The organism is Kribbella sp. NPDC049174, assembly GCF_043197365.1.
In the GTDB taxonomy this organism is placed as follows: Bacteria; Actinomycetota; Actinomycetes; order Propionibacteriales; family Kribbellaceae; genus Kribbella.
Window position 1 is genome coordinate 1 of record NZ_JBICSZ010000016.1, and the last position, 54,069, is coordinate 54,069.

Annotated in this window: 60 protein-coding genes, 1 pseudogene and 1 riboswitch (1 of these 62 only partly in view); of the genes and pseudogenes, 32 read left to right on the plus strand and 29 right to left on the minus strand. The window is 67.9% G+C overall.

Annotation, left to right across the window (positions count from 1 at the left end; genetic code table 11):
- On the minus strand, positions 1-863 hold an 863-nt coding region (locus ACGFIF_RS41695), incomplete at its 3' end, for an RNA-guided endonuclease InsQ/TnpB family protein (RefSeq protein ID WP_393162981.1).
- Between the two features lie 59 nt (positions 864-922).
- On the opposite strand from ACGFIF_RS41695, the gene ACGFIF_RS41700 reads away from it, so the two are divergent.
- The 4 genes and pseudogenes from ACGFIF_RS41700 to ACGFIF_RS41715 all read left to right on the plus strand — a co-directional run bounded on the left by ACGFIF_RS41700 (position 923) and on the right by ACGFIF_RS41715 (position 2,893).
- A complete protein-coding gene (locus ACGFIF_RS41700; protein WP_393162983.1) occupies positions 923-1,210 on the plus strand; it encodes a LuxR C-terminal-related transcriptional regulator in 288 nt (95 codons plus the stop codon).
- Positions 1,211-1,419: 209 nt separating this feature from the next.
- Positions 1,420-1,863 (plus strand): annotated as a pseudogene (locus tag ACGFIF_RS41705) (alpha-L-rhamnosidase); the annotation flags it as partial.
- 151 nt (positions 1,864-2,014) lie between these two features.
- Positions 2,015-2,188 (plus strand): alpha-L-rhamnosidase C-terminal domain-containing protein, encoded by a 174-nt coding sequence (locus ACGFIF_RS41710; RefSeq protein WP_393163211.1) that lies wholly within the window; start codon positions 2,015-2,017, stop codon positions 2,186-2,188.
- Positions 2,189-2,260: 72 nt separating this feature from the next.
- Entirely contained in the window at positions 2,261-2,893 is a 633-nt protein-coding gene (locus tag ACGFIF_RS41715) for a hypothetical protein (protein WP_393162984.1), read from the plus strand.
- A gap of 48 nt (positions 2,894-2,941) precedes the next feature.
- On the opposite strand, the gene ilvA is transcribed toward ACGFIF_RS41715, so the two are convergent.
- Positions 2,942-4,234, minus strand: a complete 1,293-nt coding sequence (gene ilvA, locus ACGFIF_RS41720) for a threonine ammonia-lyase IlvA (RefSeq protein WP_393162985.1) — start codon at positions 4,232-4,234, stop codon at positions 2,942-2,944.
- 231 nt (positions 4,235-4,465) lie between these two features.
- Here ilvA and ACGFIF_RS41725 point away from each other — a divergent pair, with 231 nt between their 5' ends.
- The gene (locus tag ACGFIF_RS41725) at positions 4,466-5,332 is read left to right on the plus strand and encodes an HIRAN domain-containing protein (protein ID WP_393162986.1); all 867 of its coding nucleotides are present in this window, start codon (positions 4,466-4,468) and stop codon (positions 5,330-5,332) included.
- 90 nt (positions 5,333-5,422) lie between these two features.
- The gene (locus ACGFIF_RS41730) at positions 5,423-5,617 is read left to right on the plus strand and encodes a hypothetical protein (protein WP_393162987.1); all 195 of its coding nucleotides are present in this window, start codon (positions 5,423-5,425) and stop codon (positions 5,615-5,617) included.
- A 30-nt stretch (positions 5,618-5,647) separates the two neighbouring features.
- On the opposite strand, the gene ACGFIF_RS41735 is transcribed toward ACGFIF_RS41730, so the two are convergent.
- On the minus strand, positions 5,648-6,625 hold the full coding sequence (locus ACGFIF_RS41735) for a TRM11 family SAM-dependent methyltransferase (RefSeq protein WP_393162988.1): 978 nt from the start codon (positions 6,623-6,625) through the stop codon (positions 5,648-5,650).
- 186 nt (positions 6,626-6,811) lie between these two features.
- Here ACGFIF_RS41735 and ACGFIF_RS41740 point away from each other — a divergent pair, with 186 nt between their 5' ends.
- Positions 6,812-7,342: a GNAT family N-acetyltransferase gene (locus ACGFIF_RS41740; protein ID WP_393162990.1), complete on the plus strand. Its 531-nt coding sequence runs from the start codon at positions 6,812-6,814 to the stop codon at positions 7,340-7,342.
- Between the two features lie 60 nt (positions 7,343-7,402).
- Here ACGFIF_RS41740 and ACGFIF_RS41745 read toward each other — a convergent pair whose 3' ends face one another.
- The 3 genes from ACGFIF_RS41745 to ACGFIF_RS41755 are packed head-to-tail and all read right to left on the minus strand — an operon-like array spanning position 7,403 to position 9,234.
- Positions 7,403-8,119, minus strand: coding sequence for a class I SAM-dependent methyltransferase (locus ACGFIF_RS41745; protein ID WP_393162992.1), 717 nt, complete (start codon positions 8,117-8,119; stop codon positions 7,403-7,405).
- 43 nt (positions 8,120-8,162) lie between these two features.
- Complete coding sequence (locus ACGFIF_RS41750; protein WP_393162994.1) at positions 8,163-8,720, minus strand: dihydrofolate reductase family protein; 558 nt, start codon at positions 8,718-8,720, stop codon at positions 8,163-8,165.
- A gap of 46 nt (positions 8,721-8,766) precedes the next feature.
- Positions 8,767-9,234, minus strand: coding sequence for a winged helix-turn-helix transcriptional regulator (locus ACGFIF_RS41755; protein WP_393162996.1), 468 nt, complete (start codon positions 9,232-9,234; stop codon positions 8,767-8,769).
- 139 nt (positions 9,235-9,373) lie between these two features.
- Here ACGFIF_RS41755 and ACGFIF_RS41760 point away from each other — a divergent pair, with 139 nt between their 5' ends.
- From ACGFIF_RS41760 to ACGFIF_RS41775, 4 genes are read left to right on the plus strand one after another with little or no spacing between them, the layout of a single operon-like run.
- Positions 9,374-10,273: a nitrilase family protein gene (locus tag ACGFIF_RS41760; RefSeq protein ID WP_393162998.1), complete on the plus strand. Its 900-nt coding sequence runs from the start codon at positions 9,374-9,376 to the stop codon at positions 10,271-10,273.
- Positions 10,274-10,277: 4 nt separating this feature from the next.
- Positions 10,278-11,459: a hypothetical protein gene (locus ACGFIF_RS41765; RefSeq protein ID WP_393163000.1), complete on the plus strand. Its 1,182-nt coding sequence runs from the start codon at positions 10,278-10,280 to the stop codon at positions 11,457-11,459.
- A complete protein-coding gene (locus ACGFIF_RS41770) occupies positions 11,456-12,793 on the plus strand; it encodes an amidase (RefSeq protein ID WP_393163002.1) in 1,338 nt (445 codons plus the stop codon). Before ACGFIF_RS41765 ends, ACGFIF_RS41770 begins: the two co-directional genes overlap by 4 nt.
- A 13-nt stretch (positions 12,794-12,806) precedes the next feature.
- Positions 12,807-13,205, plus strand: coding sequence for a hypothetical protein (locus ACGFIF_RS41775; protein WP_393163004.1), 399 nt, complete (start codon positions 12,807-12,809; stop codon positions 13,203-13,205).
- Positions 13,206-13,239: 34 nt separating this feature from the next.
- On the opposite strand, the gene ACGFIF_RS41780 is transcribed toward ACGFIF_RS41775, so the two are convergent.
- The gene (locus tag ACGFIF_RS41780; RefSeq protein WP_393163006.1) at positions 13,240-13,791 is read right to left on the minus strand and encodes a GNAT family N-acetyltransferase; all 552 of its coding nucleotides are present in this window, start codon (positions 13,789-13,791) and stop codon (positions 13,240-13,242) included.
- 9 nt (positions 13,792-13,800) lie between these two features.
- Positions 13,801-13,914, minus strand: a riboswitch (SAM riboswitch).
- A 122-nt stretch (positions 13,915-14,036) separates the two neighbouring features.
- On the opposite strand from ACGFIF_RS41780, the gene ACGFIF_RS41785 reads away from it, so the two are divergent.
- Together ACGFIF_RS41785 and ACGFIF_RS41790 are read left to right on the plus strand one after the other, a co-directional pair.
- Positions 14,037-14,402 (plus strand): 5-carboxymethyl-2-hydroxymuconate Delta-isomerase, encoded by a 366-nt coding sequence (locus ACGFIF_RS41785; protein ID WP_393163008.1) that lies wholly within the window; start codon positions 14,037-14,039, stop codon positions 14,400-14,402.
- A gap of 37 nt (positions 14,403-14,439) precedes the next feature.
- Positions 14,440-14,925, plus strand: coding sequence for an NUDIX domain-containing protein (locus tag ACGFIF_RS41790; RefSeq protein ID WP_393163010.1), 486 nt, complete (start codon positions 14,440-14,442; stop codon positions 14,923-14,925).
- 28 nt (positions 14,926-14,953) lie between these two features.
- Here ACGFIF_RS41790 and ACGFIF_RS41795 read toward each other — a convergent pair whose 3' ends face one another.
- On the minus strand, positions 14,954-15,340 hold the full coding sequence (locus ACGFIF_RS41795) for a VOC family protein (protein ID WP_393163012.1): 387 nt from the start codon (positions 15,338-15,340) through the stop codon (positions 14,954-14,956).
- Positions 15,337-15,630, minus strand: a complete 294-nt coding sequence (locus ACGFIF_RS41800; protein ID WP_393163014.1) for an ArsR/SmtB family transcription factor — start codon at positions 15,628-15,630, stop codon at positions 15,337-15,339. The genes ACGFIF_RS41795 and ACGFIF_RS41800 overlap by 4 nt, the downstream gene beginning before the upstream one ends.
- Positions 15,631-15,867: 237 nt before the next feature.
- On the opposite strand from ACGFIF_RS41800, the gene ACGFIF_RS41805 reads away from it, so the two are divergent.
- The 6 genes from ACGFIF_RS41805 (at position 15,868) to ACGFIF_RS41830 (ending at position 21,219) form a co-directional block, all read left to right on the plus strand.
- A complete protein-coding gene (locus tag ACGFIF_RS41805) occupies positions 15,868-16,770 on the plus strand; it encodes a hypothetical protein (RefSeq protein WP_393163016.1) in 903 nt (300 codons plus the stop codon).
- A gap of 66 nt (positions 16,771-16,836) precedes the next feature.
- On the plus strand, positions 16,837-17,436 hold the full coding sequence (locus ACGFIF_RS41810; protein ID WP_393163018.1) for a DinB family protein: 600 nt from the start codon (positions 16,837-16,839) through the stop codon (positions 17,434-17,436).
- Positions 17,437-17,470: 34 nt separating this feature from the next.
- A complete protein-coding gene (locus ACGFIF_RS41815; protein WP_393163020.1) occupies positions 17,471-17,998 on the plus strand; it encodes an AAA family ATPase in 528 nt (175 codons plus the stop codon).
- Between the two features lie 205 nt (positions 17,999-18,203).
- Positions 18,204-18,977: a dienelactone hydrolase family protein gene (locus tag ACGFIF_RS41820; RefSeq protein ID WP_393163022.1), complete on the plus strand. Its 774-nt coding sequence runs from the start codon at positions 18,204-18,206 to the stop codon at positions 18,975-18,977.
- 135 nt (positions 18,978-19,112) lie between these two features.
- Positions 19,113-20,684: a hypothetical protein gene (locus tag ACGFIF_RS41825; protein WP_393163024.1), complete on the plus strand. Its 1,572-nt coding sequence runs from the start codon at positions 19,113-19,115 to the stop codon at positions 20,682-20,684.
- Between the two features lie 355 nt (positions 20,685-21,039).
- The gene (locus ACGFIF_RS41830; protein ID WP_393163026.1) at positions 21,040-21,219 is read left to right on the plus strand and encodes a hypothetical protein; all 180 of its coding nucleotides are present in this window, start codon (positions 21,040-21,042) and stop codon (positions 21,217-21,219) included.
- A 559-nt stretch (positions 21,220-21,778) separates the two neighbouring features.
- On the opposite strand, the gene ACGFIF_RS41835 is transcribed toward ACGFIF_RS41830, so the two are convergent.
- The 4 genes from ACGFIF_RS41835 to ACGFIF_RS41850 all read right to left on the minus strand — a co-directional run bounded on the left by ACGFIF_RS41835 (position 21,779) and on the right by ACGFIF_RS41850 (position 25,881).
- On the minus strand, positions 21,779-22,531 hold the full coding sequence (locus ACGFIF_RS41835) for an SAM-dependent methyltransferase (RefSeq protein WP_393163028.1): 753 nt from the start codon (positions 22,529-22,531) through the stop codon (positions 21,779-21,781).
- Between the two features lie 65 nt (positions 22,532-22,596).
- Complete coding sequence (locus tag ACGFIF_RS41840; protein ID WP_393163030.1) at positions 22,597-23,604, minus strand: glutathione synthase; 1,008 nt, start codon at positions 23,602-23,604, stop codon at positions 22,597-22,599.
- Positions 23,601-24,782: a flavohemoglobin expression-modulating QEGLA motif protein gene (locus tag ACGFIF_RS41845; protein ID WP_393163032.1), complete on the minus strand. Its 1,182-nt coding sequence runs from the start codon at positions 24,780-24,782 to the stop codon at positions 23,601-23,603. Before ACGFIF_RS41845 ends, ACGFIF_RS41840 begins: the two co-directional genes overlap by 4 nt.
- A 142-nt stretch (positions 24,783-24,924) precedes the next feature.
- Positions 24,925-25,881: a carbon-nitrogen hydrolase family protein gene (locus ACGFIF_RS41850; protein WP_393163034.1), complete on the minus strand. Its 957-nt coding sequence runs from the start codon at positions 25,879-25,881 to the stop codon at positions 24,925-24,927.
- Positions 25,882-26,056: 175 nt separating this feature from the next.
- Here ACGFIF_RS41850 and ACGFIF_RS41855 point away from each other — a divergent pair, with 175 nt between their 5' ends.
- Positions 26,057-26,572 carry a GNAT family N-acetyltransferase gene (locus ACGFIF_RS41855; protein WP_393163036.1) on the plus strand — a complete coding sequence of 172 codons (516 nt, stop codon included), beginning with the start codon at positions 26,057-26,059 and terminating at the stop codon, positions 26,570-26,572.
- Positions 26,573-27,140: 568 nt separating this feature from the next.
- On the opposite strand, the gene ACGFIF_RS41860 is transcribed toward ACGFIF_RS41855, so the two are convergent.
- The 3 genes from ACGFIF_RS41860 to ACGFIF_RS41870 form a co-directional block, all read right to left on the minus strand.
- Positions 27,141-27,632, minus strand: coding sequence for a hypothetical protein (locus tag ACGFIF_RS41860; RefSeq protein WP_393163038.1), 492 nt, complete (start codon positions 27,630-27,632; stop codon positions 27,141-27,143).
- Positions 27,633-28,071: 439 nt separating this feature from the next.
- Complete coding sequence (locus ACGFIF_RS41865; protein WP_393163040.1) at positions 28,072-28,698, minus strand: GNAT family N-acetyltransferase; 627 nt, start codon at positions 28,696-28,698, stop codon at positions 28,072-28,074.
- Complete coding sequence (locus ACGFIF_RS41870; RefSeq protein ID WP_393163042.1) at positions 28,695-29,483, minus strand: GntR family transcriptional regulator; 789 nt, start codon at positions 29,481-29,483, stop codon at positions 28,695-28,697. The genes ACGFIF_RS41865 and ACGFIF_RS41870 overlap by 4 nt, the downstream gene beginning before the upstream one ends.
- Before the next feature lie 127 nt (positions 29,484-29,610).
- Here ACGFIF_RS41870 and ACGFIF_RS41875 point away from each other — a divergent pair, with 127 nt between their 5' ends.
- The 10 genes from ACGFIF_RS41875 to ACGFIF_RS41920 all read left to right on the plus strand — a co-directional run bounded on the left by ACGFIF_RS41875 (position 29,611) and on the right by ACGFIF_RS41920 (position 35,969).
- A complete protein-coding gene (locus ACGFIF_RS41875; protein WP_393163044.1) occupies positions 29,611-30,027 on the plus strand; it encodes a hypothetical protein in 417 nt (138 codons plus the stop codon).
- A gap of 161 nt (positions 30,028-30,188) precedes the next feature.
- Positions 30,189-30,419 (plus strand): hypothetical protein, encoded by a 231-nt coding sequence (locus ACGFIF_RS41880; RefSeq protein WP_393163046.1) that lies wholly within the window; start codon positions 30,189-30,191, stop codon positions 30,417-30,419.
- The gene (locus ACGFIF_RS41885; protein ID WP_393163048.1) at positions 30,419-30,688 is read left to right on the plus strand and encodes a hypothetical protein; all 270 of its coding nucleotides are present in this window, start codon (positions 30,419-30,421) and stop codon (positions 30,686-30,688) included. Before ACGFIF_RS41880 ends, ACGFIF_RS41885 begins: the two co-directional genes overlap by 1 nt.
- A 5-nt stretch (positions 30,689-30,693) precedes the next feature.
- Positions 30,694-30,969, plus strand: a complete 276-nt coding sequence (locus ACGFIF_RS41890) for a hypothetical protein (protein ID WP_393163050.1) — start codon at positions 30,694-30,696, stop codon at positions 30,967-30,969.
- A gap of 7 nt (positions 30,970-30,976) precedes the next feature.
- Complete coding sequence (locus ACGFIF_RS41895) at positions 30,977-32,389, plus strand: hypothetical protein (protein ID WP_393163052.1); 1,413 nt, start codon at positions 30,977-30,979, stop codon at positions 32,387-32,389.
- The gene (locus ACGFIF_RS41900) at positions 32,386-32,766 is read left to right on the plus strand and encodes a WhiB family transcriptional regulator (RefSeq protein WP_393163054.1); all 381 of its coding nucleotides are present in this window, start codon (positions 32,386-32,388) and stop codon (positions 32,764-32,766) included. The genes ACGFIF_RS41895 and ACGFIF_RS41900 overlap by 4 nt, the downstream gene beginning before the upstream one ends.
- On the plus strand, positions 32,763-32,963 hold the full coding sequence (locus tag ACGFIF_RS41905; protein WP_393163056.1) for a hypothetical protein: 201 nt from the start codon (positions 32,763-32,765) through the stop codon (positions 32,961-32,963). The genes ACGFIF_RS41900 and ACGFIF_RS41905 overlap by 4 nt, the downstream gene beginning before the upstream one ends.
- The gene (locus tag ACGFIF_RS41910; RefSeq protein ID WP_393163058.1) at positions 32,960-34,537 is read left to right on the plus strand and encodes a replication initiator; all 1,578 of its coding nucleotides are present in this window, start codon (positions 32,960-32,962) and stop codon (positions 34,535-34,537) included. Before ACGFIF_RS41905 ends, ACGFIF_RS41910 begins: the two co-directional genes overlap by 4 nt.
- Before the next feature lie 14 nt (positions 34,538-34,551).
- On the plus strand, positions 34,552-34,731 hold the full coding sequence (locus tag ACGFIF_RS41915) for a helix-turn-helix domain-containing protein (protein WP_393163060.1): 180 nt from the start codon (positions 34,552-34,554) through the stop codon (positions 34,729-34,731).
- Positions 34,731-35,969, plus strand: coding sequence for a tyrosine-type recombinase/integrase (locus tag ACGFIF_RS41920; protein WP_393163062.1), 1,239 nt, complete (start codon positions 34,731-34,733; stop codon positions 35,967-35,969). Before ACGFIF_RS41915 ends, ACGFIF_RS41920 begins: the two co-directional genes overlap by 1 nt.
- Positions 35,970-36,421: 452 nt before the next feature.
- On the opposite strand, the gene ACGFIF_RS41925 is transcribed toward ACGFIF_RS41920, so the two are convergent.
- The 4 genes from ACGFIF_RS41925 to ACGFIF_RS41940 form a co-directional block, all read right to left on the minus strand.
- Positions 36,422-37,213, minus strand: a complete 792-nt coding sequence (locus ACGFIF_RS41925; protein WP_393163064.1) for a hypothetical protein — start codon at positions 37,211-37,213, stop codon at positions 36,422-36,424.
- 106 nt (positions 37,214-37,319) lie between these two features.
- Positions 37,320-37,616 (minus strand): hypothetical protein, encoded by a 297-nt coding sequence (locus ACGFIF_RS41930; RefSeq protein ID WP_393163066.1) that lies wholly within the window; start codon positions 37,614-37,616, stop codon positions 37,320-37,322.
- Positions 37,613-38,014: a hypothetical protein gene (locus tag ACGFIF_RS41935; protein WP_393163068.1), complete on the minus strand. Its 402-nt coding sequence runs from the start codon at positions 38,012-38,014 to the stop codon at positions 37,613-37,615. Before ACGFIF_RS41935 ends, ACGFIF_RS41930 begins: the two co-directional genes overlap by 4 nt.
- Positions 38,015-38,434: 420 nt before the next feature.
- Positions 38,435-39,133 carry a hypothetical protein gene (locus ACGFIF_RS41940; protein WP_393163070.1) on the minus strand — a complete coding sequence of 233 codons (699 nt, stop codon included), beginning with the start codon at positions 39,131-39,133 and terminating at the stop codon, positions 38,435-38,437.
- Positions 39,134-39,404: 271 nt separating this feature from the next.
- Between ACGFIF_RS41940 and ACGFIF_RS41945 the strand changes: the two genes are divergently transcribed.
- On the plus strand, positions 39,405-39,836 hold the full coding sequence (locus tag ACGFIF_RS41945) for a hypothetical protein (protein WP_393163072.1): 432 nt from the start codon (positions 39,405-39,407) through the stop codon (positions 39,834-39,836).
- Between the two features lie 313 nt (positions 39,837-40,149).
- On the plus strand, positions 40,150-41,043 hold the full coding sequence (locus ACGFIF_RS41950; RefSeq protein ID WP_393163074.1) for a M48 family metalloprotease: 894 nt from the start codon (positions 40,150-40,152) through the stop codon (positions 41,041-41,043).
- A gap of 96 nt (positions 41,044-41,139) precedes the next feature.
- On the opposite strand, the gene ACGFIF_RS41955 is transcribed toward ACGFIF_RS41950, so the two are convergent.
- The 9 genes from ACGFIF_RS41955 to ACGFIF_RS41995 all read right to left on the minus strand — a co-directional run.
- Complete coding sequence (locus tag ACGFIF_RS41955; protein WP_393163076.1) at positions 41,140-42,060, minus strand: bifunctional DNA primase/polymerase; 921 nt, start codon at positions 42,058-42,060, stop codon at positions 41,140-41,142.
- The gene (locus ACGFIF_RS41960) at positions 42,057-42,281 is read right to left on the minus strand and encodes a hypothetical protein (protein WP_393163078.1); all 225 of its coding nucleotides are present in this window, start codon (positions 42,279-42,281) and stop codon (positions 42,057-42,059) included. Before ACGFIF_RS41960 ends, ACGFIF_RS41955 begins: the two co-directional genes overlap by 4 nt.
- Before the next feature lie 27 nt (positions 42,282-42,308).
- The gene (locus tag ACGFIF_RS41965; protein ID WP_393163080.1) at positions 42,309-43,136 is read right to left on the minus strand and encodes a hypothetical protein; all 828 of its coding nucleotides are present in this window, start codon (positions 43,134-43,136) and stop codon (positions 42,309-42,311) included.
- Positions 43,137-43,234: 98 nt separating this feature from the next.
- Positions 43,235-44,779 (minus strand): DNA cytosine methyltransferase, encoded by a 1,545-nt coding sequence (locus ACGFIF_RS41970; protein WP_393163082.1) that lies wholly within the window; start codon positions 44,777-44,779, stop codon positions 43,235-43,237.
- Between the two features lie 477 nt (positions 44,780-45,256).
- Complete coding sequence (gene mobF / locus ACGFIF_RS41975; protein ID WP_393163084.1) at positions 45,257-49,903, minus strand: MobF family relaxase; 4,647 nt, start codon at positions 49,901-49,903, stop codon at positions 45,257-45,259.
- 244 nt (positions 49,904-50,147) lie between these two features.
- A complete protein-coding gene (locus ACGFIF_RS41980) occupies positions 50,148-51,578 on the minus strand; it encodes a DUF2637 domain-containing protein (RefSeq protein WP_393163086.1) in 1,431 nt (476 codons plus the stop codon).
- On the minus strand, positions 51,575-52,327 hold the full coding sequence (locus tag ACGFIF_RS41985) for a hypothetical protein (protein WP_393163088.1): 753 nt from the start codon (positions 52,325-52,327) through the stop codon (positions 51,575-51,577). The genes ACGFIF_RS41980 and ACGFIF_RS41985 overlap by 4 nt, the downstream gene beginning before the upstream one ends.
- Entirely contained in the window at positions 52,327-53,028 is a 702-nt protein-coding gene (locus ACGFIF_RS41990) for an RRQRL motif-containing zinc-binding protein (protein ID WP_393163090.1), read from the minus strand. Before ACGFIF_RS41990 ends, ACGFIF_RS41985 begins: the two co-directional genes overlap by 1 nt.
- Positions 53,028-54,069: the final stretch of a type IV secretory system conjugative DNA transfer family protein gene (locus tag ACGFIF_RS41995; RefSeq protein ID WP_393163092.1), read on the minus strand. Its footprint extends 1,205 nt past the window's final position; 1,042 of the gene's 2,247 nt are visible here — the last part of the coding sequence; the start codon falls outside the window, past its right edge; its stop codon occupies positions 53,028-53,030. The genes ACGFIF_RS41990 and ACGFIF_RS41995 overlap by 1 nt, the downstream gene beginning before the upstream one ends.

Here is a 54,069-nt window from a genome sequence, read left to right on the forward strand (position 1 = left end):
AGGTACCCGCCCGGCCGCCCCGGATCGGGCTTGGCCTTCGTCCGTCTGGTCATCTGCGCCACCCGCAGGTCCTCCACCCGGACCACGTCGAACCGTCGGGCGAGGTCGGTGCTGGTTTTCTCCACCCAGTCCTTGCGACGGTCACCGGCACGGGCGTGCAGCTTGGCGATCGCGGCCTTCAATCGCCGGCGGCGGTTGGAGCCGCGCTGGCAGCGGGCGAGTCCGCGTTGCAGGTGCTTCAGCCGTGCCTGCTCTCGTTCCGACAGGCCTGGGCAGGTCAGCAGTTCGCCGGTGGACAGTGCGGCCGAGACGGTGATGCCGCGGTCCACGCCGACGACCTCACCGGTGCCTGGCGCGGGGATCGGTTGCGGGATGACAGCGAAGGCGAGGTGCCAGCGCCCCACCCGGTCGCGGGTGATGCGGTACGACTTCGCCGCAGGAACGGGGCGGGACAACCGAAACCGGACCGAGCCGACCTTAGGCACCAGGACTCGCGCCCACTTTCTGCTTACCGACTCACTGCGACCTGCTTGGGCGCCGACGATGCGAAACCCCTCGTGCAGCCCGGCTCTGCGCCAGGTCGGCCGCCGGTGGGTGCCTGCGTAGAAGTTCCTGACGGCCTGGTCGAAGTCCCGCAGCGCCTGCTGCTGCGCAGTTTGCGACCCGGCCCGCAGCCAGCCGAACACGGCTCGCGCTTCGGTCAGTTGCCGGCACTGCTCGGCAAAGCTCGGCGTGGCGCCCTTGTCGCGGGTCCACATCGACCATTGCTCGAGCGCCAGATTCCATATGTACCGGGCATGCCTGCACTGCTCCATCAACGCGGCCTCTTGCGCGGGAGTCGGGTACATCCGGAACCGGGACACGCCTCCCACCCAACCAGACGGGACCGACAGGCCCCGAACCTCGAAAGGAGGGAGTCGCGGTGTCTCACCGTCCTGACGGGCGTGGATTCCCCGCGACGAAGCCGATGACCGTCCTCCCCCAGGAAATTCGACCGCTTGCTCGGCGGGTGCCGCCGCGTGAGATCAGCCACGACGACCTGCAACTGCTCCGGCTCCTCGCCACCGGGTTGCCGGTGGACTCCGTGGCCCGCCGGCTCGACCTGTCCGAGCGGACCGTCCGCCGCCGTACCCGGATGGTGTGCGACCGGCTCGGCTTCGGCACCGCCATCGAAGCGATCGTCTGGGCCGCTCGCCGCGGTCTGGTCTGAGTCCTACCTCCGTACCTCCCCTGCAGGAAACCGCCCCTTCTCTAGCAGGAGTCCGCTCCATGGTCCCTCCGCACCAGGCTGGGCTGCATGCTCAGCGCCGTACTGCTCCTGACGCCTGTGCTACCTGCTGACGCGGCCCCGGCCCGTCCGCAGGTGCACAACCTGAAGATGAACAGCCTGACGAACCCGACTACGGCGACTGGCTGAACCTGGACGATCCGACCCCGGGCGACCTGATCGGGACGTCGTTCGTGGTCAAGGGCGCCCGGCAGTTGAGTCAGCTGGCCGCGGCGATCGGCCGGACCGCGGATGCGGCCAAGTACCAGAAGCTCTACGACGACGTGCGTACGGCGTTCATCGCGCGCTTCGTCAGCCCGGACGGGAAGATCGGGTCGGACAGCCAGACCGGGTACATCCTTGCTTTCACCAATGACCTGGTGCCGGCGGGTCTGATCGACGTTCACCTGTCGACCGGGTTCCTTGGAGTGGACGGATTGCTGCCGGTGCTGACCAAGATCGGGCGCGCCGATCTGGCGTACCGGTTGCTGCAGAACACGTCGTACCCGTCCTGGGGTTACGAGATCGGCTGGGGTGCGACCACGGTCTGGGAGCGGTGGAACTCGATCAACCCCGACGGCACCTTCAACGATGTCGGGATGAACTCGTTCAACCATTACGCGTACGGCGCGGTCGGCGAGTGGATGTACCGAACGCTGGCCGGTGTGTCCGCGGCCGAACCGGGATACAAGAAGGTGCTGATCGCGCCGCCAGCCGGGTGCGGGCATCACCGCGGCCTCGCTCCGGCTGGAGACGCCGTACGGCGAAGTCGCGAGCAGTTGGCGGTCGACGTCCGACGGGTTGACGTTGGACGTGACGATTCCGGCGAACACGACCGCAACGGTGCGGATCCCCGCTCGCGACCGGACCACGGTGGTCAAGGAAATTGCCTCTGGCACCTACCGCTTCACGGTGGGCTAGCCCGGGGTACGGCACGTTAGGCCGCTCGGGAGCGGGGTACCGGAGGGCCGAACATCGAGCCGAGGAGGAACGATGGACGGAATGACCGTCCTGTGGATCGTCGTCGTACTGGCAGTCCTGGTCATCCTGGTGGCACTGATCGCCGGGGCGACCCGCAAGTCGTCCCAGCGCCGGGCCGAACGGGACCGGCAGCAGGCGTACGAGCAGGAGCAGCAGGCCAGGAAGTCGGCAGTGCACGCCGAGAAGCAGCAGGCCGCGGCCGATGAGGTCGAGGCAAGGTCGCGCAAGGCGCAGGCCATTGCCGACGAGAAGGCGGCCGAGGCACGCCGGCTAGCGGCCGGTGCATCAGAGCGGCGCGAAGCCGCTGCGGACGCCCGGACCGAGGCCGACGAGCATCGCGCCCGGGCGCGCGAGTTGCACCCGGATCAGGCGACCCCGCACGCGGCCACCTGGGGCAAGGACCGCGACGGGACCGACGACAGGGACCGCGACGGGACCGCTGATCGGATCGATGACCGGGTCGACCGGAACCGTGATGGGACGACGGATCGGGACCGCGACGGCGCCGTGTGGGGCCGCGACGGGCAGCCGACGGATGAGCACTGGGCGGACGGGCAGCACCCGGACGACCCGCGTCGCCAGCCGATGCCTGACGCGACCAAGCCGGAGCAGCCGGACGAACACCCGAAGCACTCGAGTCACTGACTCACAGGCGCACTGATCCCGCCGGAGCGCGGGATCAGTGCGCTGCGTTCAGATCAGGTAGCGGAACTCCGGTGAGTTCGGGTTGATGCGCTCGATGTCGAGCGGTGCCGCCTCCATCCGCGACAGCAGCCCGTCGAGGTCGCCGGCCCGGCTGATCTCGATACCGACCAGCGCGACCCCGGTCTCGCGGTTGTTCCGCTTCACGTACTCGAACAGCGTGATGTCGTCGTCCGGCCCGAGGGTCTCGTCCAGGAACGTCCGCAACGCCCCGGGCTCCTGCGGGAACGTCACCAGGAAGTAGTGCTTCAGACCCTCGTACACCAGCGAGCGTTCGAGGATCTCGCCGTACCGGCTGACGTCGTTGTTCCCGCCGGACAGCAGGCAGACCACGGACTCACCCGGTCGCACGTCCAGACCGTTGCCCAAGGCACCTGTCGACAGCGCGCCCGCGGGCTCCGCGATCAAGCCGTCGGTCTGGTACAGCTCCAGCATCTCGCTGCACACCAGCCCTTCTGGCACCGACATCATCTGGACACCCGACTTCGCCACCAACGGCAACGTCACATCGCCCACGCGTCGTACCGCGGCACCGTCCACGAAGCTGTCGAGATGCGGCAACGTCACCGGCTCGCCGGCCGCCAGCGCCGCCGCCATACTCGCCGCGCCGGCCGGCTCCACCCCGATGATCCGTACGCCGGGGTGCCGCTCGGCCAGCCAGCTCGCGACGCCCGCGATCAGCCCGCCGCCACCGACTGGCACCACCAGTACGTCGGGCGCGTGACCGAGCTGCTCGACCAGCTCCACCGCCACGGTCCCTTGTCCTGCAACGGTTCGCGGGTCGTCGAACGCGGGCACCATCGTCGCGCCGGTGGCCTCGACCTCGGCGAGTGCCGCTGCGGCCGCGTCGTCGTACGTGTCACCCGTGACGATCACCTGGATCTGCTTGCCGCCGAGGGCCGCGATCCGGTCCCGCTTCTGGCGGGGCGTCGTCCGGGGAACATAAACCTTGCCCTGGACACCGAGAATGTGACACGAGTAGGCGAGGCCCTGGCCGTGGTTGCCGGCGCTGGCACAGACCACACCGGCCGACTTCTGCGCGTCGTCGAGCTGGGCGATCAGGTTGTAGGCCCCGCGGAGCTTGTAGGAACGGCCGATCTGCAGGTCTTCCCGCTTGAGCCAGACCTGGGCGCCGGTGCGCTCGGACAACCGGAGATTGCGCTGCAACGGTGTACGTACAGCGACACCGTCGAGCCGCGTGACCGCATCGTCGACGGCTGCCGCGTCAACGGCATTCTGGTCCGTGCCGGTCGTCGATCGAGCGACTGAACTACTGCCCTGCATGAGCTTCCTTCCCGTGCATTTGCACGATCTTCGCGTATTCGCTCGCTGCACAAGACAATCCGCGTCCACAGTACGGACGCGCGGCTACCTTTGCGCATCAGACCCTTGTGTTAGGCGTGAAACGGCCCTTCACTGGGCAGTCTAGTTTTCATACGCTCACTCGGTGTAACGGCCAGGGTCCTGGACGGGATGAGCCGAGTAAAGCCGGTCATAGTGGACTGGAGGGCACGAATGGAACTGATTCCGTTCAGTCTGTGGGGAGACGCCCTGTGGTGTGGTCAGGAAGTCGTGCGGGAGACCCCGCACGAGCAGGCGATCCGAAGCCTGTTCCCGGACCCCATCCCAGCGCGAGGAGCAGACCTGGACACCGACGCGGACCTGGTCCCGGAACCGCACAACCGCTTCGATCCCCGATCCATCGCCGTACGGGTGCAGGGGAAGGTTGTCGGCTACCTGCCGAGGGACGATGCGCACCGGTATCACCCGGTGTTGTCAGAACTGGTGGCGCAAGGCCTGCAACCGCAGGTGCCGTGCCACCTGTGGGTAAGTGAGTGGGAACCGGCCGACTGGGAAGGCAAGGGCGACCAGGGCACGGAGTTCCACGCGAGTGTGGCGGTGGCTCTCGGGCAGCCGCACATGCTGGTGCCGGTGAACCTGCCCCCACCGGGCAGCTATCACCTGTTGCCGCCCGGCAGCGGCATCGTCGTACCGGGCGGTGAGGTGCATCCCGACGTACTGGCTCCGTTCTTCCGGGCGGAGGGCGAGTGCTGGGTGTACGCCACCATGCACGCGGTCGAGGAGGAGGACGGCATCCAGGACCGGCACCGGATCGTGGTCGAAGTCAGAATCGACGACGAACCGGTCGGGCGGCTGAGTCCGCGCCTGAGCGCCGAGTTCCTGCCGGCCATCCACTACCTGTCCGACATGCGCGCCGAGACGGCCGCCCGTGTCGCCGTCCGCGGCGACCGCACCGCATCGGAGGTGATCCTCTACGCGGCTCGGAGTCACGACCTGCCGGCTACCTGGCCGGACGGCCTGACCCGTTCCCCAGTCGCGTCCCCGCAATGGCACTACTGGGCTACGAAGGAAGCCAACTAGGCGGCTGCGCAGTACTCACCATGCATATCACGGGCCCTTGGCGGGTACTGCGGAGCTACTTTGAATTCATCCGCTGACTACGCTCCGGCCATGGACGAGGACCTGATGCCGGAGCCCGACGCAGACCTGTCCGCGCGAACCCTGCGCTACCTGTCGTCGGACGACCTCGTCCTGCTGATTCACCGTACTGCGGTCTCCCTGCCTACCGACCCCACCACCGAGCAGCGCCGGGAGACCGCGGACCCCCTGGACCACGCCCTCCCACCAACCCTCAGCAAGCCCTGACCGGTCTCGTAACAACCCGCCTGCACCAGCTCACATCCGCCGCCCGCCGGTTCTGATCAGAACGAAGGCTGTCGGGGTGGCGCCGTTGAAGCGGAGTAGGCGTTCGCGGACGATCTTCAGGCCGCGCGTACGGGCCACGGCGTCCTTGAGCAATCGTTTGTCTTCGGTCAGGAGGACTGCGCGACCGTCGGTGGTGAGCACCCGGGCGATCTCGGCGACGGCGGCCGGGTAGAGGCGGACGTTGTCGTGATGAGAGCCGACGCGCTTGCCGAACGGGAGGTTGGCGACCACTCGATCGATGCTTCGGTCGGGCTGCTGGATCTGCTCCGCTCGGGCCGTCGACAACTCGGCGGACACGTTGCGTGCGGCGAAGTTCCGGTGCGCGATCTGGACCGATCGCTTGTCGGATCCGATCAGCTCTGCGGGTCGGGCCTGCCGGTTGGCGGAGAGGAGCAGGGTCCCGGAGCCACAGAACGGGTCGAGGACGCGATGTTCGCTCCGGATCTTGGCCAGCCGTACGACGACCTCCGCGACCACCGGGTTGGTTGACCACGGCAACCGTTCGAGGCGGCCGAACCGTCTGGTCCAGTAGAGCGGCCCGATCTCGGCTATCCAGCCTGTGCCAGTCTCGGTGAGGTTGACGGTCCAGTCGGCCGGCTCGTTCGTCCAGCCCAGGTCGCGGGCGATGGTCGGTGCGAACTCCCGTCCCGCGCCGATTCTGAAGGTCAGCGGGTGCGGGAGGGTGGAGAGGAAGCCCTCTTTGGTTGACGCGTGCAATGGGTCGAGGAAGCCGTTGTCCCGAGGGTTCCCGGCGAGGGGGATCGCGGCGGTCGAGTACAGCGGGCAGTTGTACAGGTCCTGCAGTTCGCCGTCGATCCGGCACGTAACGGACGCGGTCAGTGTCTTGAGGACGGTGACTTGGGGCAGTTGACCGAGTTCGCCGGCCAGCAGGTCGGCGCCGCCGTCGACGGTGCGCAGAGTCAGGTGATCTTTGATGGTGGTGGGCACAGCGGTGCTCCTGAGAGGTCGCGTCGATCAGAGGACGAATCGATGCGCGACGCACCTCACCACCGCGGTCGGCCCAGCCGCCGCGGTGACGATGCGCGTCTCTCAGAAACCAGTCACTGCCGGCAACTCTACGACCGGGTGGAAATGGATTTGCGGGGTTGATGTGCTTGGCGTTGGGTTGCGCCCATGGATGAACTGCGCACTGAGCGCTTGTTGCTTCGTCGTTGGCGGGAGTCTGATCTTGAGCCGTGGGCCGCGCTGAATGCGGACCCGGAGGTGCGTGAGTACCTGGGGGATGTGATGACGCGCGAGCAGAGTGATGCTTCGGTTGCGGCGTTTCAGGCTGAGTTCGATGAGCGTGGGTATGGGTGGTGGGCGGTCGAGGTGCAGGCGACCGGGGAGTTTGTCGGCTTCGCGGGGCTGGACGACGTCGAGCCGGGAATGCCGGTCACCGGTGTCGAGATCGGCTGGCGACTCAACCGGGCGTCGTGGGGTCACGGCTACGCCACTGAGGCTGCTCGCGCCACGTTGACCTTCGGCTTCGACACCCTCGGCCTCCAGGAGATCCTGGCGATCACCACCGCCACCAACCAACGCTCCCAGGCCGTCATGCGTCGCCTGGGGATGACCCACAATCCAGCCGACGACTTCGAAGACTCCTCCGCCGACCCCGACGGCCCCCTCCGCCACCACGTCATCTACCGAATCACCCCTTGACCACGGACATCGTCCCCGATCTCCCGGTGCGCGAGGTCGCCGAAATCGAGCGGTTCCTCATCAGTCTCGGTCGCTGGCTCGAAACGCAGCGACGAGGAAGACCGGGAAGCGCGTCATCGGGCTTCTTGGGGAGGCGGGGTCGATCCTGGGCTGGGGTTCGGCGGTTTGGGTCAGGGTAAAGCCGTGGTGGTGGAGGGTGTTGAGGTAGGTGGAGAGCGTGCGGTGGTTGGCGCCTACCTGTTGGCGGAGTGTGGAGAGGGCGCCGTCGGCTTGCCAGTATCGCTCGTCGTAGTACGAGCCGTCGGAGGGCCAGGCGCCGGATACGCCTTCGATTCCTGGGAAACAGGGGTGCAGGATGCAGAAGGCGAAGGTGCCGCCGGGGCGGAGCAGGCGACGGAGGTTGGCCAGGGTGCCGTCCAGGTTGTCGATGTCGGACAGGCCCATGCTGCAGACGGCGGCGTCGTACTCGTCCCCTGGCAGGAGTTCGGGGTCGGCCGCGTCCGATCGGAGGTAGCGGATGCCGAGTGGTTCCTGATGTTCGAGCTCTTCCGCCTTGGTGAGCATCGCGGCGGAGACGTCGACCCCGACCACGGACGCGCTTTTGCGGGCGAGGCCGCGGCTGATCCGTCCGTGGCCGCAGGCAACATCCAGTACTTGCTGTCCGGCGACGTCTCCGACGAGATCGAAGAGGGAGGCGGTGACCGGATCGGTGAGATCCTCCCCCCAGCCGGAGGCGTAGTAGTCCGCGACACCGTCGTACCTCGCGATAGTCGTCATACTTTCGAAGCTACCGGCGTACACCGGCGGGATCACTCTGCCCTCAGCTAACCCGACTGGGCGCGTAGATCAGGGCGACGGTGCCGGAGGGGAAGGAGCGTGCGCTGCGCAAGGTCAGCGTCCTGCGGTCGCCCACGGCGGAGAACATCGAGCCGCCCCGGCCGACGATCGTGGGGTTGACCTTGAGCCAGTACTCGTCGACCAGATCCGCGGCGACGAGCGAGCGAACGGTCTGTACGCCGCCGAACACCACCAGGCTTCCACCGGAGGTCTCCTTCAGCCGGCGTACCTGATCCACTCCGTCGCCGGCCGCCAAGGTCGAGTTCGCCCAGGAGCTGACGTCGAAGCCGCTGTCCGACGACAGCACGACCTTCGGCGTCGCGTTCATCCAGGCAGCCAACTCGCCGTCGGCGGCCGTCCAGTACGCGCCCGACGGCGTGAAGGACTTGCGGCCCCACAGCATGGTGTCCGCAACGGCCATCAGCTCGCCCGTCAACTCATCCGCCAACTGCGGATCGTCGACCATGAACCCGAGATCGTTCTCCGGTCCGGCCATGAACCCGTCGACAGTCACATCAGTGAACACGATCAGCGGTCGCATCTTGCCTCCTTGGTCGGCGATGCTCCCACCGTCGCTCGCAACGGTTTCAAATCCCTTTCAGGCCCGGTCGGTCCACCTTGCGGACGAAGGCTTCGGAGGGATCGAGGACGTGGCCGGCGGCGTCGATGACCTCCAGTTTGCGGACCGGACGCTGGTTCTTCACGTCGAGCAGGACCGAGTGCGGCTCGGCGTCGTCGAAGAGATGGCCTTCGCCCCACTGCCGCAGGCTGACCAGGAGCGCGAAGAGATCGCGTCCCCTCTGGGTCAGGGCGTACTCGTGGTACGCGCTGCCGTCGGCGGCCGGAAGCACCTCGAGGATGTCGTGCGCGACAAGTTCACGCAGCCGCGACGAGAGGATGTTCTTCGCCAGGCCGAGGTTGCGCTGGAACTCGCTGAACCGGCTGATGCCGTCGAAGGCGTCCCGAACGATGAGTAGCGACCAGCGGTCCCCGATGACATCGACCGCCCTCGCGACCGGGCACTCCGCTCGCTCGTGGGTCACGCGCTTCGGCATGACATCCCCCTTTCGGTGAGGCGGTCGCGCATTTGATCGGCGCCAAGTGGTTGCAAGTATAAACCAGCTCCTCTACGCTCCCGCTCAAGCGGTTTCAACTTGAAACCAGTTTGCAGACGAGGACTGAGGAGGCCAGATCATGACGGCACAGGCGGATCCGAGGGTGAGCCCGGTGCGGGTGGCAGTCGTGCAGTTCGAACCGCGGGTCGGAGTGGAGAACCTCAAGGCCAACGCCTTGGCGGTGGAGCAGCGGCTGACCGCCGCGGCCGACGCGGGAGCAGGGCTGATCGTGCTTCCCGAGCTCGCGACCACCGGTTACGTGTTCGAGAGCCGTGAGGAGGCCTTCGCTCACGCCGAGCCAGTACCGGACGGACCCACCGTGGAGTCGTTCGCCCGGATCGCGGCCGCGCGCAACGTGTACATCGTCGGCTGTGTCGCCGAGCGCGAAGGCGTGACGCTGTACGACACCGCGGTGCTGGTCGGTCCGGACGGCTTCATCGGTCGCTACCGCAAGACTCACCTGTGGAACACCGAGAAGTTGTGGTTCACCCCGGGTGACGAGGGGTTCTCGGTGTTCGACACCAAGATCGGCCGGATCGGGCTGCTGGTCTGCTGGGACATGTGGTTCCCGGAGACCGCGCGGATCGTCGCCCAGCTCGGCGCGGACATCATCTGCATCCCCACCGGTTGGGTCTGGACGCCCCCGCCGCTGTACGACGCGAGCGGCGTCTGCATGGCGGCGTACCTGACCATCACCGCCGCGCACGCCAACAACGTCTTCATCGCCACCGCGGACCGGATCGGCCAGGAGCGTGGCGCGGGATTCATGGGCAACTCGTTGATCGCGGGGACGAACGGGTGGCCGATCGATCGCATCGCCGGCCCGGACGAGGACACCATCATCTACGCGGACGTCGACCTGACGGCCGCGCGAACGGCGCCGATCTGGAACCAGCTCAACGACCTGCATCGGGACCGGCGGACCGACCTGTACGACCAGATGCTCGGGTACGCCGGCCGCGCTCCGCTGCCGAGGTGACGCCATGACGACAGTCCGCAGTACGACTGCTGTCCCAGGCTCGCGGAGGGCCGCGCGGGTGGGGGTCGGGCTGGTCGGCGTCGCGCTCCTGGCGCTGGCCGGCTGGACGATCTCGCGGGTTGCCCGCGACGCGACCTGGCAGCCGTGGGACGGCGACTACACCGACTTGAGCCGGTTCGCCTCGTGGGTCGTCGGCTCCATCAGTGAGCCACAGTTCTACGCGGTTGCTCCGGCCGGCGCGTTGCTGCTCGCCGGCGGACTGCTTGGCCATGTCGCGGATCGCATGTCGTGGCGATGGCAGGGTTTCGTTCAGGCCTGTGGCACGGGTCTGTGGCCGTGGGCCGCAGGCAGCGCACTGGTCAGTCTCCTGCTGGGCAACCTCGTCTGGGGCTGGACTCTGGCACCCGGAAGCTGGCAGCCCCTGTTCGTGCCGCTGGTCTCGGTGGCACCCGCGATCGTCGTTCTCTACGGACCCGGATGGAGAGTCGGCCTGACGGCAGCGCTTGTGGGAGCAGTGCTGACTCCGCCGGCCTCGATTCTCGCCGTCGAATATGTGTGCGCACCCCTCGACCTGCCGCCGGTCGTCGGTGCCACCACCGGCATGTGGCTAGATGCGATCGTGGCGTTCTGGCTCTGCAGGCGTCTCAGCTGGATTCCGGCGCCCGGTGCCTGGCGGACGGATCCTCCGGGTGAGGCGGGATCGTCACGCCGCTCGCTGCTCTGGGTGCCTCGCCGTGCGCTGGCCGACTTCTCCGAGGCGCAGTTCTTCGGCAACGAGTGGGCGAGCGCCGCGCTGATCCTCGGAGCGGTCGTCGCACACCTGATCAGCCCGTCCAGCCTCTCCTACGGATCCGGCCTGTTCACCGCTGTGCTCGCTGCCCAAGTCCTCACCGCACTGGCCGGCGTGGTCATCTGGCGCAAGAAATGGCAGACGCACGGCTTCTATCCGACCTTCGTGCCGGTCGTCTCCGTGGCGCCGGCCACGGTGCTCGCCTTCGACGGAACCGTCCAGTCCATCGTGGCGGGTGCACTGGCCGGTGCGCTGATCGCTCCACCGGTCGCCGCGGCCATCTCGGCCCGATTGCCGAGGACCTTCCATCCATTTGTCGGCAACGTCGCCTCGATGGGCATCTGTACGGCGTTGATCGTGTCCCTGCTCCGTCTCGTCCCGGGCTTCGCGTCATGACCGCCGCCGAGTTGGGCCGAGCCCTGCGCAGTCGCGACATCTCGGCGAGCGAGTTGGCCGAGACGGCGTTGCGCCGTACCCACGAACTGAATCCCACCGTGAACGCGTTTGCACTCGTCGACGACGACGGAGCCCGGGCGGCAGCTCGAGTGGTTGACGAACAACTCGCCGCGGGCATCGATCTGGGACCTCTGCACGGCATACCCGTAGCCGTGAAAGATCTCATCGACATGGCCGGTCTGCCCACCAGTTGTGGATCCGCCACGTCCTTCGGTGCCACCGCGAGCGCGGACGCCGAGGTCGTCCGGCGGTTGCGTGACGCCGGGGCCGTGATCATCGGCAAGACCACGCTGCACGAGTTCGCGTACGGCGCGACCGGCGATCGCTCCGTCCACGGCGCCTCGCGCAATCCGAGCGATCCCAGCCGGATGTCCGGCGGCAGTAGCGGAGGCAGCGCTGTCGCGGTGGCGGCCGGAATGGTGCCTCTCGCCCTGGGGACCGACACCGCGGGTTCGGTCCGGGTGCCCGCCGCGCTTTGCGGAGTGGTCGGGTTCAAGCCCGCGTACGACGTCGTGCCGAGCGCCGGCGTCTACCCGCTGGCTCCGACCCTGGACCACGTCGGTCTGTTCGCGGCTACCTCCGAGGACGCCCTGATCGGCTACCAGGCCGTCAGTGATCGGCCGGCGATGTCCCCGTCCGGCCGTGGTGACCGGCTTGCCGTCGGGTGGATTCCGCCAGGGGCGATCGCGGTGACGGATCCGCGGGTCGAGGACGAGACGCGACGGCTCGTGACCAGGGCCGGATTCGCCGTGGACGTCGTACGCGGGTTTCCCAAGTGGGAGCGGCGGCCGCTGTTCGAGGTCTTCTCTGCTCTTCAGGGCAAGGAAGCCTTCCGCGTGCATGAGCACCACCTCGCCGCGGATCATGACCTCATCGATCCAGAGGTGCGGGCACGTCTCCACAAGGGCGGTGACGTCAGTGACCGGCTCTATGCCCAGGCCGACGAGGCCCGGCACGAGCTCGCGGTCATGGTCGACGAGTTGCTGGCGACGTACGACGTACTGGCGTTGCCGACTGTGCCGATCGTGGCGCCGGCTGTGGGCGCTCGCCGTGTCTCCGTCGGAGGCGCCGAGCTCGAGGTCCGCGAGGCCCTGTTGTCGCTGACCTGTCTCTGGAACATGACCGGCTCGCCGGCCATCAGTGTGCCCGCGGGCCGCCTCGACGGGCTGCCGATCGCCGTACAACTCGTCTCGGCACCGGGCAACGAGCACCTTCTCTTCGCGGCCGCCCGACAGCTCGAGGTCACCCAGCAACCGGCCGAACAGGCCGGCTGACGAAAGGAGTCCCATGCCCTCGATCCAGGTCGATCTGCCGGTGACCGCCGACGAGGCCACCAAGCGGGCGTTCGCCCATCGCATCGGTCTCGTCTACGGGGAGATCATGCAGGTCCACAGGGATCTGCTCACGGTCTCGATCCACGACCTCGGCAGCGGCGGAGTGTGGCGGTGCCATGAGTCCGGTCCGCCGACAGCGTCGGCCCTGATCATGTGCGACATTCGGAAGGGCCGCCCGGCTGACGTCAGGGCCCGGCTGGCGCAGTCCCTGATTGACGCCTGTGTGGAGACCTTCGAGCTCGACGCGCTGTGGCTGAAGGTCGAGTTCACCCAGCATGACGGCGACGACATGTATCACCCGCATCTCGGCGGCTTCAACGCCGACTGGCATGGCGACGAGAGGCGAGCCTGACGGATCATCGCGTCGCGGTGGTTGCCGGTGGCAATCACCGCGACGTGTGGGTGAAGCGCGAGGCGTCAGGCCAGACCATGCGGAGGCAGGCCGGTGTGCCGTTGAGGCGGGTGGGGTCTCCGCCGGGTGGCGGCACGGTCGAGGTTTCCACACAGTCGCCACCGGTCGCGCGGTAGAAGTGCTGCGCGGCGGTGTTCTGCTCCAGGACCCACAGATACATCGCAGGGCCGTCCGCCTGATCGACGACGGTCTGTGCGGCGCGCGCCAGGAGCTGCGTGCCTATGCCGGTACGGCGTTGACTGTGGTGAACATGCAGATTGTCGACAAGGCTGCCCCACCGCGGGTCGTAATCGAACATGACGTGGACGAATCCGGCCAGCCGGCCGTCGTACTCGGCGAGGATCGTGGCGGTGCCGGTTGGTGCGGCGAGCCGTTTCGACCAGACCTCGCGGCGGTCGGCCTCGATGTCCCCGTCCAGGAACGAGTCCGCGTACGCGCCCCGGTAATGCCGCCGCCAACTGCCGGCGTGCAGGGCTGCAACGTGCTCAGAGTCGTTTGCGGTGGCTGAGCGGAACTCCACTGGCATGCGAACCTCCTTCGTGGCTTGCCCGGCACCCTGTGTGCCGAGCCTGGTCCTCACCCGGGGCACCCCACCCACGAGGAGGGTTGCCGGCCAGCAAGCCGGGGCTACACGCTGACACTCATGACCTACGGCCGAAACGGTAGCAGTCAGCCGACCGGCCTCCGCGGGAATTCCAGCAGCCGGTCGTAGTCCACCCCTCTGCCCCACTGCCACTGCGGTTGGTGCCGGTATGCCCTGATAATTGGGGTATGCCGCAGATCAGCGTTGAGTACTCAGAATCCCTGGCAGAGGCGTTCGACCGGCGCGGCTTCGCGTTGGCACTGCACCCGGCCGCGGCCGAGCTGATCGGCAGCGCCCTGCCGGGGTTCAAGACTCGCTTTCGTACGACCGGCGAGGAGGTCATCGGTACGGGCGAAGCCGGCCAGGCGATGGTTCACGTCGAGCTGGCGATCCTTCCCGGCCGGGACTCCGCTCTCAAGGACCGCCTCGGTGAGCTGACACTCGCAACGCTGTGCGACCACATCAAGCCCGGAACCGGCTTGAACATCCAGGTCACGGTGGAGGTCCGCGACCTCGCGAGCTACCACAAACGCGTCCCGAGCGAGCAGTCCTAGCCGACGCCGTCAACGCGCTCTGTGGTTGGCTGGCGAGGTGCCCGACGATGTTCATTTCACCGCGAAGCACCCCACCAAACGAGTGGCTGCCGACTGCTTGTTCACAGACGAAGCGGGTCGATTGCTGGTGCTCGAGCCGCCGTACAAGGCGACCTGGGACCTTCCCGGCGGCGTGGTCGAACGCGACGAGTCGCCACGGCTCGCCGCCCAGCGCGAGGTCCGCGAGGAGATCGGCCTCATCATCGAGCCCGGCGACCTACTGGCGGTGGACTGGATCGCGCGATCGGGCGCTTTCACCGAGATCGTGGCGTTTCTCTTCGACGGCGGTGTTCTCGCACCGGCCGATATCGGTCGGATCGTGATTGATCCGACCGAAGTGAGCTGCTTCAGGTTCGTCGCGCTCGACGAGGCTGAGCGGCTGCTCGATGCCGGGCAGTTTGTGCGGGTCGTGGCTGGGCTCGAGGCTCGGAGGTCGGCGACAACGGCGTACTTGGAGAGCGGCTCTTCACCTCGCCGTACCTGAAGTTGCCGCCGGCCACAATTGCAGGGACCTAGTTGGTGTGGGCGATCTGGATCAGGTTGCCGCAGGTGTCGTCCAGGACTGCTGTAGTGACCGGGCCCATCTCCAGCGGCTCCTGGGTGAAGGTGACCCCTAGGTCGCGCAGCCGCTTGAACTCCGCGGCGACGTCGTCCACGGCGAACGCGGCGGCGGGGATGCCGTCGTTGACGAGCGCGTCCTTGTACGGCTTCGCGGCCGGGTGGCCGTCGGGCTCCAGCAGCAGTTCGGTCCCGTCGGGGTCTTCCGGTGAGACGACGGTGAGCCAACGGTCCTCGCCCACCGGGACATCGTGCTTCTTCACGAAGCCGAGCACGTCGGTGTAGAAGCGCAGGGCCTTCTCCTGGTCGTCGACGAAGACGCTGGTCAGGTGGATCCTCATTGGGGTGCCTCCGGTGTATCGGGTTTGAGCCATCGGGTGACGATGCGCTCGAGGGGCTCGGTGTTCAGATCGTGGAACTTGTAGCGACCCTGGCGCCGCGAACGGACCAGACCGGCGGACTCCAGGACCGCCAAGTGCTGACTGACTCCCTGGCGGGACAGTCCGAGGCCGTGCTTGGTCACCAGCCGCGTGCAAATCTCGAACAGAGTCTGGCCGTCCCGCTCCACCAGCTCATCGAGGATGCGCCGACGGGTGGGGTCAGCCAGGGCCTTGAAGAGATCCTCCTCCATAACCCCCACAATAGGCAAGTCCCCACTTGCCTATCAAGTCAACTCCAGGGTCGCGTGCCACGTTTTCCATCCCCCGTCCCCGCGTCCCGTCCCCGTCGGCGGGTCGCTGGTGGTCGGCGCACCAACGGCTGGCTGAGCTGCGGGCGGCGGCTCGACGAACCGGCACCGTGCTCTACTTCGGGGATGGATGACGGCCGACCGGCTCCAGCGGACGCCTCGAGGTGGCGGCGTACAGCCGTGCAGCCCGTGCTCGAGGCGTACGCCGCCTTCGCAGCGGTCGACGCCGTGATGCTGGGCGGCTCGACGGCGCGCGGTGACTCCGACCGCTGGTCGGACACTGAGGTCGGCGTGTTCTGGTCCCGACCGCCGACGGTCGAGGAACGCGCAGCGATCGTGCCGGCAGCACACGCGGCCGATATTCGTCTGGTGTCCGGTGCGGACGCGAACCCACCCTGGTACGACCACGTCTATCTCGGTGCGGAACGCCCGTACGGGCTGATGGTCGAAGTCGTCCACACGCCGACGAGCGTGGTCGAAGCGACCCTCGACACCGTGCTGGGATCCTGCCAACCCGACGGGCCCGGGCTCGACGCCATCAAGGGAATCGTCGAAGGCCGCGACGTCACCGGCGCGCGAGCGGACCTCGTCGCCGGCTGGCAGGCCCGCGCGGCAACCTATCCACGCGGTCTCGCGATCGCTGTCGTCCAGCGTGACGGCGCGATCGAACAGTTCTGGCGATGGCGCATGCACGTCGATCGCGACAATCCGCTCCTGCTCGCCCGCGAGTTCATGCGGGTCTCGAGCCAAATGCTCAACGTCCTGCACGCGCTGAACGGCCGCTACTGCGGACACCCCTCAGCATTCAAACGCCTCGACGCGCTAGAACACGACCTCACAATCGCGCCGCCCGCTCTCGCAACCCGACTGCGCTCGGTGTTCTCTCAACCCGCGCCCGAAGGCGCCGCGATCCTGCGCACCCTGGTCGAAGAAACCTACAACCTGGTCGAAGCCCACCTCCCCGAAGTAGACGTAGACCGCCTGCGCACCCTCTTCCGCTCCGACCGCCACCCACTAGACACACCGCCACCAGCAGCCCACTCGGCCCAGACGATCCCAACTCCGGCCCCTGACCCCGACTGACACGAGGGCGGGTGGATGCATGGCGTGGGTTGAGCCCGGTGCGGGCAGCTGGCAGGCTCGCTTCTCGTGATCGATGGCTTTGCGAAGACGTATCTGCATGACGACCTTCGCTGGATTCGGGGGGTGATGGTTTCGAAGCTCGATGGGCTGTCGGAGTACGACGTCCGGCGCCCGCTGACCTTGACGGGGACCAACCTGCTCGGGCTGATCAAGCACCTGTCGATCTCGGAGGCGCGATACCTCGGCGAGGTCTTCGGCCGGCCGTTCCCCGAACCGCTGCCGCGGTGGGATGACGAGTCTCAGCGCGGGACCGACATGTGGGCGACGGAGCACGAGACACGTGCCGAGATCGTCGACCGCTACCGGCGGGTGTGGGATCACGCCGATGCGACGATCGATGCCCTCGACATCGACGCCCCCGGCCACGTGCCCTGGTGGCCACGCCCTGACGTGAAGCTGTTCAACGTGCTGGTGCACAGAGTCACTGAGACCAGCCGGCACGCCGGCCATGCCGACATCCTGCGCGAGCAACTCGACGGCACCGTCGGACTCGACGGACGCAGCGCCGCCCAGCAGGAGAAGGACGCCGCGTTGTGGGAGAACCGGCGTACGACGATCGAGCGCGCCGCCAGGGCCGCACAAGATCACGCACGAACAACTGGATGACTCTGTTTCAGAGGCCTGTTCTAAGGTTGTCCGAGTGCCGAGTCTGGTGATCATCCGGGGGAATTCCGCGTCGGGAAAGACCACACTCGCGCTGGGGCTCCAACGCGCGCTCGGCCGCGGTACCGCCAACCTCGGCCAGGACCACCTGCGCCGGGTGATCTTGCGCGAGCACGACGTACCAGGCGGCGACAACATCGACTTCATCGCCCAGAACGTGCGGTACTGCGTGGGCATCGGCTACAACGTGATCCTTGAAGGAATCCTGTACTCCCCTCACTACGGCGCGATGCTGCACCGCTTGGTCAAGGATCATCCGGGCCCAAGCCATGTCTTCTATCTCGATGTGCCCCTCGACGAGACGCTTCGCCGCCACGAACGCCGCCCCATGACCGTCGGGCCCGACAAGATCCGTGAGTGGTACCACCCGCTCGATCTGCTCGGCATACCGGGCGAAATCACCCTCGACGGTCGGCCCGGCACGAGCGAGACTCTGGCCGCCGTGCTCGAGCTGATCGGCCCGATCTCACCAAGGCCTGACCTGGACGCTGCGCGCTTTCTGTAGCAGCCGCCGAGTGGCCGGCAGAAAATGGTTGGGTGGGGCCGCGGTCGGGTTGGTAACGTGCTGGAGGCCGTGACTCTGCACGAGGAGGTGAGACCCATGAACGCCGTACGCACGTGGGTGCTCCCCTGCTTCGTCGCGGTCGGGCGATGACGTAAGCGTCGCCGGGAGCGCCTCAATCACAAGGCACTCCCGAAAGGCAACAGCTATGCATTCTGTACGTTTCACCGCGGAGACATCGTCGAACGGTGTCGTCGAACGCGACTTCCTCGTGGGCGAGATCCCCGGCGTGCTCTGGTCACCCGTATCCGGCTCCGATCACGCGCCCCTGGTGCTGATGGGTCACGGTGGCGGCCTGCACAAGAAGACGCCGGCACTCATGGCCCGCGCCCACGACCTCGTGACCACCTGGGGCTTCACCGTCGCCGCCGTCGATGCGCCCGGACACGGCGACCGCCCGTGCACGGCGGAGGACGAGCAGGCCCGCGCCGGCCTCCGGCAGGCTCTGACGGCAGGCGAGAACGAGGCGTTCGAGTCGATCAGTGTCCGCTACGCGATCTCACTGGCGGAGCGCGCCGTACCGGAATGGCAGGCGACTCTGGACGCCCTGCAGCAACTCCCCGAGATCGGCACCGAGGCGCCGATCGGGTACGGCGGTGGCATCACGTTGGGGACCGCGATCGGAATCCCCCTGACCGCGATCGAACCCAGGATCACCGCCGCGATCTTCGGCGGCGGATTCTTCCCGCATGTCGCCCTGATCGAGGCGGCGACCCGGATCACCGTCCCGATCCAGTTCCTGCTCCCGTGGGACGACGAGCACGTCGACCGCCAATCCTCGCTGGCACTCTTCGACGCCTTCGCCTCAACGGAGAAGACCTTGCACGCCAACCCAGGCGACCACCGCACCATCCGCTGGCACGGCCTCGACAACGAGTTCCTCCCCCGCCACCTCGGCCGGCGCGTCACAACACCGTCCTGACCCAACCGGTATCGGCGTCCGCCTCCGCACCGGACGCCGATACCCCCGGGCACTCGGTCGCGATGTATCAGGTCCCGGCCCGGGGCCTCCGAGGTGTTGAGCGTTCCTGTGCGCGAACACAATGGGGGGTCCGCCATGCCCGAGGATCTTGAGGTTGTTGTCGAGCCCTACGAGGACGAACCGACCGAGCGGCTGCGGCACTGGCGGGACGTTCTCGTGCGCCACGACCGGATCCGGGAGCACCTAGGTGACGTCGACCCGGCCGCTCTGAGGGTTCTCGGCCCGGTCCCGCTGGGGCGTAAGCATGACGAGAGCTCGCCATTCGTCGCCACGCTCTTCGACCCGGGGCAGAACCGATCGGTCGAGGTAACGGGACGGCTCGACGGCGACGACGTCGAGGTGACGTCGAGTGCCTTCCGGCCGAACCCGACCGGGGACGAGCTGCGTGCTGCGCTCGAGGTGCTCCGCGATGACAGGGGATTCGCGGATCTACGGGACCGGGACGACGTTGTGGTCTACCAGCCGATGCCACCGCTGGCGGACGTCGAGCGGGATGACGGGACGACCGTATGGCGGATCGCGTTGGGGGTGTACGACCCACGGGCCGGACGGCCGCACCGCTTCGTCGCGGTCGACCTCGGCGACCGGCTCGTGGAGTGGGATCCGGAGCCCTTCCACGAACTCGACGGGGACTGCGAGGACAGACTGCCGGTCGGCGTCGAAAGCCTGCCCGACGCCGGAGGTAGGGACTCGGTCCGCGTCCGCGTACTGCGCGGTGGCGTCGAGCTGTGGAACCTGGTTGTCGTCCGGCCGCGCGCGTCACTACCCACCCATCTGGGCAAGGGGTCCGGCGTGGAGCTGAGGGACGTCACCTACCGCGGCCGGCTCGTGCTCTGGCAGGCGCACGTACCGATTCTCAACGTGCTCTACGACGACGGCACCTCGTACCGTGACTGGCAGAATCAAGAGACCCCGTTCCTCGCCAACGGCGTCGACCCGGTCGGACCCGGCTGGCGGGTGTGCACGTCGCCACCGGCAACGATCCTGGAGGCCGGAACCGACGCCGGGAACTTCCAGGGCGTCGCGCTGTGGTACGAGGACGGCGAACTGCGGATCGTCAGCGAACTCCAAGCCGCCTGGTACCGCTACATCTCGGACTGGCGACTGCGCGACGACGGCACCGTCAAGCCGCGATTCGGGTTCGCCGGCACCCGCAACTACCGGACCTGCCTGCGACACCAGCACCACGTGTACTGGCGCCTGGACTTCGACATCGAGGGCGCCGGCAACGACGTGGTCGAGGAACGCGGCCTGATCTTCCCCGGTGTGCCGCCGTGGAAGCGTCTCGTCCGGGAAACGAAGCGGAAGCGATCGCTCTTCGCTGCTCGCTGGCGCGTCCGCGACGCCCAGAGTCGCCGCGGCTACAGCATCACCCCCGGATCGGCAGACAGCACCAGCGATGCCTACGGTGTCGCCGACCTGTGGTTCCTACGCTGGCGGTACGACGAACTCGACGACGGCGTCGGCATCGTCGTCGGTTCTCCAGCCGAGACCCAATGCCGCCTCGACCAGTACCTGACCGCCGAGTCCATCGACTCCAAGGACGTGGTCGTCTGGTACGCCGGGCACTTCTCGCACGACGAGGAGCACCCCTCTCCTCATCACGGCCACATCATCGGCCCCGAGCTGCGCCCGATCAACTGGTAGCAGGACCCGGGTCGCCACGTTCCTGAGCAGGGAGCGCTACCTCGGTGTGAGCCTGACGCCTGTCGCTGCGCTGATGACGGCCCGGTCTCCGAGCGGCTCGGTCAGAGTGACAACCGCTGGTTTCGCAAGCCCAATGTCTGGACAGCCACCGCCGGTCGTCGCCTGACCGTGGCTCCCTCCGACGATCACCAGGTCATCGAATTCCAGGACGTGAGCTCGAAGGTCGGTATCGCAGGCTCCGTGACCGAGGACGAAGGTGAGCGCGCTGCCCTCGATCCGGGTGAGGCTCTGGACCTCGAGGAGGCCAGGTGGCGGCTTGGGGAGACCGGGCGGTGGGACGGGCTCGACCAGGGGTTTGAGTACGTCCGCAGGTACTGCGACGGCGACGATCGACCTGGACAGACCCTTCGCGGTGAAGGACCAGGCGGGTACGGTCGCCGTACCGCTGCTCGTGATGACCTCAGCTGTTCGTAGGGAAGCGCTGGTGATCGTGAGGCTGCATGACGCTGCCGGTATGGCCCTGCAGTTGTCGTGAGTGGTTCCGATCGCCTCGGTGAGAGCAGGGCGGGCGTCGAGCACGCTGATCGAACGGCTCGATCCGTCCGCGAAATCGATGCGGGAGGTGCCGCCTGATCCGAGTCGAACGCCGGGCGCGAAGGTTACGTGCCCGGCTATCCAAGCCATCTTCTGCTCGCTCGTGTCGAACGCGAGGCCGGGCGTCCGGGATGAGTAGAGGAAGATCCCTTCAGGAGGCTTCGGGATCCCCGCAGCCCTGACAGCCTGCGCCACGGCGCGCGCCCGGTCGAGAAACGCCGGAGTCGCAGGAGCTGCCGGAATCACCGTCGCAGCCGCATCACTCGGCGCGGTCGGTCCGGCGGTAGGGGTTGCACTACTTGCTCCAGCTGTTGGCGATACCGCCGTCCCACACGCCGTTAGGGCGAAACCGATGAGAATGACGGCAGGTCCCAAGAACGCACGACATCTCGCAGCGCGGTTTCTGGGCCTCATGTCTGGTGAGACGCTCCAGGACTGGCGATTTGTTGCGTTGGCCGTCGTTGGCTTTCCCCCCGCGAGACATCAAGCAGCGGGGAACCTCACGCGCCAGGCAGAGCTTGACTGTTGCGTCGGGCGATGACTCGGGAGAGGCCGAGGGTTCGGCCGCCGTCGGTGCGAAGCATCTGAGCTTCTTCCCGTCCCGGCGTACCACTGTCGTGGTCGCATGCGTCGTTCCACTGCAACCAGTCTCGCCACCCGTCGGGCAGTCGATCGGCGACCTCGACGGTGACCAGGCCGGTCTTCTCCCAGTGCCGCCGCCACCAGGCGGGGCTGTGCCAGGCACAGAAGTCCCACATCCAGTAGGACTCGAGGTGTGGTGGGGGAAGCGTCTCGTGCTCCTCGGCGAGACCGGGCTGAACGATGCCGATCTGGCCGCCGCGTTTCACGAAGCGTGAGTAGTAGCCCAGATAGAGGTCGTCGGTGCCGAAGTAGTGGTAGGCGCCGATGCTGATGAGCGCGTCGAAGAAGTCCTCGGCGAAGGGCAGGGCATGGGCGTCCGCCGAGATCGGGTGAACCTGGTCTGCCACCTGTGCCTCGGCCGCGCGGCGCAAGTTCTCGTCGGGCTTGACCCACAGGTCGGTCGCCCACACCTCAACCCCGAACTCCTTGGCCAAGAAGATCGAGCTCAGAGCGGTGCCAGATCCCATGTCGAGTACCCGCATGCCCGGCTCGAGCGACATGAGATCGCTCAAGGCCTCCGCCTGCCACACCGGGTTCGGCCCCATCGCGCCGTCAACCATCCACCGAGCCGAGTACCCGGCAGACCGCGGGTAGCGTTCGTTCCTCAACATCACATCAAGCTCGGCATCATCCACCCAACCGAAGTGTGGAGGAGCACCTGCGACCCGACAACCGGTTATGCGCGTGGCCCTACCGAGCCAGTGCGGCGCTCCAGGGCTTCGATGATGGTTGGGCAGACGTCGATGTCGTAGAGCCTTTCGACGCTCTGCATTCCGCCGGGGCTCTCCGCGTTGATCTCTACCACCTTGTCGCCGATCACATCGATGCCGACGAAGTACATGCCGTCGGCCACGAGTTTCTTGCTCATCGCTTCGATGATGCCGCGTTCCGTGTCACCGATCTCGAGCGGGATCGAGCGTCCGCCCTTGCTGATGTTGGCCCGCGGGTCGTTCCCCGTGGGCACTCGCCGGAAGGCGGCCGGTTTCCCGTCGCCCTCGAGGAGTTGTCCCTCGAGCACGAAGATCCGGGCATCGCCGTTCTCGCCGCCGTCGACGAACTCCTGGACGATCGCGTAGCCGTCCTGTAGCACCGCCTCGGTGATCTGGGCGAGGTTCGCCTCACTCGCGTCCTCGAGCATGAACACGTTCCGTCCCTTGGCTCCGTACAGAGGTTTGACGACGCAGTGGCCGACCTGGCCGGCGAACCGTTCGATCGCCTCCGGGTCGCGCGTCACCAGCGATCGGGGCCGGATCTTCTCGGGGAACTCCTCCAGGTAGAGCTTGCTCGTCGCGCGGGTGAGGGACCTCGGGTCGTTCACCACCGTGACGCCTCGTGCCTGGAGCATCTGGCCGAAAACCACACCCAGTGGACTTGCCCACGGCCGCTCCTGCAGATCGTCGATCGACTCGTTGCGCAGGAACAAGGCGTCGAGGTCGTCCATGACGATCCGTTCGGCGTCGCGCTCCTTGATGCGCTTCATGAAGACCTCGAGCGTGTCGTCCTGCTCGAACTCCGCGGCGTGAGCGCGGGCGACCAGTTGCCCGTCGCTTTCTCCGAGCTCGACGTCTCCGACGCCGACGTACCAAACCTCATGCCCGCGCTGGGCCGCGGCCCTCGCCAGCCGCGTAGTCGTGTACTCGTCCACCTCGGTGGCGACGTCGTTGACGAAGAAGGCAAGCTTCATGCGGACACATCTCCCTCGTACAAGTCCGTGACCGACGCGCCCGCGCGCAGTCTGTCGAGGCGCTCCTGAGCGCCGGGCACGTCCAGCCAGCGTGGCCGGACCCATGGTGCTTCCAGTACCTCGCGGTCGAGCAGGTCCTGGATCAACGGGATGTGGTCCAACGCGAACTTGCCGACGAAGAGGACATCGAGGCTGCTGCCCTCCGCGAGGGATTCGAGGATGCGCGTGATCCCCCGCAGATAGATCGCGTCCTTCACCGAACCGCCCCCGACGACGACCCGGATGGCGATGGACCAAGCGGTCCTGGTCGGGATCCGATGGTCTGCCCGCAATGATTCGAAAATCTCCAGGAACTCGGCGCCGTCGAGCATCTTGCCGACGGCAACGACCCTCGCCGCGAGCACGCGAAGACGCCGCGGGTCCAATCCGCCGGTCAGGTACTCGGCGAGCACGGCAAGCCCCTCTTGGGTCTCGTCGTAGCCAGGCAGTCCGATTGTCAGCAGCGTCAGGGGCTGCCTGGCGCCGTTCTGGTAGGTGACGACGTGGGTGCCGACCTCGTGGTGAAGCAGGGGCTCGACGCGGTCTGCCCGGATCGTGGCGGATTCGGGGATGAGCAGCCGGCCGAACGACACCATCAGTTCGGAGATGTCGTCGCGTACTTCGATGTGCGCTGGGAAGTCCGGATATACAGCGCGGTATCGCTCGAACTCCTCCCGAGCAGCCTCCGCGAACGCGCCGGCGGTGACGCTCCGGTTGCTGGGAGCTTGGACCGGAATGGTCTCGAGCAGCTCTTCCGCGACGGACACGAGAGGCGGTGCGACTCCTCCGTACAGTTGCAGCGACCCGTACACGAACCGTGAAGTGTCGCGATCCTCCAAGGCTGTGATCTGGCGGGATATCTCGTCTCGCTTCGCCCGGAAGAGGGTGTGCAGCGCAGGATCGGTGACGTTCTCGATCTCGAGGCCGTAGAGCTCACGGCGTACCAGGTCCGGCTCGAATTCCAGCGGCCGGAGCCGGAGCGTGGGGGCCGCCCCGAAGTCACCCCGCTCGAAGTCCACCCACGCCTCGGCCGCATTGACCGGCGTGTTGTTGAGCAGCAGGTTCAAGCTGCGCTCGATCTCGGTGAGCTGAGCATCGATTTCGAGAGCTGGCGCAAGCTGCTGGGCCGGGGAGGTCATCTACCCGACGTACCCACCAGCCTTCACAAAACAAACCCATGGCCCATGCGCAGTCCATGCCCTGTTGATAATTCCGCCCAGTTGCCACGGTGCGCACCCACGCGGCGACTCGGCGTACCCCCGATCTCCTCGACGAGGGCGGTTATTCGTCGGCGGGACCGTTGCGGAGTGTGGTGACGACGGGGCGCGGTGCGGTGTCGACGGCGAGGCGGAAGACGTCGGGGCGGTGGTAGTGGCCGACCGGGTCGAACATTCGCCGCGCCGAACGGACCTTGGCGAGGTCCAGTTCGGCGACCAAGATGGTCTCGGTGTGCCGGGCCGGTCCGGCGAGGATCTCTCCGTTCGGGCCCACGATCACCGTGTTGCCGGGCTCGACCCAGTCAGGCTCGTCCGGATCGGTCCGCCACACTCGGTCCCGGTCGGGGAAGTCCGCTGGGATCTGGTCGACATGCAGGCACGGATTCACACCGACCACGTAGCAGCGGCCTTCGCGGGCTATGTGTCGCATGGTCGCGATCCACCCGTCACCTCTCGCCAGTGTCGGTGCCACCCACACGTCGACACCCTGCGAGTAGAGGTAGAACCGGGCCAGCGGCATGTAGTTCTCCCAGCAGATCAGCCCGCCGATGCGCCCGAAGGGGGTCGGGTAGGTTTCGAGCATCGAGCCGTCGCCCATTCCCCACACGGTGCGTTCCGAGCCGGTCGGCATCAGCTTGCGATGCTTGCCGATGAGATTGCCGTCGGCATCGAAGTACAACAACGTGTTGTAGATCGTGCTCCCCGTGGCCTCGCGTTCGTTGACCCCGATCACCAGATACACCCCGGCTTGCCGGGCCGCTGCCCCGAGCCGGTCGGTGGCCTCACTCGGTACGACGACGGCCTGGTCGGCCAGCATCGCGAACCACTGCTCGTCGCCGTCCCAGATCGGCGGCCCGTCGATCCAGATCGGCGTACCAGGCACGAACGCCTCGGGAAACACGACCAGGCTGGCCGCCTGTACTGCGGGGTCGGCCAGCAACTCCTCCACCTTGGCAAGCGTCGCCTCGCGATCCATCAGCACGTAGGCCGCTTGCACAGCTGCAACCGTCAATGTCGTCATCTCGCCCCCCTGCTTCGACGATACGCCAGACGGCGCGCGTAGCCCACGCAACGATGACGTCCGCTCATCGGCCTGAGCGCGCGGAAGGCGGCATGTACACGTGTTCCGCGGCCGGCCTTTCCCAGGCGGCGTAATCGGCTTGTGCGGAAGGTCGAGGGCTGCTTCGCTGTGGCCCGTGACCGAACTTCAGACGCCGCGACTGTGCTTGCACGCCATCGACACAGCAGAGGGTGAACGCATCGTCGGGCGGCGCGCCGGGGCCGGGGATGCCTGGGCTGAGGATTACCCATTCGACGGCGACGTCATCGGCGTCACGGCCTTTCTCAAAGCTACGGCCGTGCACGGCGACCTGCGCCCCTTCGGGCACTACCGGATCACCCGGACTGCCGACGGGAAGGCCATCGGTGGAATCGGCTTCAAGGGTCGGCCGGACGACGGATGCGTCGAGGTCGGTTACGGCCTCGCCCCATCAGCCCGTGGTCACGGCTATGCAGCGGAGGCACTCGTCGCCCTGCTGACCGTCGCGGCCGATCACGGATTGTCCCGAGTTGTCGCCGACACCACCGAGGACAACATCGCTTCCCGGCGAACCCTTGAACGCGCCGGATTCCACCGAGCAGGCACCAACGGCGACCTAGTCCTCTACGAGGTACTCCTCGACGCCCCTGCGTTACCGGCTCAGACGCAGTAGCCCGATCGCCCGGGTGAAGCCGCTGGCGGGTGGCTGACGGTGGTGGGTTGCCGGCGACAGCATGTGCCGGACGACCTTGTGCCACCTGCACGCCACGATGCGCTGCTCACCGGGTCCCGGTCCACGTGGTCGAGTGAAGCGGGCGATAGCACGCGCATTGGAGGGTGGCGCGGCTGGCGAGTCGGTGACGGTTGTGGGTCGCCTGCGACAGCACGCAAGTCAGCGGCGATAAGCCGCGCGAACGGGTGGGTGGGGCTGCCGGGCGAGCACGCGACGGAGGAGCGCGCGTAGCCGGCTGCGAGGGCTCTACAAACCAAAAACCCAGGTCGATGACCTGGGCTTGGGTGGCGCGCTCGGAGGGATTCGAACCCCCAACCTTCTGATCCGTAGTCGAGTTCAGACCGTCCACGGCTGACCACTGTGCGCTCGGACGCGGTTGCCGATCCAACGAAATGTCCAGGGTCGTCCGAGCTGATCCGAGGACGCTGTTAGCAAGCCTGTTAGCAAGCCGCGCGGGACGAGCTACTCCGACGCCCGCTACCCCAATTAAGCCAGGCGGGCACCCCCGTCATTGCTGCACCTGCTCGATGCACGCCTGGCGGACGATTCCGGCTAGCTCATCCTCCGTCCGGCTCCATGGTTCGCCCAGTTCATCGTCGATTCCCCACAAAGCGCCCAGAGGCTGTTCGAAGACCTCGGAGGCGTACCCGTTGCCAATCACAAGTTTGACGACTTGATTGACAGCCCAGGTCCAGTGGGCCCGGCCGCCGAGGAGCATGTTGGCGATGTGGTCGTATGCCACCTTGAGGGCGGCCTGCTTTGAGGACAAAGGGTCAACGCCCGCGTCCGCGAGAGCTGCCGGGAGGAGGTCGCGGACCTCGCGGGTGTCCCGTCCACTGAGACCGGCTAGTTCCGCCAGCGACTCGCCGTCATATCCCTGAACGAGCCAGTTGGCCGTCCACATTGGCACGGACTCTGCACGCAGAGTGTCCAGGGCCAGCCACGCGGCGACGAGGGCGGGTGTCGGCGTCTCCTCATCCGGATCAATCCCCTGCAACATGGCGCCATTGTGCTCGGGTCGCGTGCCATCGTCATGGGCTTTGTTGGCGTCCTCCGCACAGATCTCCCCCTTGCGTCTTCCCGTCTGCCGCTCAGCCCACGCGTAGCGCGATCAGGAGACGCCAGAGGGGCCAAGGTGGAGCGCCCTGCCGGACGAACGACCTTGGCCCCTCTGGCGGCTCCTGATAGGTCCTGACTGGGCTGAGCGGCAGACGGGAAGACGCACCCCGCCCCACTCCGGTATAGCCGGCCAAATCGACCCCGTCGTCCCGGAGTCGTGAGGCCCCCGCCGGAGGCGGTTGCTGTTGCTCAGGAAGAAGACACCGAGAGCGGGCGCGGGCGGTGAACGGCCGGAGGCCGCATGCGCACGCCCGCGCCGCGCGCCGAAGGCGCGCCTTGATCCATAAGAGCCAAATTCGGCAGTAGAGCAGAGCGGCGGGTCAGACCACAGCGGTACTGAGGATCGGCCAGAGGCTGCGCTCGAACGGCTCGAATCGGCCGCGACGTGTCGGCAGGATCTGCGGTTGTTCGGCGATGGCCTGCGGCTGGTCCGCTTCTCGCCAGTTCGTTGCTGGCCGTTGGAAGAGGGCACCGGATGGGTAGTCAGTGAGGTCGAGGGTTCGGACGTGCTTGAAGCCGCGTTCTTCGTAGTAGCGGTGCAAGCCGACGTTGTCGGTCCATACGTCGATCCGGACCCAGTGGTTGCCAAGGTCTCCGGCGCGCTTGCATGCCCAGTCGATGACGTCGTCTCCGAGTCCGGCGTACTTCCGCCGCACGATCAACCGGTGGAGGTACATCGACGGGTCAGCCTGCTCGTCTGGCGTCCAGAGCTGCGGGTCAGAGAAGGTGTCGAGCGCAACGGTCGCGGCGGCCTGGCCGTCGTCGGTGCGAACCATCCAGGTCTCGCCAGCTCTGATGCTGGACAGGATCCGCGCGGACTGGGCCTCTGGGCTCGGCCACGCGACCGCCCATTGATGAATGCCCTTCTTGGCCAGCCAGTCGCTGGCCTCCTGGCGCATGGAGAGGATGACCGGCAGGTCGCTGATGGTGGCTTGTTCGATGATCACGAGGCGTACCCGTTCTCGCCGTGGTAGCCGCTGATGTCGCCGAGCTCGTAGACGAGCCGGTTGCGGTCACCGGCGAAGATCGTCAGCGTCAGTCGGAGCGGTCGCGTGTCGCTGTAGGTCGTGCGGACGTAGACGAGGACGGGCGTGCCGATGCCAAGTCCAAGCTTCCGCGACTCGTCCGGCCTGGGCATCCGCGTCGTGATCTCGTCGACGTAGCCGATCTCAACGTGACCCTTGGCGGCCATTGCGCGAATCGCTCCGCCTGCTACGTCGTGCGGGGTGAGTAGGCCGCACTCCTGGGCGATGTCCATCGGGTAGTAGCTGTCCTGCAAACTCGACGGCTCGCCGTCGACCTGGCGGACGAAGGATCGCGAGACGAGCGAGTCGCCTTCGTCGACGGTCAACCGTTCCGCCAGCTCCGGCGATGCTGGGACGATCCGCATCTCGAAGTCGCGGTATGCCGACTTGTGGCCCTGCGCGGCCTGCTCGGCATGGAAGGCGTCGACCTGGTCGCTCGACATCCGGTCCCGGCTCTCGGCCCAGCTCGCGTGGTAGGTCGTGATCACCTGCTCGCGCACGATGGTGCCGCGTCCCTGGGTGCTCGTGATCATGCCTTCGTTCTGGAGCTGGGCGAAGGCGAGCCGGACGGTATTGCGGGACACGCCGTACTGCTCCCGCAACTCGGCCTCGGTCGGCAGCCGGTCCCCTGCCTTGAGCTGGCCGCCGCGAATCTGCTCGCGAAGGTCGGCTGCGATCTGCCGATAGAGCGGCTCTGACTGCGCCATGTGCGTACCTTCCAAAAGTTGTCCCAACAAATGGTCTCATCCCTCTTGACCTAGCACCAATCTGTACCTAAGGTCGGTGATATACCAAAGGTTGGTACGAATCGAACAGTGAAGGTGAGATCACACCATGGCGATGCCCCGCAAGATCAAGGTGACCTTCGATGACGCTTTCCCGTACGGCGCGTACGCGGTCTCAGCCGTGACGGAGGTCAGGGACTTCGATCGCTCGACGAAGGACCGGGCGGTGTTCGCGACCGACGAAGAGACCGGTCTGCCGATCTGGTCGGTCGATGTCATCGACGGTGACCCCGACGCCCGCAAGGCCGACCGGACGGTGTCGATCAAGATCCTGTCCAAGGTGCAGCCGGTTCTGCCTCCTCACGCCCCGGGTAGCCCGTTCACTCAGGTGGTGTTCGAGGGCATGACCGCGACCCCGTACGTGGCGGAGACCGGCAACGGTCGGGCGCGGCTGGCGTGGTCGTTCCGGGCCACCGAGGTCCGGGCTCCGCGCAACTCCGCCGCCGCGAACAAGCCTGCGGCCTGAGAGCGGTGGTCGCGATGCTCAACGAACTCAGCGCGCGAGTGTCGGTCGGAGTCCACCTTCGTCCGACCACCTGCCTCAAGGTAGCCAGCTTCCCTCGCACCACTACCGGTACGCCGTTCGTCTCAGTGCAGCTCGGCGAAGGGGCGGGAGAGATTGCGGTGATGACTCACGAGCTTGCCGACCTGGACCGCCTTGGCGATTTGGTCGCAGAGGCTCGGCAGTCGCTCGCTGCAATGCTCACCGTTGGCACAGCTTGGGAGCGGCACGACGACCCGACCGTGGAAGACAACCCGCTGGACGACGACGGGGACGACTTCGACGACCAAGACGAGGACGACGAAGGTCCGGACGCGACCGGCTCCCGGCTGCTCCGCGCCGAGGGGTGGATCTAATGCCGCTCTTCGCGACTCGGCGTGACCTGGATGTGTGGGCTGACTCGCTCGGGGTCGCCAACGATGACGAGGCGGTCGGGGTCCTTCAGCGGCTGCTGGGTCGGCTGCTCGACGGTCAGGACCGGGTGCGGTCTGCGGCTCGGGCGTTGTCGGGTGCTCCGGGCAAGGAACTCCAAACCGAGCTGAGCAAGGCCCTGGGCCGCATCGACTTGTCGGTGATCGCGGTCGAGGACGCGTTGCGCGGCTTCCGTATCCACGAGAGGCGGTGACACCGATGGCGATGACTCCGAAGGGTCGGCTCCTGGTCGCCTGGGCCAAGGCGCTCGGTGTCGACAACGACCTGGACGCGATCGTCGAGCTGCACCGGCTGATGAACCAGCTCGACGACGCCAGATCCGTTCTACAGAAGGCCAACCGCCTCCTGGTCAACGCACCCGATCCCGACGCCGCACGCGGCTGCGTCCTCGCGATGGGGTCCCTGGAACGAGCAGGCGCCGAACTACTCACGGTCGAACGGCGATTCCACAAACACGAACGAGGACGGGGCTGATGAACCCATGGTTACCAAACTGGCTCAAGTACTGGGGCGGCTGGTTAAGACCCTCGCCTACCTGGTGTTCGCGCTGCTGCGCCGCCCGGGCCTCACCGGTCCCCTCCTGGTCGCTGCCGTGGTGGCCGTGCAGGTGTCCCGGTGGGGCTGGCCCGTCCGCCTCTCGGTCCTGGTGGTGGTGTTGGCCGGCGGATTGGGGTGGCGGTTCAAGCACCGCTCATCGTTCAACCGGCTGGTCTGGGTCCCGGTCGTGCAGTGGTGGCGGCGCTGGATCCGCTACGGGGCGTTGTGGCGGTTCTGGATGGAGCGCTGCAAGCTCGGGATCACCGACGAGACCACCGGTCGGGTGATGCGTCCCCGGATCGTCAAACTGCGCTACACCCCCAGCGTCGACCGGCTCCTCCTCCAACTCCCGGTCGGCCTGTCCAGCAAGGAACTGGCCGACAAGCGAACCCACTTGGCCGAGTCGATGCGAGCCCTCGACGCCCGAGTCCGCAAGGACCGTCCCGGCCGGGTCTGGCTCGACCTTGAGATGCGCAATCCCTTGCAGGCAACCATTCCCGCGATCCCCGTCGATGAGTCCCTGGACCCGGCACGCCTGGACGGACTGGTCATCGGATACGCCGACGACGGCACCCCGTGGCGGCTGCGGGTCCGTGGCTCGCACGTGTTCATCGCTGGCGCGACCGGCTCGGGCAAGGGCTCGATCATCTGGTCGGTACTGCGGGCGCTGGGTCCGTTCATCCGGGCCGGGCTGGTCCAGATCTGGGCCGTCGACCCCAAGGGCGGGATGGAACTGGAGTTCGGCAAGGACCTGTTCACCCGCTACGAACGCGACGACTACGACGCCATGGTGACGCTCCTCGAAGACGCCGCCGACGACATGGACGACCGGTGCAAGCGGCTGCGGGGCACGACCCGGACGTTCAACCCGACCACCGCCACACCGCTGGTGATGGTGGTCGTCGACGAGCTCGCGACCCTAACCGCACTCCAACCCGACCGGCGTCTCCAAGGCCGGGCCGAGAACGCGCTCGGTCTGCTCCTGACCAAGGGCCGCGCTCCCGGCTTCCACGTCCTGGCCGCCGTCCAAGACGTCACCAAGCGGGTCTGCGAGTGGCGCGACCTGTTCCCCGACAAGATCGCGCTCCGGCTCGGCAAGGCCACCGAGGTCGACATGGTTCTCGGTGACGACGCCTGGGACAACGGCGCTCTCTGCGACTCCATCCCCCGATCGCTGCCCGGCATCGGCTACGTCCTGATGGAAGGCCACGACCACGCCACCCGGGTCCGCGCCGCCTATGTAACTGATGACGAGATCCGCGCCATTGCCCGCGACTACCACCCGCGCCGGGTCCTCCACTCCATCGATGCCCCCAGCAACACCACCGAGACCCCCGAGACGGGAGAGGCAGCATGAAGCCCCGTGAGATCCCCGGCCAGCTCGAACTCGTCTTCGAGGTCCCGACCCTGACCGTCGACCAGCGCGCCGAAATCAGCGCCTACATCGTCCCCGGCTGGGCCTCGATGGGCGAATGCCGCTCGGTCGCTGACGACTCCTGCTTTCCCGAACCCGGTCAGGCCACCGCCGCTGTGGACCGGTGCGGGTTCTGCCCGGTCCGCCGTTCCTGCCTCGCCTCCGCTCTCGCGGGCGATGAGGAGTTCGGGGTCTGGGGTGGCACAACCGAGTTTCAGCGCGACGTGATCCGGGCCGACATCGCTGCCGGGTTCCCGATCGGCGACGCGCTCGACCGGTCCACGCTGCTCCCGGAATTGCTGTGGAGGCAGGCGTCATGACCGTCCGCCTCCGGGTCTCCGGCGACCCCGAAGAGATCGAGATCATGCTGAAGGTCCTCGCAGTGGTGTTCGACTTCACCGGCTCCCACCGCCTCTACCCCAACCACGGTTCCCCGGGTGTCCGCGTCTACCTCACCGCGCGGATCCCGTGGGCCGGTGACCGAGACCAGCCACGGCGGGGAGATGGTCCCCGATGATCTCCACTCTCGGCCAAGTCGCCCCCGACGTCCTCCACGACCTCGCTGTCCGCAACGGTGTCTGCGTCCGGCCCGTGCTGTCCCGGATGACCGACACCACCACCGGTGAACAGTCCGTCATCCCGATCCCGTGCGGCTCCACCCAGCACCGCCAGTGCCCTCCGTGCGCCGACCGGGCCAGGAAGCTCCGCATGCAGCAGTGCCGCGAGGGCTGGCACCGCGACGACGAAATCCCGGTTGATGACCAGGTCCAGGACCTTCCCGCGGCTTCGGTCGACGAGGCTTCCGACGAGCCCGGAAACGAGGATGAGGACCAGGTCGACGACGACGAATCGGCCCGTCGTATCCGCTCGACTCGGCGCCGCCGAGACGCCCCGGACCTGCCTCGGGTGCCCATGGAGAACCGCACCGTCGGCACCACCTTCACCGGCGCCAACGGCCAGACCTACCGGCCCTCGATGTTCCTCACCCTCACACTCCCGAGCTACGGCAAGGTTCGACCGGACGGCACGCCTGCTGACCCCGAGTCGTACGACTACCACCGGGCCGCGATGGACGCGCTGCACTTCCCCAAGGTCGTTGACCGGTTCTGGCAGAACCTTCGCCGCTGCGCCGGGTACAAGGTCCAGTACTTCGCCACCGTCGAGGCACAACGCCGCCTCGCGCCGCACCTGCATGCCGCTGTGCGGGGCGTCATCCCTCGCCAGACCGTCAAGGACGTTGCTGCCGCCACCTACGCACAGCTCTGGTGGCCGCCCTGCGACACGCCCGTCTACGTCGGCGACGACTTGCCGCGCTGGGACGAGTTGGCCGGCCGATTTGCTGACCCGGTCAACGGCACTCCGCTGCCCACCTGGGATGAGGCACTCGACGCGATCGGCGACGACCCCGCCGCGACACCCGCGCACGTGGTCAAGCTCGGCACCCAGCTCAACTATCAGGGCATCATCGGCACGGCTGCGGACAAGGTCGGCAAGGCGATCGGCTACCTGACGAAGTACCTCGCGAAGTCCATCGCCGACACCTACGGCGACGACGACGAGATCACCACACCGCAAGCGATCCACCTTGACCGGCTGCACCGTGAGGTCCGCTGGCTGCCCTGCTCTCCAACCTGCTCGAACTGGCTGCGGTTCGGCGTCCAGCCTCAAGGCGCGGAAGCTGGGATGCGGCCCGGCTGGTGCTCCTCCAAGGCCCACGACCGGCACCACCTCGGGCTCGGTGGCCGCCGCGTCCTGGTCTCGCGTCAGTGGACCGGCAAGACCCTCACGGAACACAAAGCCGACCGCGCCGAAGTCGTCCGCCAAACCCTGGCCGCTGCCGGTGTCGACATGCACGACACAGACCGCTGCGCTGCGAGCGAATCCCTCGAGGACGGCACACCCCGCTTCATCTGGGAGCCCGTCGACCGAGCCAACGACGACGACCTACCCACCTGGCACGGACTGATGACCCGAGGCATCAACGAACGCATCCGCTGGCGAACCGACTACGACCAAGCCAAACGCGCAGGACCCAGCGGGGACCACACCCATTCGGCAACTGACCACGAACCCGCCAACACGGCGGCATAGCGAGGGGAACGACGATGACTGACAAGCTGCTGTATCGAGTGCCCGAGGCCGCCACACATCTCAGCCTGAGCCGGGCGAAGGTCTACGAGCTGATCAAGTCCGGCGTACTGACGTCAGTTCGCATTGATGGTTCACGCCGTATCAAAGGTGAGGACCTGCGTGCGTTCGTCGCTTCTCTGGGACAGGCCGCCTGATGAGCAGCCTTCGCGATGGAGTGATGAAGCGGGGCAAGACCTGGTCCTACGTGATCCGGGTGATCGACCCCGAGACCGGCTTGAGCAAGCCGAAGTGGGTTGGCGGGTTCGCGACGGAAGACGATGCGAAGGAGGCTCGTGACGAGGCCCGTCGATCTGCCCGGCGCGGGGAGTACGTCGACCGCAATGCCGTGACGCTGGCGGAGTACCTCGGCGACTGGCTCGATGCACACGCTCTGGAGGTCAAGCCCCGGACACTTGCCGGGTACCGCTACCTCGTTCGGCAATACGTCGTCCCGCGAATCGGCAACCTTCGGCTACAGGCGATCCGCCCGACGACGCTCAGCGGGCTCTACCGTGACCTGCTTGCCGGTGGTGGGCGGAACGGCACTGCGTTGTCTCGACGGACTGTCGACTACGTACATGCCGTTCTGCGCAAGGCGCTCAACGATGCTGTCCGGTCAGAGCAACTGTTGTCGTCGAACCCGGCTGAGCGGGCAAAGCGGCCTCGACGTGAGCACCGTGGACCAGTCGACATCTGGACCGCCGACGAGCTGCGCCGCTTCCTGGATCTGATGAGTGAGCACCGACTGTTCGCGTTCTACCGGCTGGCGGCCTACTCGGGTGCTCGGCGTGGAGAGCTACTGAACCTCCGCTGGCCGGACGTCGACTGGAAGGCGCCAGCTCTGCGGATTCGCGGATCGGTGGGCATGGTCGACGGCGCAAGGGTCGAAGGCACAACGAAGGGAGGTCGTGAGCGGGTCGTCAGCCTGGACGCTGGAACAGTCGACGTGCTCAGGGCTCACCGCCGCCGCCAACTGGAAGACCTGCGGATCGCGGGGGAGTCGTGGGTCGATACCGGACACGTCTTCACGACTGGGTTTGGTCAGCCGATCTACCCCGACACCGTGAGCCAGCTCATGGCCAAGACGATCAGGGCTTACAACGAGCCCACCGACGACGAGGGTGCTCCAGAGGTCCCGTTGCCACATGCCCGGCTGCACGATCTGAGGCACGTGCACGCAACCTTGCTCCTGGTCGCGGGTGTACCTGTGCACGTCGTGGCGGACCGGCTGGGGCACGCGGACCCGTCGATCACGCTCCGGGTGTACGCCCACGTGATCCGTCGCCATGCGGCTGGAATCGCTGATGTGTTCGCTGCTGCTGCTGACCACATCGACGAGGACCAGGACGACGAAGACGACGGGCTGGATCCGTCAGCGGGGGTGCCGTGTTAGCAGAGGCGTTAGCAAGAACCACCCCGGACAAAGCGAAACCCCAGGTCATCCACCTCGTGACCTGGGGTTTTGTCTGCGCGCTCGGAGGGATTCGAACCCCCAACCTTCTGATCCGTAGAGACCTGCATGTCGTGGAAGGCAGCCACCTGCAGCGTACTTCAGTGTCGTTGACTTCGGTCGCCGTAGACTCCCGCGAACCCTATTAGACGTGAGTTCGTGCCCAAAACCATGCCCACGAGACGGTACACCGCGGGGATCCGCAGTGTTGTGCATCTGCCGCTGGTCGTGGGGGATCGGCCGTCGGCGGAATCCCCGAGCTCGAGCATGTGGTGGGACCGGGAATCTCCGTAAGCTGGCGGCCTCGGATTGCAGTCCGTCGATGCTGCGCGGCTACGCGTTCGATCTGCTGCGGTTCTGGCCCTGCATCGCCAGTACACGTCGGGGGCACGGCGTCAGTCTGCGTTGCTCATCATGGTGTACAGGAAGAGGCCGATAAAGATGGCACCTGCGATCGCAGCCACAATCCGCGTTGTGCCCTGAACCGTGAAGAAGGTGCCCACCGCTGAGGCACCAGCGATCGCGGCGAGCAGCCACGTGATCAACTTCTGTCGCTCAGCCGTCTCACGCTGCCTTGCCAGCTCCTGACGCTGTTCGTCAGTTCGCTCAACGAGCTTCTCCAACATCTCGGTCATCCGCATGGACGTCTCCTGGATCCCTGTCAGGGCACGCAGCTGCTCCTCGCCCAGGTCGACCGGGATCGTGACGTCCTTGCCGTTGAGCTCGACAGTCACGGAATCGGTCATGTGAACGGCGTCGTGGATCTGGAGGCTGTGCTGCGTGACTGACTCTCGAAGGTCGTCCAGGGACTCGCGGATGTCCTCGCCCAGTGGATCCGCCGACGCCTCAGGGGTGATGACCCACCACGGCTTTGGACCACCGAGGAGGCGCATGGTCCTATGCTTGAACGCCCCGGCAATACCTCCGAACCGGTCGCTACTCCACGCCAAGAAGGTCTCGCGCTGCCGCGGCGTCAAGTCAGCCGTGCTCTCCAGCCAAACGAGATCGCGGGGAGGCAGGTTCTCAAGGAACTCGGGCGTGAACTCTTCGGGCAGATTGTCACGATCAAGCTGCTGCTTCGGACGCCTTGCCGCCTTCGGGTCCTCGCCGGCCTGCTCGCTCATCGCCCCGCTTTCCTGGCGGTGGGCATTCTCCGCCGCGGCAAGAATGACACGCGAGTAGTTCACGAGGCAAGCAACCCTCTGTCGTGCACGATCACCTGCGCCATCACGCACTCCTGTGGGGCTGGGTTGCTTGCCTGTGGCACCCGGTGCCCAACTTCAGGACATTCAGCTAGCTGGCCTCAGCCAGCTCCCCAGCCTTCGCGGCGTTGGGGTGCGCGCCGTACGGCTGGAGCAGATCGGGGTCGACCCGGTCTGGAGACTGACACAGGTCGCCGTCCGCCCACTCCCACTCAGGGCCGTTGCCGGTCGGACGGTAGCCCAGCGCCCAGCCAGGTCCCTCGGCGGTTCGGCGGCCCATCCTAAGTGCGGCGAGGATCTGCGTCTGCCAGTCGGCCATCGAGAACCCCTGGCCACTGCCAGGCCCGCCCTTCAGTCTCACCTCGGCGACCGCTGGCACGCCCGTCATCGGCCCGCCGCCCGCTCAGCGCCCCACGGCACCCCGGCTTCCTGCGCGTGCTCACCGCCCGGGACGGGCCGCAGCTCGCCGCCAGGGCACCACTCGACCCGGCCGCTTGCGTCGGTGACCCGGGCCAGCCACTGGTCAGACATCTTGTCGAAGAGCCAGACGTCGATCGTGCCCGCCGACCGCCACAGAGCAGCACGACACTGCTGGGGCAGGACCGATCGCACGGCATCGATCTGGTGACCAGCCGCAACCCGAGCGTTCAGATCAGCAGCCAGGCTCTCCGCTAGGCCCTGCTCGAGGTCGTCCGGCGTACACGCTGCATTGGCCAGGTCGATCACCACGAAGCCGTCGTTCGTTCGCTGCGCCGTGAACCGCTCCATCCCCAGATTCGAACACATGATCGAAAGAATTGCTAGTCGCCGCCACCAATCCCTGTCATGTCGCAGGACATCGGTGACGGTTCTGCCTCAGGACTTCGGTGACAGTTTCGGGGTTGTCGGTGGTGACACTTCGGTGAGTCGGTGAGTCGGTGAGTCGGTGAGTCGGTGAGCCGGTGAGCCGGTGGTGCCGGTGAGCCATTGGCTGGGTCGGCTGTGTCGGTGCCGAAGAACGAGCCCGTCGATAGATGGACGCTCGGCGCTCGCGACTAGGAACGGGCTAAGCGACTGGGGTGCGTCGCGGGAGTGGTCGCAACGTTCGCCTGGTCAAGGGCTTGGCCGGGTCGCTCCGCCGATTGAGGTGTCAGGTCTGCTCGCCAGCTAACGTTCCGCCCGGCGACTTACCGACCGAATCCTCACAGCAGGACCGAATTCGCTGTACTAGCCGATATCGTGGGAACCTTGCTCGTCGGTCCCCGAGATGAATGTCAGGAACCGGCGGCCCAGGGGTGTTACCTCGCCGACGAAGTACTCGTCGTCGAGATCGATCACTCGTGGGAAGCCTGCTTGAGCCTCGACAAGTTTGGTGCTCACTAGGTCATCCATGAGAAGCGTGCGCAGATCGTCGTGGCCGTCTAGAACGGGCAGAGGATACCCCCAAATGCCGGCCGCGTTCGGGCGTTGCTCGTCGTGAACAGGGCCGCCCCGCCTGCTGGGGTGGTCTTGGGCCCAGCGGAGCAAAAGAATGTGGCGCGCTGAGAACTGATCAACGAGCCTGAAGAACCGAGCTTGCTCGTCTACATCGGGTGCATCCGGCGCGACCGAGTTCTCCAGAGCATTCCTCAGCGCTTCGAGCTTCTCCTGCTGATGTGTCGTCTGGGCAATCCGAGTGGATTGGATGAAGGCGTCGAGGAACACCTCGTTGTCCAGGAGGCGTTCAACCTTCAGCACGAGCTGGTTCACCACATCGGTGATACGCGCTCTCCACTCCGCCAGGCGCCGGTTGTACGGGCCCTCCATAAGGTACTCGTACCAGGCCCCTGCCGCCCCGCCAGCTACGGGGAGCGAGCTCAGAGCCCCTGCAAGCAGCTTGTCGATGAGCTCGGTTGTTGGCTCCTCGGGCGGCTGATGCACTGTCATGAGTGCTGAGTCTGGACCACATAGCGATACCAGCGCCAGCGGCCGATGCGACTGCGCCCGAAGTGACCTACGTCGGCAACGGCCACCCCGTGGCCCACGCCAAGACGCCTCAAACCGTCACCGATATCCTGACACATCCAATGTCACCGGTGTCCTGAGACATCACAGCCGCCACCAACCCCGGCGCGACGGTCGCTGCGGCGTTTGTTCTGTGCTCGGAGCGCGCCGGAGCGATGGAAACTGTCGGCGGTCGCTGCGATCGTGTTGTGGTATGAAGCTCATGGGCCGTGACCTCGACCGGATCCGCCGGGAGCATCTGCGCGGTGTGAAGGTCGTACAGTTCGCCGAGCTGTGGGTTGAGGCCGAGCGGCGCGACGACGCGTTGCGGTCCGAGAATGCGGTCGACTGGTACCTGGCCGGCGTCTTGGCTGCGTGTCGGTGGCTCGCGAACGCTGGGATCACGTACGACGCTCCGATCGATGGGCGCCACGGTGAGCTGGCTAGGGCGCCGCTGAGCCGAAAGTTCGTCTTGGCGATCGAGGAGCTGATCGAGGAAGAGACGCTGTTGGCGGAGCGGCTGGTCGGGCGGTGGGAATGGCCGGGACGACCGGGCTACGTCGAGGGTGTATTTGCGACGCTGGCGTGGGTGTGGCGGCGGTCGGCCGTGCCGCCGATTGAGGTCAAGGCAGCCCGGGCGAGCTGACCTGTGAGTGGTGGCTTTGCCGCCTGGTCACAAGCGCTGCAGCAACCTGCAAACGACTGTTCGAACCCCCGTCGCCGCAACTACTCTGCGGAGAATGAACGGGGCCGATAGCAACCAAGACGCCAATTGCCCGAATCCCTCCTCGCCGCGGGTTCCTGACCCTCGTGGCCTCGGCGCGGCAGGGCATCGCCGACCCCTCCCGCAGCCGGGTCAAGTGGCGGCGCCCGGGCAGGTGTCCCCCCGCCCGCCGGCGCCGCTGCCGCCACGGCCAGCGGCGAGCGTCCCGTCGAAGCTCCCGCAGCTGCCGGAGTTCGTGCGGAAGGTGAAGCCCTCGGCGTGGGTCGAGCTGGCGGTTGCTGTGCCGTGGCTGTGGTGGAGCTGGCTCTCGGTTCAGTTCCTCGGAGTACCTTGGCGCGGCCTGTATTGGATCGGCCTCGCAGTCTGGGGCGTGTCGGCGGCCGCGGTGGTCGTTCACCCTCGCGCAGAGGATCTGCTCGCGTGGCGGGTGTATCGACTCCGGCCGCCTTCGGCCTGGGAGTCCCAGCGGCTGGGTCCGGCCTGGTGGGCTGTCTGCACCGCGGCTGGTGTGAACCCTGACCGCTACCGGGCGTGGGTGCACGAGGGGCCGGAGGCATCTGCCCCGATCACCCCTGGTTCGATCGTGGCCGTGACGAGCTGGGCGGTGTACTCCCTTCCGCCACGCAATTTAGAGGCAGTGTTGGCGCATGAGCTGGCGCATCACCTGGCGATGCCTAGGTCGCTGTCTCTGCTGCTGTGCTGGCTCACTCTGCCCGCTCGGCTGATGGGCAAGGCGATCGTGTTCTGTCTTCGGCATCACGTGCTGTCGATCCTGGCGAAACTCATCATCGGTTTCCTGCTGCTGGGCGTCCTCGGTGTGTGGATCTTCCTCGGCTTCTCGCACTACATCGTGTTCATGCTGTCGCCGTTTCTCGCGCCCTTCGTCGTACCGTGGGCCGCCCGTACACAGGAGAAGTTGGCCGATCGGGTGGCCGTGGATCTCGGGTACGGCGTGCGCTTGGCGGAGGTCTTCACCGGCCGGGAGTTTCAACGCGCACATACCTGGCAGAACGCCCCACGCCCGGGCCTGAAGGGCGCCCAGCCGCTTGATTCGGCACGTCTGCGGGCCTTGGAACGGCTGCTGAAGTCGGCGCCGCAGAGCGGCCATCAGCCGCCCTACCACCGCTAGAAGGTTTCCGTGACAGTGTGACCGGCGGCGAGAGAAGGGGGCCTCAGGAGCCGACGTACCGGCTTCCTGAGGGGCCCCCTTCGGGTCTGGCGGGGGTCAGGCTGTTCGTTGGCGCGGGTGGCGTTCGCCGGCGGTGAGACCTGAGGTGATGGTGCGTTCGGCTTCGGCACGGGGTAGGCCGATGCGCCCGGCAGCGGAGACGAGCTCGTCTCGCGCGATTTGCGGGTCGAGCAGCTGCGCGCCGGCGAGCTGGCCGAGGGCGAAGGCGGCCCGGTTGAGGGTGTCGTTGCGCTGGCCGGGTTCGGCGGCGAGGACCTTGTCGAGTTCGCCGGTGAGCGCGGCGAGGGTGTAGGCGGTGGAGTTGCTCGGTTCGGGTGTGGTCCTCGGTGTGGGGTCTGGCGCTGGTGGCGGGGTGAGTGCGTCGGTGATCCAGTCGGGGAGGGGCGCGGGGCGGCGGATGACGTCGGCGCGGTAGCGCTGGCCGTGGATGACTGATCCGGCGCCGACGATGTAGCCGCCGTGTCCTCGGGTGTCGATCTTCCAGCCGAGTCGTCCGGCGGTGTTGCCGAGTACGGTTCCGTCGGGTTGGCGGTAGTACAGGTGTTGTCCGCCGCTGGGTGTGGTGACGGTCCAGGTTCGGGGCAGGACGTGGCCTGAGTCGGCGGCGAGCCGGTCGAGTACGTCGCGCCCGCACGCGATTCCCCGGGAGTGCCAGGGCGTGGGCACGGTCTGGCCGTGCTTGGGTTGGTCCAGGTCGATCACCAGCAGCACGGACGGGCCGGTGGCGACGCCGATGTTGTACGGGGCTTCGCGCCACCACCGCGTGATCTGCTCGGCGTCGGTCGTTGCTTGGTGCGGCCAGTCCTCGACCGCTGGGGCCTTGGAGCCTGGCCGGAGGGGAAATACGGCGAGGCCGCGGGCGGCGTGCCAGTGCGCCGACCGGGCGAGCCGGTCGGGTCCGGCTCCTCGAGCCCCGGGACGCGCCTTCCTTGTCCTGCGGTCGGCTGGGGTGTTCACGGTTCGACCTCCTTGCGGGTCGGGGGCACGCGCTCGGTGCGCACGCGGTGTACGGGCGGCTGGTCGCCGAGCGGTCGGACTTCGAGGTAGACGCGGACCCCGAACGATCCCCGGTTCGGGTAGGCGCGGTCCCCGCCGGCCACCTCGAATCCCTCGCTCAGGTGGGCGACCATGGCGTCGATCTCGTCAGGTTCCCCGGACAGCCGGACTTTGATCGTCATCAGCGGTTCTCCTGGTCTCGCAGGTGGTCAGTGTTCGTCGGTGCGGGTGGGTGTGCCGTAGTGGGCGAGGGTGGCGATGCGCAGGTGTGGCCAGTGCCCGGCGGCCAGGAGCGTGTCGGCGTGGCGTTGTCCGGCCGCCCAGTCCGGTGCGGTGTCGCTGCCGGGCAGCGGTGTGTTTTCGCGGGCGTGCTGGTAGAGACGGCTGGCCAGGTCCTCGCCCCACCCGTCGGTCAGGTCGTCGTTGCTGGGGTCTTCGTCGGCGAACCGGACCGTGACGGTCAGGTGCTCGGGGTAGCGGCCCGGGTCTTCGGCGCGCAGCTGCTCGAAGCGTGTCTGTGCGGCGGCGGCGAAGCGGTGCTGGTACTCGGTCCGGTCGTGTTTCTCCAGCTCGACAAGCTGTTCCTCGATGTCTTCGATCTGCTCCAGCTCCGCCAGGGTCAGCCGGTCGCGGGCGCGGCTCCAGCGGTCACCGAACAACTGCGCGCCGATGTGGCCGGTGCTGGCCTCGTAGGTCTCGAACATGCCGAGGTCGTCCAGCTCGTAGACGCTGTTGACCACGATCTCGATCGGCTCGGTGCGGAAGGTCAGCAGGTACTCGTCGTCGGATCCGACGGTGCTTCGCAGCAGGTCGCCCACCCCGGCGGCTTCCCAAGATCCGGGGCGGCCGGCGGTCACTGCTTCGCTGCTGCCGAGGTTCGCGGCGACCGTGGCGAGCAGGTGCGTGACGAACTCGGCGCCGTCACCGCCGCGCTGGTCGGCGTTGATCGCGCGGATCGCGCGGGTGACCGCAGTGACGGCCACCTGGAAGTCGTCTGGACCATCGGTGGCGGAGGTGTCGTTGGTTGGAGTGGTCATGATGGGGTTCTCCTAGCTGGGGTTGTTGCGGTGGTGGCTGCGGTGTTGTTTGGATGCTGGTGGGGGCGGCGGCGAGGCCGCCCCCACCAGCGGGGTGATCAGGCGGCGTTCAGGTCGCTGAGGTCGTGGCCGAGGGCTTCGGCGACGGCGGCGATCAGGTCGCGCGCGGCGGGCGGGGTGACGGCGTTGCCGAGCTGGCGGACCTTCTCGCGCTTGTTGCCCAGCACCACGTATCCGGGTGTGAACGCCATCCCGGCGGCGACTTCGTGCGGCTCCAGCATCCGGAACAGGCAGTCCTCGGCCGCGACCGTCTGCGGCTCCAGGACCGACTGGTGCCCGGCGGTGGTGAGCGTGCGCAGCGTCTCGGTCGACGGGGTGCACATCTCCGCGCCGGAGTAGCGCGACCCGTTGTTCCGCATGATCAGTGCGTACCGGTCCCGGGTGGTGAACGTGCCGTGCGGCTTGGTCGTGGTCCGGGTGGTGGCGTTGCCGTAGTAGGGCATGAGCAGGGCGTGGTGGTTGCCGTTGGCCGCGAACGTGTCGAACGGCTCGCTAGCCCGCTTGGTCGTGTTGTTGTTGCGCAGCGGCACCACCAGCGCCTCGGACTCGGTCGTGGTCCTTGTCCGCATCACGTCGGTGAGCGGGGTCGCGGTCTCGTTCCAGGTGCCACCGGCCGGAACGAGCAGGCCGGTCTCGTTGCGGGTCGTCATGGTGCGCATCGGCTCGCCCAGCGGGGCCGCGGTCTTGCCGTCGCGGCCCTCGACCGGGATCAGCAGCTCCGGGCGGGCGTAGCGCTCCAGACCGGCGCGGATCCGGGCCATGGTCTTGTCGGCCAGCGGCCGGGTCCGGTCCCCGATCCGCTCGCCGGTCAGGCTCCAGTCGATCGCGGCAGCGGCCGGGAGCCACCCCGGTTCCACGACCTGGTTGCGGCAGGCAACGTTCGGGCAGCGCCACACGTACTGGGCGCGGTAGCGGCCCCAGGTCCGCTCGGGCTTCTTCCAGGCCTGCATCGCCCGCACCACCTGGTCGCAGCCGTCGCAGTAGGCCTGCGGGCGGGTCCAACGGTTCAGGTCAGGGCAGGTCGTCTTACGCAGGTGCGCGACGACGTAGAGCCGGTCGCGCGACTGCGGCGCCGGGAGCCCGCTGGCCTGGGCGTGCATGCTGTTGAGGTAGACGACGTGGGTGCAGTAGCCGAGCGCGTCCAGCCCGGAGCGCCAGGCCGGCCAGAGCACCCACAGCGCGGCGTCGACCACGTTCTCGACCACGATGGCGGAGTAGCGGTGGTGCTCGGCGAACCGCACCACGTCCCACATCGTCGCCCGCGACCGCTCGGCCGCCTCGTCCGGGAGGGTGTCGCCGAACAGGTCCGGCATCGCGTCCACGTTCCGCTTCTTGCCCTTGGCCTGGGAGTGGTTGGTGCACTCCGGCGAGGCCCACAAGATGTCGGTGCGGGGGTAGCGGGCCGGGTCGACCTGGGACAGGTCCGCGCAGTCGTGGTCGGTCGTCGGGTGATTCTCGTTGTGGCTCGCCACAGCGAGCTTCCAGTGATTTGCGGCCATCCGGACCGTGACGCCGGGCACCTGGATCGCGCCGGTGCTAGATCCACCGGCGCCGCAGAACAGGTCGGTGAGCGTGGCGGTCATCGGGCACCCGCCTCGCGACCGGGGGTCTTGCGCGCGCCGGTCTGGGTGTAGAGGTGGGGACAGCACTGCCGCGACCCGCAGTGGGCGTGGTTTTTGATGCTGCACTGCGATGTGCAGGTCTCTCGGCCGGTGGTGGCGTGCTTCTTCACGGTGGTCTCCTTGCGACTGGTCCGTCTGTGTGCCCGCTGGTGGGCTTGTGTAGCGGCAGCCCCGTCCTTTGGGGCCTGCCGGCTACTGCCGCCTACCGGACCGGCTAGAGGCTCCGCGCGAAGCGGTTCCGAAAGTTCTCGGCTGGTGGACAAGGAAATAAGCGCAGCGCCGCCGTCCATCAGGCGAGAACGTTCGGAACCGGTTCGGGTGGAGGGGGCCGGTCTGGTAGCTGCCCACCGACCCCAGCCAGAGAGGGGATTTCGTCCCGGCCGGAGGCCGGGGTGCTCTCCCGCTCGCCAGGGGCGGGAGAGCCTGGACTACGCGTGGCTAGTCGTCGTAGCTGCCCAGTTCCATCACCGGTGCGCTGTCCTCGGCGGTGTGCTCGCCGGACCGTGCAGGTGCCGCCCCGCCGCGCTCGGCGCTGATGTCGTCGGCGTGCCAGCGGGTGAGTTCTTCGGCCCTGGCTTCGGCTTCGGCGGCTTCGTGCCGGTCCTCGGCGTCGCGGCGGTGCTGAATCTCGATCAGTGCCCGCTGGGCCCGGCGTACCGCCTCAGCCGTCTCGTCCGCACTCGGAACCCGCGGCGTGTCCGACTCTGCGACCCGTTCCTCGCCGGCCGCGATCTCGCGAATGTCGACCGGCGCCTGGCTGTCCAGCGCAGCACGGTCCAAGTCCGACTCGACCCGGGCGGCGGCGTCAACGTCGCTGCTCACCCCATCGGCGTGTGTCTTGTCGTCGGCAACGACTTCCGCAGATACAGCGACCACCTCCGCCTTGCTGGCTAGCTGGTCGTTGACCAGTTCCGCCTCTGGGAACTCGTTCCCGCGCACGGCTTCGATCGTGTCGGTATCGCGCTGCTGCGCGACGTCTGTCAGGTCGTGCTCGTCGGTGACCTCGCGGTGGTCGTCATCGCCCTGGTCGTCGGCGCGCCGGTCGGCCAGCCATTCCTCGGTGGTGTGGCCGTCGTCGGAGTTGTCGATGCCGCGTTCCTTGAGTTCGTCGGTCGCGCGCCGGGCCGCTTCGCGGGTGGCGGCGGTGTGGGCGTACCACTCGGCCCGGGCTTGGTCGGCGCTTGCCAGCTCGGCCGCGCGGGCGTCGAGTGCCTGTGCGAGAGCCCTGGCCTCGGCGGCTTCGGTTCGCAGGCGTTGCGCGGTCTCCGGGTCGCTGCTGGCGTCGGCCTCGGTCTCGCGAAGGGTCGCTGTGCGGCGCTGATCGTCGGCGTGCTGGCGGGTTCCGGCGAGTTCTTCGGCGACAGATGGTGGCGCCCACGCCTTCTCGCGCTCGTAGGCGCGGACCCGGACCCTGAGCTGGCCGTTGGACATCTCCACCTCGGCCCGGTCGGTGTCGGGCCGTCCGAGCGCGCGCCACGCGGCGCGCCATGCGGCATAGGCCTCAACCTGGCCCGGCTTCGGCGCCGGCCCGAGCGCGGCGTCGTCCGCGGTCACTCCCGCGAGCTCGCGGTGAGCGACCACGACCGCGGCGCGCTCGACCCACTCCGCGCGGCCCGCGGGATCGGCCGGCGCCGGGCCGAACGCCTGGACTGCCCATGATGGCGCGGCGTCGGCCAACGCTTCGGCCACCGTCGCGGCGCGCTGGTCGGCTTCGGCCGCCAACTGGTGCAGATAGCTCGACCAGGCCTCGTCCTCGAGTCGGGGCAGCCAGGCGACGTGGGTGTCTCCGGCCGGTTCGAGCCGGGTGCTCTTGGTGATCCGGTCGTGCAGGACGTAGGACAAGCGGCGTACACCGGTCAGCGTCCGCGAGCCCACCGCGTCGGCGAGCACCTGTCGCGGGTCATTCCCGGCCAGCTCGGCGCGCCGCAGCAGCGTGGCCAGAGTGCCGGCGCCGTCCTCGGCGGCGAGTTTGCCGCGCTGCGGCACGGTCAGCAGTCCCTGCTCGGTCAGCTCATCGAGCCACTGTGCGCACCGCCCGGCAGTGGCGACCGCGATGCCGTCGGTGAGCAGTTCGGCCGGTGTGCGCAGGTGACCTGCCTCGGCGGCAGCCTCGGCCTGGGCTTGCAGCGCCGAGATTTGCGGCCGGTCCAGGTCGAACGCGGCACCGAGCACGGTCAGCGGCGACCGCTTCGCCGCTGACTTGGTTTCGCCGACCTCCGCGGTCGCCGCGATCGCTTGGGTGACGACATGCGCCGTGTTCGCGACCCGACCCCGGCTCATCGCCACATACAGCGCGTAGAGCGAGGTGCTCTGTGTGGTCACCGAGTGCACAGTGTCCACGGTGAGTCCCTGCGACGAATGCACGGTCGCGGCGTAGCCCAGCGCTACGTGCTCGCGCACGTAACGCGCGGGCAGTTCCACCGTCTCGCCCGGGACGCGGCGCCGGGTCCCGCGCTCCAGCGGCGCGACGATCAGCCCACCGTCGGGCCGGGTCTCGACTACCTCGAACTCGTCGCGATTGAACACCGCCCGCCGGTTGTCCTTGTAGTCGGCGAGCCGCCAGTCGTTGTCGCGAGCCTGGATCAGATCACCGGCGCCGGCGTGGGTGCCCTGCTCTGCGAGGAGCACGGTGGCAGTGTCATCGACACGCCCGTACTCCACGAGCTTGGCGCGCAGCTGGGCACTGACGTGGGCGGCCTGGTCGTTGGTGTCCACGATCAGCAGCGAGTGCAGACCGCTGAGGTGATCGGCCAGCCACGCGTCGGCCGCGGTGCGCTGGGCACGCTCGATCGTTCCGCCGTCGAGGATGCGGCCCTGCTTGTGATACTCGGCCAGCACAGTCTGGTCACCAGCGCGCAGCCGCAGCGACGCCGTGCCTTCCCACTCGGCCCGGAACCTGCGGGTCTCGCTCAGCTCGTGGGTCAGGGCGCCGGAGGCAACCAGCTCCATGCCGCCGGCGGCACCGACCGCGGCGAGCTGGCGGTGGTCACCGACCAGCAACAGCTTGGCACCGGCCTCGTCGCACAGCCGGTTAATGGCAGCCAGATCGCTTGTAGCGGCCATCGCGGACTCGTCCACAACAACCAGATCGCCGTCGCGCAGCTGCCAGGCCAGTTCCTCGCGGCTGGCCGAACCGTCGGCGATTCGTTGCTGCGTCATCAGCCACCGGCTGATGTTGCGCGCCGTGACACCGTCGGCGGCCAGCACCTCGGTCGCGACCTGGGACGCGGCCAGACCGATCATGCGGTGCTGCTGCCCGAACCACAGCTCGGGGTCTTCCCAGGCCTTCGCCAAGGCGCCGACGACACGGGACTTGCCCGTGCCCGCCGGGCCGATCAGCGTCTCGACCTTCGCGCCGGAGGTGAGGATGCCACGCACCGCGGCCTCCTGATCGGCGCCGAGCTCGAGTCCCGCGGTGGCGAGCTCGCGGCAGAACCCCTCGGCCAAATGTGGTTGGACGAGCGCGGCGCCGCGGGCGTAGCCGGCGCGGGCGAGCTGCCGCTCAGCCTTCAGGTGGTCGCCGGTGGCGTAGCGGGTGCCACCCGGCGCCCGGTAGGACGACGTTCCATCGGCCAGCCGCAGCTCGACGGGCAGCATCGTCTCGCCGGGCCGCTGCGCGGCCAGCACAACGGCCTTGCGGCAGCCTTGCTCGGTGAGCTGGTCGAGCAGTTCCACGATCTGCTCCGGGGTCCGATCCCCCAGATCGTCCGGGAGCGCGTTGCTGATCTCGCGGGTCAGGTCGGGAGCCTCCCACTCGGCCTGCTTGCGCTGCACCTCGGCCAGCGCCATGTCGAGCACCTTGGCCTCGTTGAAGGTGTGCGAGACCGGCGGCGTGCCGGTGGTCGCGAGGACGGTCTGCGCGACCTTGCCGAGTCCCCCGCGGACCTCGGCGCGCAGCTGGTGGTCCCACCGCTGCAGGCGCTGCTCGATGGTCTCGCCGTCATGGGACTTGGCCTTGCGGGTAGCGAGTGTGGCGGTCTGCTGCAACCGTGCGAGTTCAAGGTTGTTCGGTGTGCGGCCGAACTGGTTCTCGAACTCGCGGACCAGCACGGCGGTCTTTTTCGTGATCGCCTTGCGGCGAGACGAGAACAGGTCCATCACGGCCTGGTCGATCCCGGCCACCTCTCGCGCCTTGCCGTCCGGTCGCATCTCGAACCGGACCCCGAGCGCCTTCGACAGGTGGTGCTCCATCACCCGCTCGCCGACCGCGCCGGCCGCGGGCTGGTAGCGGTGCAGCGCCTCGCCATCGACGGTTCGCCACTTGCCGTCCGTGCCCTGCACGCGGTTCAGGATCGCGTTGTGGATGTGGAGCTGCGGGTCGTGGTCACGGGAGTCGTGCTGGAAGAACGACGCGACCGTCCAGGCGTGGGCGTCGTCCCACCGGCCGGCGACACCGCCCCAGTGACCGATGCGGGTGTAACCAGCCTTGTCTTGCAGGTAGTGCAGCGCCGCCCGGTTGCCCGCCCAGATCGCGTCCTCGACGGCTTGGCGGTACTGGCTCCACGACGCGGCCTCGGTCTCGGCGCGGTGCACCGCCTGCGTGCACTGGTGCACCGCGGCCGCGTCACCGGTGCACTGAGCCTCGGCCAGTGCACCCCGCGACCGCTCTACTTCGGTGCGGGCCTGCACCTCCTGGGCCTCGAACGCGGTGTGCAGCACCGTCACCGACTTCTGCACCGAGAACGTCGCATCGTGGAACGCGACGTTCTTGCGCACCGCCTTGCCAGCCAGTGCGCGCAGTTCGGCGCACCGCTCTGCGTCTGCACCGGGCTCCTTGGCCAGTGCGTCGGCGTACACCCGCTCCTCGGACTTGTAGTTGCGACCGGTGTGGCCAAGGGTCTCGGCCTCGTCCCACCGCGCCGGGTCCCGGAACGCCTCGTCGCGCGGGTCGATGAACCGCTCGTACAGCGCGGTCATGTCCTGCGCGTCGACCTCACCGGACAGCCCCAATGCGTCGGCGCCCTTGCCGAACCAGCGCCCGGGCGGCTCGCCGGCCGCGACCGCGCCGGTGTAGTAGTTCTCCCGGCCGGACGCGACCGCGCCGGTCAGGTAGTCGGCGCGGTGGCCGCTGCGCACGCTCAGCACGAGGCACCTCCGGCGACTCGGGCCGGGCGATGCCCGGCGCTGTCGCGCAGGGCGAAGCACGGGCGCTGCCGACGACGCGAAGCGGAGTGACGGCTCCACTTGATCGTGATGCATAGGTGTGATCTGACTTCTTTGGTCTTGCTGCTGTCTGCTTGGTGCTGCTGAATCGTCGGTTGGGTCTTGGTCTGTTCGGGTGCGTTGCTGTCTTGGTGATTGGCGTCTGATCGGATGTTCTGTGGGCTGTTCATCGGTGGCTGCTCGTTTCGAGTTCGCTGCTGCTGCTGTTGGTGTCGTTGGTGTTCTCGGTGGGGTTTTCACCGGGCTCGGCGACGAGCTGGAGCTGTCCAAGTACCTGAGGCACGGGTGCCGCGCTGTCCTCGGTGGGCTCGGCCCATCCGGCCAACTCGGCGAGGCGCTTGGCGCGCGGGGTGCCGACGCCGGTGACGCGGCGGATCGCGCGCTGGCTCATCGGGCCACCGTCGTGTTCGGCGGCCGAGTGGTGGCGCACCGCGGCTAGCAGTTCGTCGTCGGTGCGGTCGTCACTGGCATGAGCCGCCGTCGGTTCGGCGCGGGTGGTGGTGTGCTGGTGGGCGTGCACTGGTGCGGCTGCACTGTTGTGGGTGTCCTGGTGCACTGGTGCGGGCGGTGCAGTGCGGGTCGAGGGCCGCACTGGTGCACCGGTGGATTCGGTGCGGAGTGCACCGAGCAGGTAGGCGAACAACCACAGCGGTGCACCGACCTGGCCGACAGGGCCGCTGTCGCGGGGCGTCGCCTCGACCGGCTCGCCGGGAGCGGTCAGGCCGAGGGCGGCGGTGTCGATCAGAGCGAGCAGTTCGCCCGGTGTCAAGCGCCCGCCGGCGGGCAGGAGGCCGGCCAGGTCGCTGGCCGACAGCAGCCCGTCGCGGATCGTCTGTAGGCACGCCGTGCGCGCGGCGCGGGCCGCGTCCAGCGGCCACAGCTTGCGGCTCGGGCACAGGGTCGCCAGCCGCGAGGCCATCCGCACGACTTGCTGGACCAGCGCCCGGGCGGCGGCCGGGTCGTCGCCCCCGGTCCGGGACAGGTGCAGCCACACGCGGGTGGTGATCACCGGGGAGGTCAGCCAGGTCAGTGCCGACAGTCGCGGCTTCGCGGGCTGCGCGAGCTTCATGTGTAGGCGCAGCAGGTGGGCGAGCATCTCGACCAGCACCGCGTACGCGAGCGGCGCGAGCGCGTGGGCCACGGCGTCGGCGATCCCGTGCGCGGTGTCGATGTTCAGCCACACAGTGCCGCCGATGAACAGATACGTGGTGATCAGTGCGCCCGGGATCCGCCAGCCACGCGTCAAGGCGGCCAGGCGTAGCGCGGTGCAGGCGACGATCATGCCGTCTGCCACCATCGGGACCAGCGGGCTGTCGAACTTGTCCGACACGGCGTTGAACGAGCGGGCGCCACCGATCCCGGCGACGCCGAGCGCGGCCACGATCGCGACCGTGATCAGCACCCGCCGGGTCGTGAGCCGCCTAGCCTCGATCGCGGCGGTGACGGCGCGGCTCGCCCGCCGGGCCGCCCACACCAGCAGGGCGGTCGTTGCGGTCAGGATCAGCAGTCCGGCGGCGCCGGCGGCGATCGTCGGCCAGGTCACCGCGTCGAGCAGCTCGTTCAGATCCAGCAACTGGGTAATGGACTGGGTGGTCATCGCTGGACTCCGGAAGTGTTGGGCACGGCGGCCAGGCCGCCACGGCGACCGGCCTTGATCTGCTCAGGTGTCGGCGCCGGACCGTTGGTGTCGCGCCCGGTGGTCCACCAGGTCACGAACGGGTCGGCGTCGGCCGCGAGCGGCACGGCCACGGCGCGCAGCTCGGCGGCGTCGCGGTGCTGGAGCACATCGCAGCCCGGGGCGTACTCGCCGATCCGGCGGGTCACGCCCGGGCGCTGCCGGTCGTGCCAGTCACCGACGAGCTTGTTCGACGCCTCGTCGCTGTCGTAGGCGGCGGTCCAGGCGTCCATCAGCCACAGCAACTCCTCCACGATCTCGGGGTGCCACAGCCAGCACGGCGGCAGTGATTCCCGACCAGGCGCGTACCGCAGGTAGGTGCTCTCCATCCACGGCAGCAGCTCGCTCAGCACCGCCTGGACCGCGGCCTCGTCGTGCTCGGGCAGCCGCAGCCACGACCGCACCGGCTCCGGGCCGCTCGAGTCCGCGGACTTGGCCCGGCCATTGTTCTTGGCGGCGAGCCGGGTCAGCAGGTCCTCGAACGACTCGACCGTGTTGCCCAGCGAGGCCACCGTGTCGTTCAACCGGGCCACCGCGGTCTTGCTGGCGGTCTGCTGCAGGCCGGTCTTCATCGCGGCCACGTCCCGGCTCAGCTTCTCGACCGCCCGGGCCAGTCCGGCGACCGCCGCGAGCGCGGCGGTGCCGGGGTCTTTCTCGTCGTCGTACTGCATCACGCCACTCCCCTCTCGTCCCACGCCGGCTGGTAGTTGCTGTCGGCCCGTTCTGCGGCGAGGCGCTCGGCTTGGTCGTCGGTGTGCCAGCGGGCGAGCTGCTCGTCGCGTTGAGCGTCGTGGGCCGTCTTGCCGTCGGTATCCAGCCGGGCCTCGGTTCGGGCCAGTGCCGCGGCGGCACGGTCCGAGGCCGCAGTGGCCTCGTCGTGCTCGGTCGTCTCGTCGCCGGTCTCGTCGGCGTCGTCGTCGGTTGCTCCGTCTTGCCAGGCCTGGACGGTGCGCCACCCGGCGGTGCCGCCCGCGGTGGGTGCGACGCCGGCGGTGTGGCAGTCACCGCACAGCTGGTCGGTGGTGCGGACGTAGTGGTCGACCGGGCCGCACTCGGCGCAGACCTTCCGCGCGGCCAGCGCCTTGTTGACGGCGGCGAGCTGCTTGTCGCTCGGTGTTCGCTTCGCCGTGGCCTTGGCGTCCACGTACAGCCACGCGAACCGCTTCTCACGCTTCCACGTCAACCGGGCGAACGGCTCCTGACCGCCTCGCGACAGGCCTCGGTCGCGAAGCTGACGCCGGGTGGACAGCCCCGACGGCGCCTGCCCGAACCGGAACTCCGGCAGGCCGTTGCGGACCCGGCCCGGCCAGCGTCGGCCGTCCCACAACTGCACCCACTCCACGCCCCGGTCGCCGCTGGGGTGGCCGGTCATCACCGGTCTCCGTCGGTGTCGTCGGCGCCGACGAGCTCCGGCGTACCGGCGGGGCTGGTGTCGCGGGCGGCGAGCGCGGCGCGGGCCTTGCGCATCGCACCGGCCAGCCGCAACCGGGCGACCAGCTCGCGCGCCGGGTCATTGGCCTCCAGCCACGTCAAGGCGCCGTCGAGGAGGCGGCTGCGGGCGGCGGTGACCCGGTCGAACCCGGCGAGGAGCTGGTCGCGCAGCCACGCGGTGTCGATGAGCAGCCGGGCACCGGCCCGGTTCTCGATCGCCGCGAGCTGGCGGCCGGCCCACTGCACACTGCGGCGGCTCTGAAACCGCTCCAGGCGCAGGTCGCGGCGATTCCAGGCCATCTTGACCCGCCCGATCGCGGGCGGCATGCCGCGGGTGATGATCAGCGCCTGACCGGCCCGCAGCTGCGCGATCTGCCCCGGAGTCAACACCGGGACGCGGCGGTCACTGATCGACACCCCGCCGGTGGTCCGGTCGCGGGTCGCGACCTGCTCCAGCCGTTCGCCGCACAGCGTCGACCAGAACTGAAGGTCGTCGTCGTCGCTGGTCCCGGCCAGCACGACCTTCGTCGTCACGTTGGTCAGCAGCGCACCGGTCGCAGCCTCGCCGAACCGGTCGCGCAGCTGCGCCCGCGACTGCGCCGAGATGTGCAGCGTGATCCCGCGCGACCCGAAGTCACCGGTCCACTTGTCCAGCGGGATCAGGCAGATCAGCGCGGCCTCGTCGAGCACCATCGTCAGCTGCGGGTCCAACCGGCGCCCCGGCGTCTTGACAGCCAGTGCCCTGGCCTGGCGGGCGATGTGCGCGGTCAGCGCGGTGACCAGCGGCGCGGTCTTCTTGTCGTCCGCGCCCAGCAGGTACACGGTGCCGGTCTCGGCCAGCAGCCGCTCCACATCGAACGGCACCCCACCCGGCGCCGCCGCCGCGGCCGCGCTCGGCACCGACAACCACGACAGCGCGGGCATGATCGTGGTGGAGATACTCGAGCGGGTGCGCTCGTTGTTGGTGAAGAACTGCATCGCC

Coding starts and splice junctions, on each gene's coding strand:
- ACGFIF_RS41715 (WP_393162984.1), top strand. CDS start 2,261: ATGGACGGAATGACCGTCCTGTGGATCGTCGTCGTACTGGCAGTCCTG.
- ilvA (WP_393162985.1), bottom strand. CDS start 4,234: ATGCAGGGCAGTAGTTCAGTCGCTCGATCGACGACCGGCACGGACCAG.
- ACGFIF_RS41725 (WP_393162986.1), top strand. CDS start 4,466: ATGGAACTGATTCCGTTCAGTCTGTGGGGAGACGCCCTGTGGTGTGGT.
- ACGFIF_RS41730 (WP_393162987.1), top strand. CDS start 5,423: ATGGACGAGGACCTGATGCCGGAGCCCGACGCAGACCTGTCCGCGCGA.
- ACGFIF_RS41740 (WP_393162990.1), top strand. CDS start 6,812: ATGGATGAACTGCGCACTGAGCGCTTGTTGCTTCGTCGTTGGCGGGAG.
- ACGFIF_RS41745 (WP_393162992.1), bottom strand. CDS start 8,119: ATGACGACTATCGCGAGGTACGACGGTGTCGCGGACTACTACGCCTCC.
- ACGFIF_RS41750 (WP_393162994.1), bottom strand. CDS start 8,720: ATGCGACCGCTGATCGTGTTCACTGATGTGACTGTCGACGGGTTCATG.
- ACGFIF_RS41755 (WP_393162996.1), bottom strand. CDS start 9,234: ATGCCGAAGCGCGTGACCCACGAGCGAGCGGAGTGCCCGGTCGCGAGG.
- ACGFIF_RS41760 (WP_393162998.1), top strand. CDS start 9,374: ATGACGGCACAGGCGGATCCGAGGGTGAGCCCGGTGCGGGTGGCAGTC.
- ACGFIF_RS41765 (WP_393163000.1), top strand. CDS start 10,278: ATGACGACAGTCCGCAGTACGACTGCTGTCCCAGGCTCGCGGAGGGCC.
- ACGFIF_RS41770 (WP_393163002.1), top strand. CDS start 11,456: ATGACCGCCGCCGAGTTGGGCCGAGCCCTGCGCAGTCGCGACATCTCG.
- ACGFIF_RS41775 (WP_393163004.1), top strand. CDS start 12,807: ATGCCCTCGATCCAGGTCGATCTGCCGGTGACCGCCGACGAGGCCACC.
- ACGFIF_RS41780 (WP_393163006.1), bottom strand. CDS start 13,791: ATGCCAGTGGAGTTCCGCTCAGCCACCGCAAACGACTCTGAGCACGTT.
- ACGFIF_RS41785 (WP_393163008.1), top strand. CDS start 14,037: ATGCCGCAGATCAGCGTTGAGTACTCAGAATCCCTGGCAGAGGCGTTC.
- ACGFIF_RS41795 (WP_393163012.1), bottom strand. CDS start 15,340: ATGAGGATCCACCTGACCAGCGTCTTCGTCGACGACCAGGAGAAGGCC.
- ACGFIF_RS41800 (WP_393163014.1), bottom strand. CDS start 15,630: ATGGAGGAGGATCTCTTCAAGGCCCTGGCTGACCCCACCCGTCGGCGC.
- ACGFIF_RS41820 (WP_393163022.1), top strand. CDS start 18,204: ATGCATTCTGTACGTTTCACCGCGGAGACATCGTCGAACGGTGTCGTC.
- ACGFIF_RS41825 (WP_393163024.1), top strand. CDS start 19,113: ATGCCCGAGGATCTTGAGGTTGTTGTCGAGCCCTACGAGGACGAACCG.
- ACGFIF_RS41835 (WP_393163028.1), bottom strand. CDS start 22,531: ATGTTGAGGAACGAACGCTACCCGCGGTCTGCCGGGTACTCGGCTCGG.
- ACGFIF_RS41840 (WP_393163030.1), bottom strand. CDS start 23,604: ATGAAGCTTGCCTTCTTCGTCAACGACGTCGCCACCGAGGTGGACGAG.
- ACGFIF_RS41845 (WP_393163032.1), bottom strand. CDS start 24,782: ATGACCTCCCCGGCCCAGCAGCTTGCGCCAGCTCTCGAAATCGATGCT.
- ACGFIF_RS41850 (WP_393163034.1), bottom strand. CDS start 25,881: ATGACGACATTGACGGTTGCAGCTGTGCAAGCGGCCTACGTGCTGATG.
- ACGFIF_RS41860 (WP_393163038.1), bottom strand. CDS start 27,632: ATGTTGCAGGGGATTGATCCGGATGAGGAGACGCCGACACCCGCCCTC.
- ACGFIF_RS41870 (WP_393163042.1), bottom strand. CDS start 29,483: ATGGCGCAGTCAGAGCCGCTCTATCGGCAGATCGCAGCCGACCTTCGC.
- ACGFIF_RS41875 (WP_393163044.1), top strand. CDS start 29,611: ATGGCGATGCCCCGCAAGATCAAGGTGACCTTCGATGACGCTTTCCCG.
- ACGFIF_RS41880 (WP_393163046.1), top strand. CDS start 30,189: ATGACTCACGAGCTTGCCGACCTGGACCGCCTTGGCGATTTGGTCGCA.
- ACGFIF_RS41885 (WP_393163048.1), top strand. CDS start 30,419: ATGCCGCTCTTCGCGACTCGGCGTGACCTGGATGTGTGGGCTGACTCG.
- ACGFIF_RS41890 (WP_393163050.1), top strand. CDS start 30,694: ATGGCGATGACTCCGAAGGGTCGGCTCCTGGTCGCCTGGGCCAAGGCG.
- ACGFIF_RS41895 (WP_393163052.1), top strand. CDS start 30,977: ATGGTTACCAAACTGGCTCAAGTACTGGGGCGGCTGGTTAAGACCCTC.
- ACGFIF_RS41900 (WP_393163054.1), top strand. CDS start 32,386: ATGAAGCCCCGTGAGATCCCCGGCCAGCTCGAACTCGTCTTCGAGGTC.
- ACGFIF_RS41905 (WP_393163056.1), top strand. CDS start 32,763: ATGACCGTCCGCCTCCGGGTCTCCGGCGACCCCGAAGAGATCGAGATC.
- ACGFIF_RS41910 (WP_393163058.1), top strand. CDS start 32,960: ATGATCTCCACTCTCGGCCAAGTCGCCCCCGACGTCCTCCACGACCTC.
- ACGFIF_RS41915 (WP_393163060.1), top strand. CDS start 34,552: ATGACTGACAAGCTGCTGTATCGAGTGCCCGAGGCCGCCACACATCTC.
- ACGFIF_RS41920 (WP_393163062.1), top strand. CDS start 34,731: ATGAGCAGCCTTCGCGATGGAGTGATGAAGCGGGGCAAGACCTGGTCC.
- ACGFIF_RS41930 (WP_393163066.1), bottom strand. CDS start 37,616: ATGACGGGCGTGCCAGCGGTCGCCGAGGTGAGACTGAAGGGCGGGCCT.
- ACGFIF_RS41935 (WP_393163068.1), bottom strand. CDS start 38,014: ATGTGTTCGAATCTGGGGATGGAGCGGTTCACGGCGCAGCGAACGAAC.
- ACGFIF_RS41940 (WP_393163070.1), bottom strand. CDS start 39,133: ATGACAGTGCATCAGCCGCCCGAGGAGCCAACAACCGAGCTCATCGAC.
- ACGFIF_RS41945 (WP_393163072.1), top strand. CDS start 39,405: ATGAAGCTCATGGGCCGTGACCTCGACCGGATCCGCCGGGAGCATCTG.
- ACGFIF_RS41960 (WP_393163078.1), bottom strand. CDS start 42,281: ATGACGATCAAAGTCCGGCTGTCCGGGGAACCTGACGAGATCGACGCC.
- ACGFIF_RS41965 (WP_393163080.1), bottom strand. CDS start 43,136: ATGACCACTCCAACCAACGACACCTCCGCCACCGATGGTCCAGACGAC.
- ACGFIF_RS41970 (WP_393163082.1), bottom strand. CDS start 44,779: ATGACCGCCACGCTCACCGACCTGTTCTGCGGCGCCGGTGGATCTAGC.
- ACGFIF_RS41980 (WP_393163086.1), bottom strand. CDS start 51,578: ATGACCACCCAGTCCATTACCCAGTTGCTGGATCTGAACGAGCTGCTC.
- ACGFIF_RS41985 (WP_393163088.1), bottom strand. CDS start 52,327: ATGCAGTACGACGACGAGAAAGACCCCGGCACCGCCGCGCTCGCGGCG.
- ACGFIF_RS41990 (WP_393163090.1), bottom strand. CDS start 53,028: ATGACCGGCCACCCCAGCGGCGACCGGGGCGTGGAGTGGGTGCAGTTG.